This is a genomic window from Amycolatopsis halotolerans, from assembly GCF_042647905.1.
Classification (GTDB): Bacteria; Actinomycetota; Actinomycetes; order Mycobacteriales; family Pseudonocardiaceae; genus Amycolatopsis; species Amycolatopsis halotolerans.
Map to the genome: position 1 here is coordinate 52128 of NZ_JBHRWI010000016.1, position 55747 is coordinate 107874.

The window sequence follows — 55747 nt, forward strand, 5'->3', positions numbered from 1 at the left end:
CAGGTGCTGATCCAGCTCGGGAACGCGGCGTCAAAGTCGAGCCCGCAGGTTCAAGAACTGGCGAACAAGGTCCTCAACGGATCGATCACGATGGCCGCGTTCACCAAGGAGGCCAAGGGACTCGACCCGATCTCGGCGAAGCAGGCGCAGTCGTTCGCGACACTGGCGGCCGGGTATCACCAGCTCGGTAACCAGCAGATGTCCGGCGCGCAGGTCATGGCGACCTACGGCGGCCAGATGCAGAAGATGATGGGCGACGCCACCGGCCTGAAGGTTGCGCTCATGACGACCGGCGAGAACGCCGAGTACACGGCCGGGGCGATCAAAACGATCTCGGGGTCCACTGCGGACGCGAAGGGGAACGTCAAGGGCTGGCAAGAGGTTCAGGAGTCGTTCAACCAGAAGCTGTCGGAGACGAAAGCCTCGCTGGGTGCACTCGCGATCAACCTCGGCAACGCGCTCCTGCCGATCATGAAGCCGGTGATCGAGGCGTTCGCGTCGGCGGCGCATTGGCTGTCCGAGCACCCTACTCTGGCAAAGATCCTCGCGGTCGCGATCGGCGTGCTCACGGTCGCGCTCGGCGGGATGGCGATCGCGCTGTGGGCCGTCAACAGCGCGATGCTCGCGAACCCGATCACCTGGATCGTCGTGCTCGTCGTGGGTTTGATCGCGGGGATCGTCGCGTTGGCGACCCACTGGAAGCAAGTCTGGTCTGCGGTCGGTTCCGCGTTGCACGCCGTCTACTCGGCGGTGATCAAGCCGGTGATCGACGCGATCGTCGCTGCCGCGAAAGCGGTCGGTGCGGCGTTCACGTGGCTGTGGCAGAACATCTTGAAACCGGTTTTCGACGTGATCTCGTTCGCGGTCCGCGCCGTCGCCATGGTGATCACCGACATTCTCGTCATCCCCGTCGTCGTCGCGGTCAAGATCCTCGGCGCGATCTTCAAATGGCTGTGGGACAACGCAATCAAACCGGTCGTCGACTTCATCGGTTCCGCGATGCACTGGCTGTACGACAACGTGTTCAAGCCCGTCGGGGACGCGATCGGCGTGGTGCTGAACGCCATCGGCACGGCAGCGAAATGGCTGTACGACACGTTCATCAAGCCCGTCGTCGATCTGATTTCATCGGCGTGGCACTGGCTCTACGACAACGTGATCAAACCCGTGTCCGACTGGATCAAGAAAGCGTTCGACACGGTCGGCCAAACGTCGAAAATAATGTACGACAACTACGTGAAACCCGTCGTCGACGCGATCTCCAGCGCCTGGCATTGGCTGTACGACAACGCCATCAAACCCGTCGCCGACTGGATCGGCAACGTCGTCCACGGCGTCGGGGACGCGTTCTCGAACGCGTTCACCTGGGTGAAGAACATCATCAAAGACGTGTGGGACTTCATAAAACCGATCTTCGACGCGATCGGGAAAGCGATCGGCTGGGTGTCGGATGCGCTCGGCGGCGTCGGAAAAACCATCGGGAACGCGTTCAGCGGGATCGCGCACTTCTTCGGGTTCGACGACGGCGGCTTCGTGCCCGGCGCACCCGGCCAGCCGATGCTCGCGGTCGTGCACGGCGGCGAATACGTGGTGTCGAACGCGATGCAGGCCGGGACGCAAGCGATCGACCCGAAGCTCGGCGCGCAACTGAGCACGTCCGGCGGCGGGATCCGCGCCAGCGGCGGCGGCCCGGTTGGCGGCGGCGGAACCCTCGTCCAGATCATCGTCCAAGGCAACGCCGTCACTGAACGACAACTCGCCGACGTCGTCCAAACCGGGATGCTCCGCGCCGGGCAACGCCGTCCCGTGACCTACCAGAACTACCGGAGGTGAGGTGAGTCGTGGCGGCACCCTACGAAGACGAAGCGATCAGCTTCAACGCCGGAGTGAACAACTTCGACGACTACTGGGTGTCCGTCGCGACCCGCCGCATCGAAACCGCGTCCACCTCACGCGGACGACAGTACGAACTCGACACCGTCCAAACCGGCGAATACCACGCCACCTACGACAATCGGGACGGCGCGCTCACCCCCGGAAACACGGCGTCGCCGTACTCGCCGAACGTGGTCCCGTACCGGCCGATCCGGAAACGCATGCAGTACCCGGCGACGCAGAACGTGTTGCTCGTCAACCAAGCCTCCTCCGGCGAAGCGGCGACGGTCGGCGCGTTCTCCGCCCCGGTCGCGCCCGGCGGCACCATGAACTTCGTCTACGGCGCGTACGGCAACCCGGTCGTCACCGCCTCGGCGACCGCGTTCCAAGGCGCACAGGTGTTCCAGACGTCGATCCCCGCGTCACCCATCACCGGTGCCGCCCTGATCTTCATGACGAACGCCAGCATCGTCCCCGGCCAGCCGCACACCTTCAGCGTGTACGTGCGCACACCCACCGGCACCGCCGCCCTGTCGGTCGCCGCCGCCATCACCTGGGTCGACACCAACGCCAACTTCATCTCCCAATCCCTCGGCACCGCCACGTCCCTGCCGGTCGCGTCCAGCACCTGGACCCGGATCACCGTCACCGCCACCCCGCCCGCCAACGCGGGCGGCGCCTGGTTCGGGATCGCCGGTCAGAACAGCCCCGCCGCGGCGTGCACCCTGCAGTGCGACGCCGCGCAACTGGAGTACGCGTCGGCGGCGACCGCGTACGTCAAGCCGAACACCTGGTACCCGATGTTCAAGGGGTTCGTCGAGAGGTGGCCGCAACGCTGGGACCAGAGCGGGCTCTTCCGGAAGGTCGACATCACCGCCGTCGACCACTTCGGGTACCTGTCGCAAACGATCCTCAAACCGCCGTTCTACGCCGACATGCTCGCGACGAACACGACGTACCCATTGCGGTTCTTCTACACGTTCGACGTCGGCCAGTTGGCGATCCACGTCAACGACTTGTCCCACAACCGCGGGGCCGCGCCGGTCGCGTACAGCTGGTACGGGGCCGGGTCGTTGACTTTCGGGAACGCGATCACCGAGACGTTCAAAGCCAACGCCGACACGGTATCCGGCGGCGGATTCCTCGGCGGAGCAAACAGCGTCGCAACCTTCAACAACCCAAGCGACCCGGCCGGAAGCAATCTGTACATGGCCGGAACCTACATCGACTTGACCAGCGGAACCGGGTACACACCGCCGACCGGAGACGGCAGCGGTTGGTACACGCGGATCATCGCGTTTCGTTGCCCCGCCATCAAAGCCTGGTACCAGTGGCTGTGGAACTGGGAGAACGCCGGATACACCTACACGTCCGACCTCGCGTTCTACATCGACCACACCAGCGGCTACCTGTCGTTCGCGGGGATCGCCGGGTTCGGTGCCAACCAGGTCACCGACGGGAACTGGCACATGGCGACGGTGCGCGTCAACACCAGCACCGGTCAGGTCGCGACGTGGATGGACGGTGTCGAAATGCCGACCGGGTCGACCACCGTCTCAGGCGTCACCACGTTGCCCGGCAACAGCGACAGCATCGGCACAGCGGTCACCAACGGTTCGCAGCAGGTGGTCAACGGATTCACCGGCGACGTCGCGTTCGTCGCCGAATTCGCCGGCTACCTCGACACGACGACCCTGTCGAACCTGTTCACCTCGTGGCGGGCGGCGTGGAACAACGAGTCGTCGGCGAACCGGTACAGCCGGGTCCTCGGCTGGGTCGGGTTCAACGCGCTGTCTGTGGTTCCGTCCTCGCCCTCGACTGTGGCGATGGGCCCGGCGACCGACATCACCGCGGGCGGCCAAGCCGCCGGGACCTACTCGCCGACCACCGGCACCGACGCGCAGACCGCGCTCCAGAACATCGCGACCACGGAGAACGGGAACCATTTCGTCGCCGCGAACGGCACCTTGACGTTCCAGTCCCGCAGTTCACGCTACGGGGCACAGACGCCGTCCATTGTGTTCGGAGAGAACCAGTCCGGCGGCGAAATTCCTTACGAGGACGTGAAGTACGACTACGACATGACCCGGGTCGCGAACGACGTCCAGATCACCCAGTACGTCAACAACAGCGTGTTCGAGGCGTTCGCGCCGACCTCGCAGCAGCAGTACGGGACCCGGACCCTTACCCGCACCATCAACTCGCTCGACCCGCTCGAATGCAACGACGCGTCGAACTGGTTCACCTACCGGTACGGGAACCCCGACTACCGGATGCAAACCCTGCGGATCCACGTGTCCGCGAACCCGGCCGCGTGGGCGACGATGCTGACGCTCGAATGCGGCACCAAAGCCAGGGTGATGCGGCGCAGCCTCGAACAGACGATGACGTGGGACGGGTTCGTCGAGCGGATCTCGTGGACGATCGACTACGCCCAGAACGAGGTGTTCGCCGACCTCGAGATGTCTCCGGCGGACCTGTCGCAGTTCTGGATCCTCGCCGCCCTGCATGCGGCGACGACCGCGTCGGTCACCGCGGGCGCCACCCAGGTGACGCTGTCGCCGTTGCCGGACGCGGCGACGATCCCGTTCACCTCGCACATCCCCGGGAAGTCGTGCGTCGTGTCGCAGCTGTCGAACCCCGGGTTCGAGAACGGCCTGAGCCCGTGGGGCGTGAACGGCGGCACCCTCGTCCAGTCGTCCACGACACGCGTCACGGGCCAGTACGCGGCGCAGATCACCCCGAACGGGACGAGCAGCCAAGGCAACATCGCGTCCGAGTTCACGCCGGTGACCGCGGGGGCGCAGGTGTCGGCGTCCGCGTGGGTGTGGTTCACGTCCGCTGTCACCCAGTATTCGACGTCGGTCACCTGGTACAACGCCAGCAACGCGTTCATCTCCACCACCAACGCGTTCACATCAGTCCCGGCGGGACAGTGGACGAAGGTGCAGAACACGTTCACGGCACCGGCGGGCGCGGTATCGGCGGTGCTCGTCCCGACCTTGGCGGGGACGCCGCCGTCGTCGAACATCTGGCGGGTCGACGACTGCAGCATCGGGACCGTGTCCACCGCGGCGAGCACCAGCATCACCCCGATCGCGTTGACGCTGCGGGTCGGTGCCGGAACGAGCGTGCAGGAGGACCTCCTCGTCAACAAGATCACCACCACTGGCGGTACGCAGGTCAATTACCCCAACGGAAACCCCGAACCAGGCGCGTACATCGGCTACACGTCGGTGACGATCACGTTCGCGTTCCCGCTCGCCAACGCCCATCCCGCCGGAACCCAAGTGTCGGAAGTGCTGCCCGCGTCGATGACCGACCCCACCTCGCACGACATCGACGCGAACGTCGGCACCACCACGATCATCGGCTACTGAAAGGGGGATCCGCGTGTCCGGACTCGCCATACCCAACCCGTCGACCCTGGCACCGGGGAACATCGTCACCGGTGCACTGTGGAACGCACAGGTCCGGGACGCCGTCAACTTCCTCGCCTATCCGCCGATTTTCCTCGCGTCCGCGTCCGTCACCACCAGTGTCCCGAACCGCGCCTCCTCCTCCACGCTGACCGTCGTCACCCTGAACACGACCCTGGTCGACAACTACGGCGGATTCAACTCGGCCAACTCCAGCTACGTCGCACCCGTGTCCGGCTGGTACTACGCCACCGGCGTCGTCGCCTACGGCTCCTCCGGCGTCGGGATCCGCGTCGTCGCGTTCTTCAAAAACGGCCAGCCCTACAACCCGCAGGCATACGGGATGCTGCCCTCCACCAACTCCGGATGGCTCGCCCAAGGCGTCCAAGGCACACAGCTCATGTACCTGAACCAAGGCGACTACGTCGACCTCCGCACCGGGCAGGACTCCGGCGGCACCATCTCCACCGGCAGCTACTCGTACCTGAACAGCCAGATGCAGATCATGTGGATCCACGGATAGGAGACCGGCGTGCCCCTGTCGACGTCCAACCAGAAACCTCCTTCCACGCAACACATTCAATGGACCGGAACCAACCAAACCGAAATAGCGCAACAGCTCGGCGGAGCCTCGTCCGGCTGGGCCGTCACCGCCGACGGCGCGACCCTGCACCTCACCGGCGGACCGCAAGGCGACCTCGCGCTCCCAACCGGGACATGGATCGTCGGCCCGCAGTACTGGGGCGCGAACCCGCCGCCGTTCGCGCTGTCCGAAGTCCTCGCCGACACCGACTTCCAAGGCAAATACGGGATCTGACCGAGAGGGGAAGACGGTGGCGCTCACCGACCTGTCCGTACTGGACAAACACAAGCGCGGCGGGTTCGCGCCCGGCTACCCGTCGGACGCACGTACTTTCTACAGCCCGGTGGACGACGTTCACAGCGTCCTCGTCGACCTGGCTCGATCTGCCACGACGAGCCTGGTCGTCGCGATCTACGGGTTCGACGACGACGAACTCGCCGAGGTGCTGCACCAGAAACTCGACGACGAACACTGCTTCGTCCAGCTGACCCTCGACTCGTCACAGGCCGGGGGAGTGCACGAGAAAGCGCTGCTCGCCAAGGACCCGTTCCCGGCCAACACTGTCGCGGTCGGACGCTCCGAACGCGGCGCGATCATGCACATGAAGCTCCTCATCGTCGACGGCGTCGACCTCGTCACCGGCTCCACGAACTGGTCGACCGGCGGCGAAACCAAGCAGGACAACCAGTTGACAGTGACGAGGAACCCGCTGCTCGCGGCGGAAGCCCGCGCCCGGGTCGACGCGATCCATCACAACATGCTGGCCAAGGCGAAGGGAGCTGCGTCGTGACCCACCCGAAAGTGCCGCACCCCAGCGAATTCGCCGCCGCCGAACGCCGCTTCTGGACCTGGTTGAACCGAGCGCTCACCTCCGTGCTCGGCCACAACCTCGTGTTCGCGGCCTGCTTCGTCGTGCCGCTCGCGGTGATCCCCGCGTCGGACACGGCGAAACTGATCGTCGGCCTGATCTTCTCGAACTGGTTCCAGGCATGGGCACTGCCGGTCCTCCAGAAAGGACAAGCGCAAGCCGAGCTGCAACGCGCCGCGAAAGCAGACGCCGACCATACCGCGCTCGTCCACATCGCGTCCACAGTGGACGACATTGCCCGCACCGTCGCCAACCGCGCCCCCTGAAAGGGATGACACCGAAACGGGGGTGCCGTGCTCGCCTCGATCACCGGCCTGATCACCGCCATCGCCGCGCTCGTCGGAGCCCTCTCCGGATTCGTCGGGATGCTGATCGTGGTGCGCCGAACCTCGCCGAGGGAACGCCGCGACGCCGCACAAGCGACGGCGGAGAAAATGCTCGCCCCGCCGAACCCGGGAACAGAAGCCGCGCAAAACCTGATCGACCTGGACCAACAGCGCCGAGGAGGAACCGCCCGTGACGAACCCGGACATGGAAGCAACCGCCCGGGAAGCGGCCCGACAGGCACGTGACGACCGCGCCCACCGGCTGATGGCGATCCTCGGCGGCATCGGCATCCTCGGCGTGATCATCCTCGGTGTGTTCGTTTTCCTGCAGAGCAGCGAAATCGGCGGCCTGCGGGACACTGGCAACGCGACCGCCTCGCAGGCGCAACAGCTCGCGCAACAGGTCCGGTCGCTCGGCGGCACACCCGTCGTCACCCCGCCCGCGCCCGGTCCGTCCGGTCCGCAAGGCGCGACCGGCGCCGAAGGCAGGCAAGGACCGCCCGGGCCATCGGGACCCTCCGGGCCTCCCGGGACACCGGGAGCGAACGGCGCGCCCGGGTCCACCGGCGCGACCGGAACCCCGGGAACACCCGGCACCGCAGGCGCCGCGGGCACGAACGGTCTCAACGGCAGCGCCGGGAAAGACGGTGCGCCCGGACCGGCCGGACCGTCCGGTTCCCCAGGACCGCCGGGACCCGCAGGACCCTCGGGGCCGCAAGGCGCAACCGGGAACGACGGCCAGCCAGGACAGCCGCCCTCCGGGTGGACGACCACCTACCCGGGTGGTGTCACCGAAACCTGCTCGCGCGCCGCGAACTTCGACCCGTCGAATCCGCGCTACACGTGCACCGTGTCGCCTGGCAAAAGCAACCTCCTGACAGGAGCGAAATAGTGGCCACGTACGTCGTCCTCGTCGAATTCGAGCTGCCGGACGAAGGACCCGGCGCCGACTTCGCCATCGAGATCAGGCCCCTCATTGACGCGCTCCGCGAACTCTCGCCCGCCCCGCCTGTGAACGTGACCGCGTTCGCCCGCGACAGCGCCGCGACCATCCTCCGAACCGTACGGGAGTTGTAGATGCCCCGGATCATGTACGACAGCATCACCGCCGCCGACATTCCCGCGACCGTGCCGCTCGTCGCCGGATACTGCGACCTCAGCAGCGCCTGGTCGGCCGCGGACTGGGCGCGGTTCCCGAACGCGACGAAGGTCCGCATCGCACGGTCCGCGCGCACCAACGACGGGCACGTCCTCGACGTCGAACGGTTCCTCGCCACCCCGGACCAAGCGCCCGGCTGGGTCGCGATGCGCCGCGCCGCCGGCTGCGACCCGACCGTCTACTGCAACGAATCCGCGCTCGCCACCGTGCAGGCCGCGTTCGACGCCGCCCAGGTCCCGCAGCCGCACTACTGGGTTGCCCGCTACGACAACATCCCGTCCGTCCCCGCCGAAGCGGTCGCGAAACAGTACATCAACGACCCCGCCAGCGGCGGCCACTACGACCTTTCCGCCGTCGCCGACTACTGGCCCGGCATCGACCCGGCACCCGTCACTACACACCAGGAGGACGAGATGGCATTCGGTCGCGTCTGCCCCGCAGGAACCAACGAACACGCCGACATGAGCGTCGTCGGCTGCAGCAAGCTCCGCATCCACGACAGCTTCGGCCACACTGTCCACGTCAAGGACATCCTGTTCTACGGCGACAGCGGCGCGGACCCGAACGGAACCGGCGTCGGCGGCGGATACGCCGCCAAGAACTCCGCAGACCACTGGGACTGGGTGTCCAACCGGCCCGGCCCGATCGCCGTCCCGGCCGGTGCGACCACCGTCACCGTCCTCTACGACGCCGACCACGACTTCTACCTGTCCGCGTCCGCGGCCTGATCGTCCAGAGAGGACGCCTCATGAACAAGCTGCTCGCCGCGTTCGCTCCCGTCCGGAAGCTCGCCGGCTCCGTCCTCGGCGGTGCGACCGGTGTCGGTGTCGCCGCCGTACTCGACGGCATCGGCTGGCACCTGCCCACCGCGGTCGACGGCGCGATCGCTGTCGTCCTCGCCGCGGCCGGAACCTGGCTCGCGCCCGCCAACACCCCGCCCGCGAAACCCGTCGCGCCGGTTGCGGAGTAGAGCCGCGATGGCCAAGGGAGCATGGCCGCCCGCGTCGCCGTGGGTGTGTCAGTTCTCGTGGTACGACGCGACGGGTGCGCAGAAGAACATCGTCTTGTCGATCCGGTTCGATTCGCCGGTCAACGGCGGCGGCACCAATGCACTGCAGGGTGTCGACTACGACCTCGACCCGGCCTGCCCGTGGGCCTGGTTGATCGTCGTCCGCAGCGACGGGACCCGTATCACGCACCAGATCCCGCGCGTCAGCCGCACCGGGACCATCACCGCCGCGCAGCTCACCGCGATCGGCCTGAACTCGTTCCTGGACATCGGGTCGGTCACGGTTGGTACGACCCAGAACTAGCCGGGGGGTGGAGCGTGGCGATCGCCCTTGACTCGTCGACCCCGGCGGCGGTGTGGGGCACCGCCAACACCGTCACCACCGGCAGCTTCTCGCCCCCGGCCGGGAGTTTCCTTCTCGTGTTCGCGGAAGGCGACGAGAACACGACCTCGTTCACGGTCACCAACACCGGCGGCCTCACGTTCACCGGCATCGACACCCTGCTCACCGCGTCCGGGTCCGCGACGAACTCGCTCGCCTCCTGGTGGGCCTACACGGCAGCCGCGCCCGGGTCGATGACCGTGTCGATCGCCCGTGTCAACGGTTCCTCGTTCAACGCGAACGCGGTCAAAGTCCTCGTGTTCACCGGCACCGAAACGTCCTTCACCGGTGCGCACGGCACCGCGTCCTCGAACACCAAAACCCTGACCGGCACCCAGAACAACTCATGGTTCTGGGCCGCGATCGGCGACAACAACGGCTCCACGACCGACGCCGCCGGAACCGGATGCTCCTGGAACGACGCCGAAACCGGGTTCGGCGGCATCTCCGGCGGCATCCTCAAACGCACCAGCCAAGACGGCGTCAACGGCTCCGGCACCACCATGTCCGCCGGATCCGCCCCCTCGAACATGTCCATCGCCATGGTCGAGATCAAAGCCGCCGGTGCCGCGCCCGCGACCCCGCGCCCGAAGCTGAACCTGCAACAGGCGATCGTCCGCGCATCGACCCGTTGACCGTCCACGAAGGAGACATCATGCCCGTTGTTCGTCTCGGCAACACTGGTGCCGTGCACGGCCCGCACGACGAAGAGGTTGGGCGCCCGACCATCGAACTGCCCGGCAACCGCATCACCACCGCCGCGATTCCCGACAGCTACACCCGCCAGGAAGCGATCCGCACGATCTGGCACCCCGACGGCCTGTGGCAGCAGCACTCCACTGCCGCCGCGCCGGACTGGGTCGAATGCGACGACGACCCCGAGCTTGCGACAGCGCTCGGCATCATCTACGGCTGCCCGGTCGGGCGCCCCGAAGACTGGGAGACTGCGGAATGAAGGTCAACTCTGGCCAGGACCTACAGGCCAAAGCCCTCACCGGCGGCGCGGTCGGATTCTCTGGCACCGCAACGGCTTCCTCGGCGACGTCCCTCACGTCGTCCGGGTTCACGTCGGGCGCGTACGTCGGGCAGATGGTCGTCGTCGCGTCGGCGACCACGTTCGCCTACGGCGTGATCCTGTCGAACTCGACGACGGTGCTCACCGTCGACCAGTGGAGCAGCCCAGTCAGCCCCGGCGCAGTCGCGACCACGCCCGGCAGCACCGACAAGTTCGTGATCATGCCGGGCGCGGCGTTCGTGCAGTACATGGCGATCACCGGCACCAACATCACCCCGAGCGCCACCGACACCGCCCTGTCGGGCGAGCTGACGACGAACGGCCTCGGTCGCAAGACGGCCACCTACGCCCATACCACCGGTGCAAACACCTACACCCTCAGCGTGACCTACACCTACACCGGGTCGACGACGCAGAACATCTACGCCATCGGGACGTTCAACACCCCCGTCGCATCGTCCGGGATCATGCTGCACGAGACCGCGACCACCCTCGCGACCGTCAACGCCAACGGCGACGCGGCAACGTACACCCAAACCGTGACGATGTGATCGCATGGCCGCCCCCTGCTACATCACCTGGAACGGTGCTACCAGCGCCCTCACCGGCCCCCTCGCCGGAGTCGCCACCTCCGCCACCTCCGGCACCGTCAAAACCATGCTCCAGATCAAACCCGGCGCCTCCAAAATCCGGATCATCGAATGGGGCTACAGCTTCGAATCCACCCCCGCCGCACCCGTCCGCATGGAACTGATCGAAACCGGCACCGTGTTCGCCACCGTCACCGCCGCAACCGCCGTCACCGCCTACAACGACGTCACCGGCCCCGCATCGCTCACCTCCCTCGGTACCGCCGCCACCGGCTACACCGCCACCGCCGAAGGCACCATCACCGCCACCCGGCTCCTCGCCTACCAAGAAGAAACCTCGACGGCGTTCAAGCAACAGTTCCCGCTCGGCCGCGAACCAGAAGTCAACGCGGCATCGGCGCTCAGGATCCGCGCCACCCCCACCTCCGCCGCGTCCGTCAACGTCACCTGCTACCTCATCTGGGAGGAGTGACCCGATGGCACGGTTCGGGCGGGCCTACCCCATCCGCCCCTACCGGGCCGCCCCCGCAACCACCAGCCACTCCACCACCGTCAACGTCGCCGACACCGCAGCCGCGACAGACACCATCACCCGCAGCTTCACCGCCCCGCGCACACCCGGCGACCCGGCCAGCGCCACCGACGCGACCACCCGCGCAGTCACCGCTGCTCGAACCGCAGCCGACACCGCCGGCGCGACCGACAGCGCCAGCCGAAACCTCACGGCAGCACGCCCGGCCGCCGACAATGCCGCCGCCAGCGACACGACCGCCCGGGCCGCCGCCGCGACCCGCAACCCGGCAGACACCGCCGCCGCGACCGACACCACGGTGCACACCGGCGCGAACCCCCGCACGGCAGCGGACAGCGCGACGGCCGCCGACACCGTCACCCGGACTGGCCTCTCCGCGCGCCCGGCAACGGACACAGCGCTCGCCGGCGACAGCCTCGCTCGAGGAACGACCGCCTCGAGGACCGCCGGGGACACGGCACTCGCCAGCGACACGGTGATCCGCGGCGGTGCCCGCAGTGCAGCCGATAACGCGCTCGCCAGCGACGCCATCGTGCGCTCGAGCACGGCAGCTCGAGCCGCTGCGGACCTCGAAGCTGCCGCCGACAGCGCTGCCCGAACCTCGAGTGCGGCCCGCGTCGTCGCGGACAACGCCGCGGCGACGGATTCCGCTGGCCGTTCCTCGGCAGCTTCTCGTTCGGCCGCCGACACGGCAGGTGGCAGCGACGCCGTTTCCCGCTCGAGCAGTTCCGTGCGCTCGAGCAGCGACACGGCCGCCGCGAGCGACACAGCGACCCGCGCGGCAACAGCACCTCGAGCCGCCGCCGACACAGCGCTGGCCGTCGACACCGCGGCACGCGGCAGCCAGGGTTTCGCGCGCACGGTCGCCGATACCGCGCTCGAGTCGGACAGCGCCGTCCACGGCGGCGGCAGCCGCCCGGTTGCCGACATCGCTCCCGCCTCTGACACGGTCGTGCGCGCGGCGCAAGGATCCTCTCGAGGCGCGAGCGACAGTGCCCCCGCCGTCGACAGCACAACGCGCTCGAGCACGCTGCCGCGTGCCGTCGCCGACACCGCAGCCTCGAGCGACGGCACAGTCCGCGGCGCCCAACTGCTCGCGCGCACGGCTACTGACAACGCGCTCGCATCCGACACGGCCGGGCACGGAGGCGGCGGAGCACGCCCGGTCTCGGACAGCGCAACCTCGAGCGACACCGTCGTGCGCGCTGCCTCCGCCGCTCGAGCAGCAACCGACTCGAGCAGCGAATCGGATGTGGTTGCTCGAGCAGAGTCGATCGTGCGGGCGCTGGCCGACTCGATCACAGCTAACGACGCCGTTGCTCGAGGTATCGCGGGCAGCCGTGGTGCCGCCGACACCGCGACGGCGGCAGACTCGGTCGTCGCGCAGCGCGGCACCGGCCGCTCTCTGGCGGATGCCGCGACCGCGGGCGACGTCGTGACCCGCGGCTCGATCACCCTGATCCGGGTCGTCGCCGACACGGCGGCCGCCGCTGACCTCGTCACGGCCGGTCTGGCCAAACCGGACGTCCACACGTTCACCGCAGGCAAGCCCAGCACCGCGTGGCATGTGGGCGCGCCCTCGACCTGGTGGACGGTCGGCGGACCGCGCACCGGGTGGACGGCTGGTGCTCCGGCGGCGCATCCGTTCGACACGACCGCGAACCCGCGCGACGTCTGGTCGGCGGGCACACCACGAACAGGAGGTGGAGGGTGAGCGAAACCATCGACTCGAACGCCGTCGTCTACATCCGGGTCCCGCTCGTCAAGCCGTTGAAGAACGGGACGTCGTACGACCCGACTGGTGACGTGGTCGATTTGGCGATCGTCCCGCAGTCGCAGGCAAAGCCCGCGTCGGCGGATTGGAAGACGGCGGGCTGGGAGCCGTCGAACGGTTCCGGCACGTACTGGGGTCGGCTGCTGGTCGGTTCCGGGACGCCGTTCGGTGCGCCCGCGCCGGGCACGTACGGGGTGTTCATGCGGGTGCACGACAACCCGGAAACCCCGATCCTCACCAGCGGGTACGTCACGTTCGCCTGACTGGTCGCCGCACCCCACGGCGGTCTCGCGGCCCCCGCCCTGCTCCCCGGGACTCGCCCCCCGGGTCGAGCGGGCGGGGGCCGTTGTTGTCATGCCCGCAGGGTTGCTTGACGGGCCGGTGACCGCCCCCTGGAAAAGCGGTCACCGGCCCGGCCCTGCGGTATCCCTCCGCAGGGCGGGTGCCTGACCGCGCGCCGTAGCGGGAACTCGTCGCAGCGGTCAGGGAACGTCAATCTGCGCGGCTTGGCGGAGGCCGCAGCAACGGCGAGAGTTCGATCGCGTTCTGGCCTCCGTGCGGGCGGATCTTCACCTTGTTCTTGATCAGGATCCGGCGGACTGTGCCGTACGACGTGCCGTGCTCGTCGGCAACCGCCTCGATGGACGCGCCGACCTCGTAGTCGCGAGTGATTTTCTTGATGTCGAGGTCGGTGCGCTTGACGCCCTTGCGGACGGGCGGCAGCGGCCCCTTCCTGCCGCAGCAAACGTCCAGTCCAGCTCAGCGACAACCCGAACTCGTCGGCGATCTCCTTGATAGCCACGCCCGCCCGCCACGCGGCGAGCATCTCGGCATTCCGCTTACCAAGGTCAACATCAGCCATCTGTGCCACTTACCTCCTGGATAGGCGGTGGCCTTCCGGGGAAAGAGGAAGGCCACCGCCGCGCGCCCACCCGGTGCCGCGGCGTGTCGGGGGAACACCGCAGCGACTGGGGGATCAGGTGCAGCGGGCTGTCATTGGCGGCCCATGTGCGACCCGGGATCGGTGACCCCGTGGCGCGGGTACTTCTGGTTGACGTAGCGGACCCACTCGTCCGGGCTCGCGTCCGGACCGGGCTCGACGAGCACGGGCCTGTCCTCCGTCGTCTCGGCGTCGTCTGTGCCGAGGTCCTGGTTCATTTCGAGTCGCCCAGCTTGGCGAAGCTGCGGTACACCAGCCCGCACCCGCCGCATTCCCAGGTGCGGGGCGACACCGTGCCGCCGCACGTACGGCAGGTGAACTTGATCGGTCTGGGAGGCGGAGGCGCAGCTGCCCTGGGGCGGGCGAACACTGAAGGGTTGTTGGTCCAGCGGTGCTTCAGCGATCCCGGGTCGGCGGGGCCGGGCTCGGTGAGCCGGGCGATCAGTTTCCGCACGTGCTTAGGGGTGAGGTCGTAGCGCTGCCCGAGCTCCTCGTCTGACAAGCCTTCCCGGTGGTCGCGCAGCAACGCGGCATTGCGCTCTGCGTACGGCGACGTCATCGCGTGACCAGCCCGGTGCAGCCGGGACACCATTCGGCATCCGCGAACCCGGTTTGGCCAATCTCGCCGCGGGCGTGGCGTTCCGGGTAAGGACTATCACCGGAGCACCAAGGGATCAGCCACTGCGATGACGGGTTGTCCAGCTCCCGTCTCCAGTAGCGATGCACGGTCCGCCGGTGCACGGCGGTCGGGTCGGAATGCACCCGCGGCACGAGGTCCGACGTCCGCGCCGGGCCCACCGCACGGGTCACCGCGGCCACGGCCTCGGCGGGCAGCTCTCCGCACAGCACACCCATCACACACCTCCTCGCTGCTCGAGCGGATCGGCGAGCGACAAGAGGAGGTTAGCGACGAGACGGCTGCCGTCGTCGACGCCGAACACCGCCGTCGGGCCGACCATCGAGACGGAACCGATCGCCGTGATCGCCAGACCGCGCACGTCATCACCGTTCGCGTCCGTCGTCACCCCGGTAGTCACCGTCACCGGCCGCCCCGACGCGTCGGTCGTCTTCAGCTCTCGCTCTATCCGCCAACCCCGCATGCACAAGAAGGTATGAGCGGCAACAGGGCGTGACAGGTACGTCACGCCACCCTGCCTCAGGGGGTACGGAGCGTACCCCCTGGACGCGTCAGACAGTCAGGCCGAGCCGGGACGCGAGAGCCCGCGACTCCCGCTCGATCACCCGGCCGCCGGACGTCACCAGCTCCCCCGCCAAACCCCGCGACAGCGGGTGGCAGCGCATCGATTCCTCGCTCACCGCGCTCGCCTTCTGCAGCAGGTGCAGGGTGCTCATCCAGTCTCCGCGCAGCCGGTAGGCACGCGCTGATTCAAGCCACAACCGAGCCCGCCGATCCAGCGACGGAATCTCGTCCGGATCGACACGGCTGACGTGGTCCAGCGCGTTCGTGCCCTTGCGGAGATCGACGTGCACCGAAACCCCAGTCAGATCCGAATTCGGGCGCCCGAACAGAGTCCACGGGTGCGCATACCCGACCGGCATCCGGTCGGCCATCGCCGATGCTTCATCCAACGCGCGCAGCGCGTCCCCCTCGCGGCCAAGCCGGGCTGCAGTGATCGACGAATGCAGTTGCACCGCGCCCCACAGCGCCCGCGTGCTATCTGGCCCCGAACCCAGCCGCGGCTCCAGCAACGCAGCGGCATCCAGCGCGAGCCGATAGGCATCGTCCTCACGCCCGGTCGCCCGCCACACGTTCCCCAACACCCACGCCGCCGCCGCGAGCGTCTCAGGATCATCCGCTTGTTGCGCCGCGTCCATGCACCGGTCCGCAGCCAGCCACAGCAACGCAGAGTCGGCGACCCACGCGAGGATCTGTTCCGACAGTGCGTACGCCCCCGCGAGCGCCGCATATGCTTCGCGACGGTCCCGGCCGTCCAGCACCCGCACGGCGCGGCGGCCGTCCCGGATCAGACCGGCCAGCACCGGACCGGAATCGGCACGCGGGTTCGGGGAGGTGTGCCACAGCCGCCACGCGTACTCGGTGCGCGCGGAGAGTTCACCCGCGTCCGGCGGCGGCCCGGTTACGGGCGCCAGGTCCACGGTCTCGATCGCGTCCCGGATCGATGCCACCACCGGGTGGCCGTTGCGGCGCTGCAGACCCATCTCCAGGCCTACACCCGGTGTATCACCGATGATCTCGGCGAGGTCACGGACCCCGATGGCGCCGCACAGCCGGATCAGCATGTCGATCGGCGGCAACGCCCGACGGCCCTTCTCGATCGACTTGAGCCACTCCTCAGACCGGCCCACCAAACCGGCAACAACGGCCCTGGACTTGCCGGTTCGTTCGCGGACGATCTGGAGCCGTTCGCCGATGGATCGGTCGGCGAGTTCGTCGTACATGACGATCACCCTCATTCGCGGAGACCCCTCCGCGTGCCCCCGGCCCGTCGGCCGGGGGCGTTCCTCCGCGAAGAGGTGCGCCACAATCTTACTCTCAGACGCTCACAGCAGCTCGGCCTGCGCCGCGTACACCGCGTCCTTCAACACCGCGAACTGCTCGTTCGACTTCTTGTAGAACAAGAGTGCGTTTTCGTCCGTCCCGGTCTTCTTCGACCGGCGCGCCGGGCCCGCGCGGCGTTCCTGGCCGCCGGGGACCGTGAACTCGATCCGGCCCTGGAACAACGCCGTCGCCGCCTTGAAGTTGATCGCGGCGATGTTCTTGACATGGATCCGTTTCTCCCCGGACCCGGTCAGGTACCGGCCGACACCGGTGCGGGTGATCGTGACGAACGTGCCGTCGAAGCTCACCGAGCCGTACCGGCCGGTTGCGGTGATCGTGTCCATGCGCGCCTCTCCTCGACCCTGTCGATAGGTCGCGCGCCGCGTCCCCATCGTTACCGGAACGGGGCCGGGTAGATCGACAAGAAGAACACGATCACGAGAATGAAACAAGCCTGCGAGCGCCAGCCCGAACCCGAGCCGCCGGACCAGTTCCCGCCAGTTCATCGCGTCGCCCCCTCGATCGGGAACCCGTCGCGGTCGATCGGGTCGCCGGAGATGGCTTCAAAGTCGACATCGATCTCTGTGTCGTTACGGTGCCCGTCGAACGCGGTCAGAGGCTGGCACCAGCACATGGTGCTGAGGGTGTGGAGACGGGCCGCGGTGCGGGCGACACGCCGATGGAGGATGCTGGGCACGAGGTTCTCCTGAGGTCCGTTTTCCCGGTCCGCAGGGGTGGGTTTGAACAGCAAGGGACTCGACGCTCTGCGTTCAGCGACGACCAGGTCAGACCCGGTTTCGTACGTCGCTTAGTGCAAAAGTACTCATAATCCCTTGGCCGTCGGTTCGAGCCCGACCCGGCCCACCATCTTGCCCTCAATACAGCTGCTGAACAGCGAAAACGGGCTCAAAAACGATCTTGAACCGAGGCCTCCCGGAGGCGCTGGAAACGAGCACAGCGCTGGTGACCCAAGGGATTGTTCGAGTAAGCCTGTTTTCATGACCGCCGTTGAGGTGCTCGAGCCTGATGCGCCCGGGAGCTCGTCCCGGACTGGAGAACACATCTGAAGGCGAAGAACCGCGCCGACTCGCCGATCGACGCGTACCTCGAGAGCGTGGCCACACTGGTCAACTACCTCGACGACGAAGGCATCTCCATGCTCGCCCCGGAAATCGGGCGACGGGAGCTGGAGCGGTATTTTGAATACCTTCGCCAGCGGCCTAGTTTTCGCACCGGTGGGTCGCTGTCGCACAGCTACCTAGCGAAGCGGTATCGGCACCTGCAACAATTCTGGCGCTGGCTCGATAATGTAGAAGAGATCGTCGAATTGTCTCCGTTGTGCAAAATGGAGGTGCCTCACGTCTCGGAGAAGCCTCCGGCGGTGCTGTGTGGGTCCGATGCAGGCGCTGCTCGACACTGCAAAGGGGAAGGGGTTTGCCGAACTCCGGGACCGGGTGATTATGTTGGTGCTGAACGACTGCGGAGTCCGGATCGGCGAGCTGGCACCGTTGTGTGTGGCGAACCGGCGGAGCAGGCGCGCGGGAGTCTCGATTTCGATTTTGATGTGATATGTGCCTTTCAACCCTGCGACGGCGGAGGTGCTCAGGCGCTACTTTCGTGCCCGTGCACGCCATCCTTGCGGCAGGCGCACGACTGCGGCTTGGTTCGGTGGTCTTGCCTGTTTGAGGTCAACTGCCGAAGCCATTCCGGATCGCCCATTGCCAGGGTGGATACCAGCGCGCCGTTGAGTAACATTATGGAGAGCGTGAATTGCGATGCTCCACTGTAGTGCTCGACTCCTTCGTCGAAGGTGACGTCGGGCGCGTCCGGATGGCCGATCAATCCGCCTGTGCGGATCCGGTCAGCCGCCTGGGTACCCAACGTGTCGGACAGCCAGGCGACGGCGTCGCGGGCTTGTTCTGGGGTGATGTGTTCGCGGCTGCCGACGAGCCATGCCGTCAAGGTCGTCGTGGCCGCCGCAGAATCAAGGTGGTCGTCGGCGACCGCGGTCGGTGGGCGGCCGTGTCCCTATCAGCGGTCGGTCGATGCCACCACGCCCGGTGGCACCACCTCCCGGATCATGGAAAGACTGGGTGCGTCAGTCATGCCGGACCTGGCGACCACAGCTCCTCGAACAGGAACCACGAAAAAGGTAACGGGGAGGGGGGCTCCAGAGCGGGAACCCTGCGGACCGGGGGAGGAACTGGACGTTTCCGCCGAAGCGGCGGTGTTTGCCCGCGTACCACAGGTGCACGGTGGCTGCGCGGTCGCGGCCTGTGGGTTTGATCGTGGTCGCGGTGACCCGGTCGCAGCCGATGCGAGTGCTGTCGAGATCACGTGCGCGTCCCCGGCCGCGCGGCGCTCGGCGTGCAGGACAAGCGCGACGAGCAGGGCCAACTCGCGCGCCACGTCAAGCGTGGCACCATGGGCAATCACGTGGGGCCTCCGGATTTCTCGGACTCGATCTTCGAAAAGCCAGTCCTGCTGTGACAACCTCAACGTGGCATGGGAGAAACAGGGAGTCTCCGATGCCGCATGGGAGACATCGGCCCGCGGCAGAGCCGCACTGAACAGCGGCTCTGCGACTTTGCCGGCCCCTGCCTTCAGAACGGAAAGGGAACCTTCACGGACTCGTCCCGTGGGGACCACGCGGCTGCGGCACAGGAGGAAAAGGACTCAGTTGTCAATTGACACTCAATCCTGGGGTTGATGGACGCGATAATGTGGCGGTCGGCGCCGGTGGGTCGGCGCCGCGGACCTTGGGAGGGGGCCAGTGGCGCGACCGACGCAGGCTCGTGACCGCACGATCGTCGTGGCGGACGTAGCGGGATTCACCTCCCCGGACAGGTACCTTCCCGATCGGCTGGCCGTCCGCCAAGGCATGTACGACGTGCTCAAGACCGCGTTCGCCGAATGCGACGTCGACTTCGATTCCTGCGCGCGGGGGGATCGCGGCGACGGCGCGCTGATCCTGTTGCCGCTTGGCACGGCCAAAAGCCTTGTCGCCGACCGCTTGCCGGATCGGATCACGGTCGCCCTCCGCCGGTACAACCACACCCGGACTCCGCAGGCGCAGATCCGGCTCCGGGTGAGCCTCAACTCCGGTGAGGTGCTGAACGACGGCAACGGCTGGGTCGGCGAGGCCGTCGACACGGCCTTCCGCATTCTGGACGCGCAACGCGCGAAGGACGCGTTCGCGGAATCCGGCCGGATGGTCGCCTTCATCTCTTCGGAGCGCTTCTTCGCCGACGTCATCGAGCGGGATCCCGGCCTCTTGCCCGAGTCGTACACACCGATACCGGTTTCGGTGAAGACTTTCACTGGAACGGCTTATTTACGACTGCTCGGCGAACCCGCGGCGCTGATCTCGAAACCGTCCGCCGTCGTGCCGGAACCCCTGGATGCCCTGTTTCTCGCGGACGTGAACAGTGCGGTTCTGGATGTGATCCCCCGCAAGGATCTCGCGGGCCTCCACCACCATCTGACCCAGATGGATGTCCCCCATTTGGCGGTTATGGTGAGCCGCGCGCTCGGCCCGGCGGTTCCGCTGCCGCGGCTGGAGGGAATCACCGATGCGTGGAGCGCCTTTCACCTGCTCACCGACTTCAACGCCGGCCCGGACGGGATCCCGCCCGCCATAACCTTTCTGCGCCTGCTCGCCGAAAACGCCGAGGGGGAGCCGAGCGCCATGATCGCCGACTGGATCGCCGACCAGGCCCGATCGCTGCGCCTCGGGCCCGCCCTCGGCCGGCAGCGGAATAACAGGCCACCGATTCCGGAATGTCCGCATCTGCATTTGATGATCATGCTTGAACCCGTTTCCGCGGATCCGACGCGCTGCACCCTCGCATTCTGGCGTCAGGATGACCCGGAAGTGTGGCCGCCGGCGCTCGGCGGGGTGTGCGAAATCGGAATAGACGAGGTCGAGTTCAGGGTCGATGACGTCATCCTGGAGACTGAGGGCGTCTGGGCTGCCCAGAGTGTGTCCGCGTCGGTGGAATTCCTGCTGCCGAGGACGTTGATCAATTTGCCCGTGCAGCGGTGGGCCAAGGAACATGAGACCGGCCAGCCCCTGCCCCTGCGCTACGGGTACCGGCTGGGAATACGGTCTCTGGAGAGGATGCGGGCAAGGCATTGGCATCGCGCATGGCATGTCCGCTGGGACTCGATGGTGAAGGATCCGTCCGCCGATCGCCTGCACTATTCCGGCGGCACGGAGTTCGGAGCGCATCCGATCGACGAGATACTCAGCGACGATCACTGGGTCGGGCTCGTATTGGAGAAACCGCCGTCGTCCCAGGCGGAACCGGGCGCCGGACCGGACGGGCTGACGTGCGCCCTCCGCAGTGGACTTCCGGTGGTGCTGTGGCATCCGGACGCCAAGCCGGAGGATCTGCGCGAGTTGCTCGACTGGGTACTGGCCGCGGAGTCCGGATTCATCGAACTTCCGGACCGCCGGAAATTGGCGAATTCCGGTGCGGCGGTACCGTTCAAGAATTCTCTGGCTCACGATCTGGTGGTAATGTGGGACGATCCGCACCGCGTGATCGTTCTGGACCAGCCGTTGATCCCGAGCCGACAATGAGGGGACGCCGCGGATGAGCGTGAACGATCAGGACGCGACGGTGGACGGCCGGACGCCGCAGCTCGACGCACCCGATTGGTGGATTTACCGGGGCACCGGCAGGCCGATCCACGACATCGATCTCGCCCAGTTGCTGCCCGCGCCGCCGCCGTGGCGTTCCTATCGCGGCGACCCGCCGCCGGAACACGACGTGCCGCCGCCGGACGACGGCGAGGCGGAGCGCCGGCTCGGTACCGCGTTCACTCTTTCCGAGCAGGACGCCGACGCGGGCGAATTGAACATGGTCAATGCCGCCCTGTATCTGCGGAGACCCTTGCTGGTCACCGGAAACCCGGGAACCGGGAAGTCCAGTCTCGCCTACCGGATCGCCAGGGAACTCGGCCTCGGCCGGGTGCTGCGCTGGGCGATCACCAGTCATACCGCGCTGAGTTCCGGGCTGTACGGCTACGACGCGATCGGCCGGGTCCAGGCCGCGGCGACCAGCCAGGCCCAGCGCGGCGGTGAGGCCGAAGAGCCGCCGATCGGCGATTTCGTCCGGATCGGCCCGCTCGGCACCGCGTTCCTGCCCAGCAGGCTGCCGCGGGTGCTGTTGATCGACGAACTGGACAAGTCCGAGGCGGACCTGCCCAACGACCTGTTGTCGATTTTCGAGGACGGCGAGTTCTCGGTCGAGGAATTGGCCAGGGTCCGCAACCGGCATCCCGAAGTCACCGTGCACACCGCCGACCCGCAGCGCACCGCCGTCGTCCGGGACGGCCGGATCGCGTGCCACGCCTTCCCGATCATCGTCATGACCAGCAACGGGGAGCGGGAATTCCCGCCCGCGTTCCTCCGCCGGTGCCTGCAACTGCGGATCGAGAACCCGGATCACGACCAGCTCGCGGCGATCGTGGCCAGTCACCTGGTCAGCGAGAACGGCGAACACCGGGACAAGCTCATCCGCGACTTCGCCGAACGCAGCAAGGCGGAAGGCGGACTTCCCACCGACAGGCTGCTCGACGCCGTCTATCTGGCCACTTCGGGTGCCTACCAGCCGGATCGGGAAGCGTGGCCGCGGCTGGTGGACGCTCTTTGGCAACGACTGACGGTGCGGTGACATGGGCGTGCCGGGCGGTGCCCCCGCCCCGCGCTCCGTCCCGGCGGCGGAGCGGCGGGCGACCGACTTTCCGCGGAGCGGCAGGCGGTTCGAGTTCGAAGACCTGAACTGGACCGATGTCGCGGACATCGTCTGGCTGGCAGCGGCCATCGCGCCCGCCTCTCCCGCGCGCGAGGATCGCGTCCAGGAGCCGAAACCGGCGGGCGAAGACGTGCGGATTCGCAACGCGCCTTCGGAACGCCGGGAGATCCCCCCGGCGCCCGAGCCACGACGGTTTCCGATCGCCGACGTCCCGTCGCCGGGCGAGGACGGGGGCGAGGCGACCGGGATCGGCGTCGTGCGCGGTGAACTGCCCGAACCCGCGGTCGACGGCACCGGGCCCGGCGGCGCCGCGCTCCTGGAATCGCTGGAGTACTTCCGGGCGCTGAGAACGTTGAAACGAGAGAAGCCCTCGCGGCGACACAACAATGTGGTCCTGGACGAAGAGGCGACCGCCGTCCGGGTCGCGGAGACCGGCCGGTGGTGGCCGGTCACCCGATCGAGAAAAGAGCGCTGGCTGGACCTGACGCTTGTCCTCGACAACGGGCCGTCGATGGCGCTGTGGCGCCCTCGCGTGTCCGCTTTCGTCGAATTGCTCCGGCAGGCGGGTGCTTTCCGCACCGTTCAGGTCCGCCTGCTGGAAACAGCCAAGGACAACGGCCGGCAAGATCTCGTGGTCCGTGGCGGCACGGCCGGCGCGCCCGCCCGCGACCCGGACGAGATCCTGGACGCGTCGGGACGGCGCGCGGTGCTGCTGCTGACCGACGGGGTCGGGGACACCTGGCAGAAGAAGGACGCGCTGTACCCGATTCTGGCGCGCTGGGGCGCGGCGATGCCGGTGAGCATCGTGCATCTGCTCCCGCGATGGCTGTGGGGACGCTGCGGGATGAACCCCCGCGAGGCCCGGCTGCGGGTCCCGAACGCGTTGGCCCCCAACGGCCGGTGGGCTTTCGACCTCGCCGACTCCTGGCTCGAGCCCGGTCCGCCGGCGCCCGCCGGCGTCGTGCCGGTACCGGTTCTCGAACTGCGCCCGCGCGCGCTGGCGTGGTGGGCCGGACTGATGACCGGCGAAAACGCCGCCGCCGTCGAAGGCACGATCGTGCTTGCCGCGGAACGGACTTCCCGGCCTGATTCCCCCGACCCGCCGGTAGCTTTGTCACCCGCCGAAAGAGTGCACCAGTTTCGCAGTGTCGCGTCGCCGCCGGCGCTACGCTTGGCCCAGGTGCTCGCGGCGGTACCGGTCCGGCTCGACGTGGCGAAGCTGGTGGGACAACGGTTCGTGCCGGAAGCCGGACTGGAGCACCTCCTCGAACTTTTGCTTTCGGGGATCATGTACGCTCCCGGACCTAGGGGAGGGAAGTCCACTTGGGACACCGGTGGGGTCTTCGCTTTTCCCGAGGCGGTCCGGGAATTGCTGCTCAGCGGCGCGCGACGGTCGGAAACGGCCAGTGTCGTCCGAGTGGCCGCCACCCATTTCGGCAGCCGGATTCCGCTGCTCGGTCACCTCCGAGACGCCCTCGCCGACCCGAACAACACGCCGGATCCCGTGCTCACCCAAGAGTCCTCGTCCGACGTCGAACTGGAAAGCGTCGTCATGCGCGCGCTGTCCGGGCCGTATCTGTCCCGCGCGGACCGGTTGCGGAATGTGGTTCAAGGCCGAAATGTCGTCCTGTCCGGATCTGAATCAATCAAGACACCCATCAAGAGTGAGAGCCCAAAGATGCCTGAGACGGCCGAACGTCCACCTGCCTCGACACCTGCGCCGCAGGGACGCTCGCCTTACCTCAGCGAATCCGAAGTGAACGAGCCGACGACCAGGATCGTTCATCCCGCCACCTCGGGTGCCTCGCGCGCCTTCCCGGCGCGCCGGCCGGACGACCCGCCCTTGGTCTTCGGGAACGTCCCGCCGCGCAACCCCAACTTCACCGGACGCGACGAGCTGCTCGACCAGCTCACCAAGCGGTTGAGCAGCGGCACCACCGCGGTGCTCCCGTCGGCGTTGCACGGTCTCGGCGGTATCGGCAAGACGCAGATGGCCACCGAGTACATCTATCGGCATCTCCAGGATTACGACCTGGTGTGGTGGATCGACGCCGCGCACACCACGCAGATCCGCGCGGGCCTCACCGAACTCGCCGGGATCCTCGGTCTCCAAGGCGCGTCCGAGGCGAACATCGCGGTCCCCGCGGTGATCGAGGCGCTCCGCACCGGACGGCCGTTCCGCCGCTGGCTCCTGATCTTCGACGCCGCGGAGAGCCCGGAGACCGTGCTGCCCTTCTTCCCGCGCAACGGACCCGGCGAAATCCTGATCACCTCCCGGAACTCCGATTGGGCCGGTATCGCGCGCCCGCTCGAACTCGCGGTCTTCAAACGCGAGGAGAGCATCGAACTGCTCGGCCGCCGCGGACCGGAGATCGACCCGGACGACGCCGACGAACTCGCGGAGAAACTCGGCGATCTGCCGCTGGCCGTCGAGCAGGCCGCGGCCTGGCGCGCGGTGACCGGGATGCCGGTGCAGGAGTATCTGCGCCTGTTCGACGAATCGGTCGAGGAAATCCTCGACACCGCGTCGGCGCCGGATTACGAGGTCTCCGTCGCCGCGGCGTGGAACGTCTCGTTCGAGGAGCTGAAGACCCGCAACCCGGCGGCACATCAGATCCTGCACATCTGTGCTTTCTTTTCCCCGGAACCGATTTCGCGCGATCTGCTGACCGGGGTCAGCCGGGTGTCCATCTCCCCGGAGCTCGACTCCGCTCTTCGCGAGCCGATCAAGCTGGCTCGCGCCATCCGTGACATCAACCGGTACGGTCTCGCGAAGATCGACCACGGCAGCAACACCCTCCAGCTGCACCGTCTGGTCCAGCTGGTGCTGCGCAACCGGGTCATGGCTCCCCAGGTGCACGCGCGGATGCAGCACGGCGCGCATCAGCTGCTGGCCGCGCTCGACCCGAACGACCCCGAGTCCAGCAGGCACTGGCCGCGCTACCGCGAACTCCTGCCGCACGCGTACGCGGCGAACGTGCTGGATTGCGACGACGACTGGCCGCGTCAGCTCTACATCAACCTGATGCGCTACCTGTTCGAATACGGCGACCACGAAGAAGCCGCCCGGCTCGGTCTCCAGGCGCGGAGCCGCTTCACTGAAATCCTCGGCCCGACCCATCCGCAGACGCTCGAAGTCTCCTCGCGGCTGGGGCTCTACCTGTGGGCGATCGGCCGCTACGGCGAGGCCGCCGAACTCAACCAGCGCACTCTCGCGCTGCGCCTGCAGGTATCCGGTGAGGAGAACGAGGAAACGTTCGCCCTGCAGCGGAACATCACGATCGACCTTCGTGCGCGGGGGGATCTCGCCGCGGCGACCAAACTGAGCGAGGAGATCTACCACAAGGCCGAGCGCATGTTCGGCGAGGACGATCCGGAGACGCTGAACGCGGCGTTCCAGCACGGGATCAGCCTCCGGCTTTCCGGCGCCTACCAGGCGGCCCTGGAACTCGATCAGGAAACGTACCGGCGGCGTACCGAGGTCCTCGGCCGTGATCACGTCCGCACCTTCAGCGCGAACAGCGCGATGATCGTGGACCTGCGCGAGTCGGGCGAATACGGCCAGGCCCGGGTCCAGCAGGAACGGCTCACCGAGAACTTCCAAGCGCGCTACGGCGAGGACCAGCCGGACTCCGTCACCAACTCCTTCCTGCTGTCGGTGGCTCGCCGGAAAGACGGTGACCACCCCGGCGCGCTGTACCTGTCGACGGACGCGCTCCGCCGGTTCCGGCTCGTCTACGGGGACGATCACGCCACCACGATGGCCTGCGCCCTCGCCCACTCGATCGATCTCCGGCACTCGGGCGACCTGACGGCGGCGAAGAAACTCGGCGAGGAGACCTTCGACCGGTACCGCAACGGGCTCGGCGAGCACCACCCGCACGCCCTGGCCGCCAGCGCCGACCTCGCGGTGACGTTGCGGCTCCAGGGCGACGTCGCGGCCGCACGCGCCCTCGACGAACGCGCCCTCGAATACTTCCGCGCCAGCATCGGCCCGGATCACCCGTATGCGGTAGTCGTCACAATCAACCTGGCCAGCGGGCTGTCCGCGGCGGGAGAACTCGACAAGGCGATCGAGCTCGGCAAGGACGCGGCCGAACGCAGCCGCCAGGTGCTGGGGGCGGAGCATCCGACCACGCTGGCCGCGAGCTTCAACCTGGGCTTGGATTTCGCCGCCGCGGGGCACGCGGAGGAGGCAGCTCCCTTCCAAGACCCGATTCTGGGCAAGTACCGCCGGGTCCTCGGCGAGGCCCACCCCGGGACCCAGGCGGCGGTGCGCGGTGCTCGTGCCGACTGCGACATCGACCCCATGCTGATGTGACGGTCAGCCCGAAACGAGCTGGCCGATCCACGCGGCGATCCGCTCCACCGGCGGTGGCGGCGGAGCCAGCGTGCGCAACTGACGGTGCACCGCGCGGACGAGTTCCGGGCAGTGCAGCAAGGCGCGGGCGGCCGGGTCCGGACCTCGCGCGGAAAGCGCGAGGCCGAGCCCGACCAACGAGGCCGGACGGTCGGGATCCGCGGCGAGCTCCGTGCGATAGCCCGCTATCGCCTCGGTGAATTCGCCTCGGGCGTAAGCGAAATCGGCGGCGGTGGCACCGGGGACGGCGGGCCGCCCGGCCGGGTCGAGCAGTGGTGCGGCGTCGCCGACAGCGAGCCGGATCAGATCGGTCCGAGCAGGGGACCAGGAGCCGTCCGGCACCGGCGTCGGCGGCAGATCGGTGGTGTGCGGGGCAGGCGGTCGTGAACGGCCGCTCAGCCACGCTTCCGCCATTGCGGTGACCAGCGCCGGGCTCGGGCGGAGATGACGGACGCGCCAGCCGGCGAGATGGTCCAGGCTGGCGGCGTCGGCCAGTTCGCGCGCCTCCGCCGGGACAGCCTCGTCCTGCCAGGGGCCGAGGCGTTCCGCGATACCGTCGAGAAAACGACGTCCGGCCGCGGTCAGCGTCGAGTCCGTCCGCAGCACCTGCAGGGTCCGCCAGGTTTGGCCGCGCCAATAGGCATATTCGAATGCGGAGCGCCGTGGTGTCAGACCGGCGTTGGCGAGTGCCCGCCAGAAGGCCGTCGCGCCGAAGAAGGCGTAGACCCCTTGCACCGCACCGCTCAACGGCCGCGGATCGTCTCGCCAGGCGACGTAGATCCGTTCCCTCGGATCCGGCTCGTACAATTCGACGAGGTGCAGCAGGCCGCCGAGCACGATGTGCTGGAATTCGTGGATCAGGGTGCCGGCGAGCGCCGCGCCGTCGGCGGGAAGGGCGACCACCGCACTGCCGAACGCCTCGCCGGTCGACGCGCTCGGATTCCGGAAGAGCACGTGCGGTTTGGGGACCAGCGCCGCCAGCCCCACCGGCATGATCCGGGCCAGCCCGGGCAGATGGACGTCGATCAGACGGCAGGCCTCGTCGATCAGCCGCTGCCAGTCCGCGATGTCCTTGCCGGGCAGGCGATCCGGCGGGATCGGCTCGTAGAGTCCGCGATACGGATCGAGGTCGTCGAGCCACAGCGAAAACCGGTGCGCGCCGACCTGGCTCCGCACCCGGCGGATTCCCCACCAGCCCGGGGCGTCGGACTCGGGCGCGTCCGGGATGCGGACCGTCGTTTCGTCGTTCGATACGGAGTACCGGCCGGCCGCTCCTCGCACGACTGCCGAAGAGAACGTGCCGATGCCCGGGAATCTGGCCATGCCGAGGGACGGGAGCATCGCGTGACCGAGCCACACCGGGATGGCGGTCTCGAAATCCAGCCCCGCCCGGATCGCCGCGGCCGCCGCGATCGCGTGCGCCTGGCCCAGGTGCATCCACAACGGACCGACGCCGTCGATTCCGTTGCGCAGCAGGCGAGTCGTGTAGCCCGCCCAGCTCCCGGTGTACGGATTGGTGAGCATCCGGTTGACCGCACGCGGTTCCCGCGCTTCCGCGCGGCCGAGGAGCTCCCAGGCGGAATCCAGCGGCGGCAAGGGCCCCGAGTGGTCCGGGGTCTTCGTGGCTTCGGTCAGCAGGGAGTGGATCAGGAGCTTTCGTCTGCTCCGCTCGGCCCGGCGCAGGCGGCGGGCCATCTCCTCGTCGCCGTCAAGGCGCGCGAGTGCGTCGAAATCCCGCCAGGGCAAGCGGTGGAACGCGGGGCCGGCCTCGGCTGGCGGTGACATCAGTCGATCCGCTCGCCACCCCCGGCGTTCTGGCTTCGATAACGTGCGTGCACATGCCTGGCGCGTTCGACGACATGGTGCGCCGAGCGGCGGAAGGCTTCACTGTCCAGTTCCCGTAACGCGGTGAAAGATACCGCGTCGAGATCGATCAACGCTGATTCGATGTCCGGTTCCGTACTAGCCGAGAAAGAACTCATCGTGCCGATTCCCTCCACCCCGTGGAACGGTTGCGAGAGTTGGACCTTGACAAGGATAGCCGAGATCTCGCGACCGATCAGTCCTCTTCCGGCGGGGCGGCCAGTTCACGGAGCGCGGGGGGCCCGGTGATGGTGACGCTGGGGGTCGTGCGCGCCGCCCTCAGGCACCGGAGTTCGTCTGCGGGAGACGCGCGCGAATCCGGCCAGTTCCGCCTGGTCGAAGAGGAGTTCGACCTGGTTTTCGACGGTCCAGTCGAGGTCGTGCTGGAGTGCCGGCTCCTGGAGCGCCGCGGCGAGCCGTTGCGGGAGATCCGGCCCGCCGGACTCGAGCCGCAGGCGGTCGGACTGCGGCAACCGGATCCCCGCGGCACGGGAAGATCTCCTCGGCGATCCGCGGCGGGTCGCGGCAGTACCTCAAGGAGCCTCGCCCTTCGGCTGGGGCGGTAGCCGAGCAGTTCCGAGTGGTAGTGCAGTTGAAGGTCCCCACCGGGGGCGAAGCTCGGGCGGCGGATACCGAGATCGGCGGGGTGTTCAGCAGCGAGATGGCGACGGTGATCCCGCAGCACGGTACGGCGCATCTGAATTGGCGGCGGATGATCGGGAATCGGCCGTTTGGTTCGAGCCCGACCCGGCCCACTCTGCCTCCCTTTGTATAGGCTATGACCTGCGGAAACGGTCGCGATCTCGGATCGTTCGAGTACGGCTGTCGTGATGCCCGCCGTTGACCTCGGCGGGCTCGTCTCGGGCTGGAGAACGCGCCTAAGGGTCAAGAGCCCCGCCGACTCCAGGATCGGCGCCTGATTCGACAGCGTGGCCGTGCCGGGCGCTCGGACCTGGAGCGGTATTTCGAATATTTCCGGAGAACGCCGCGAGGCCCGCGGATGCGCACGGCGGCGACTGAAGATCGTGCAACTGGGTTGACCTCTACCATTGTCGAGGTTTGAGAATCGCGATCATGACACTATGGATCTGCGACCGATGCGGCATCGAGCAGCCCGGTTCCCCCGAGCCCCCGCATTGTGTGATGGACCGCGGCGAGGTCGGCATCGAGGAGCGCGGCGACCTGGGCCCGCACTCCGGGAGTTGGCGCACTCACGAACAGCTTGCCGCCGAAGCGCACACGGTGCGGCAGCGGGACCATGGCCGCGGGGTGCACAGCTTGCGGCGGGAACCGGTGGTGGGCATCGGGCAGTGGTCGTTCGTCGTGCGGACCGCGCGGGGGAACGTGCTGTGGGATCCGCCGACCTCCATCGAGCCGGACACGCTCGCCGCGGTCCGGGCGCTCGGCGAGGTCGTCGCGGTGGCGACCAGTCACCCGCACATGTTCGCCGCCCAGGTCAGCTGGAGCCACGCGTTCGGGCGGATTCCGGTGCTGGTCAACGCCGCGGGCCGGGAATGGCTGGGCCGCACCGACCCGGTGCTCGAGTTCTGGACCGAGCACGCCGAGCCGGTGCCCGGGGTCGAGCTGATCCAGGTCGGCGGCCACATGCTGGGCAGCGCGGCGCTGCGCACCCCGGACGGCACGCTCCTGTCCGGCGACACGATCAGCGGCGGCCTGGCGCCGAACTGGGTGTCGTTCCAGCGCAATTTCCCGAAGCACATTCCGCTGTCCGCCGCGGTGGTCCGGCGGATCGTGGACCGGCTCGACGGCTGGTCCTACGACCGGTTGTACACGCTCGGCGGCGACACCGTCGACGCGGACGCCAAAGCCGTCGTGCAGCGCTCCGCCGAGGCGCACATCCGTTGGGTCAGCGGAGAATTCGACCATCTGACCTGAGCGGCTTCCTCCGGCTCGCCCGGAGGAATGGGCTTGCCGGAGAGTGGCGCGTGGCTGCCGGCTGCGCGTCACTCCAGGTTGCTCCTGCTTCGGCTGTCACTGCCTCACGCGCCTGGGAGATCTTGCCGCCGCCAGGGCTTCCCGGGGCGCGGAACCGTGACTTTCGCCGGAGTTCGCACTCTCGGCCACCGCTGGACCCCGCGTCACGGCCGTCTCCTCGTGCCAGCAGCCCAGGCCGACTAGCCGATAGCCTGAGCGGCTCGCGGCACGGATGTCTGGGAGGATTGCGAATGAACAGCTGGCGCGGGGTGCTGCCTGCCCGACCGGATCGACGCCGCCTGCGACCGCATCGGACTGTCCCGGCGCAGCATCTGCGAGGTCGACACCATCCATGACCTCCTGGACGTCGCAGGCGAGGGAATCAGCATCGCGCTCGTCCTGCCGGAAACAGCGCGGCGGCCATCCCGAAGTTCGCACTCTGGCCACGGACCCGCGCATCGAGCACGCGGCCACCCGTCCGCCGACTCCGGCCGCGTTCCTCGCCGATGACTGCGGCAGAACTGTCTGCTTTGGACTATTGCGAGAGGGAAATGGTTCGCGTGGCAGGTACTTTCGTCACCGGCTCTGCCGACACCGGGTCGCCCGCCAGCTTTCGCGTAGGGCTCAACGAAGCGTCGGAGAGGAACCCTATTGATTACTCCTGAATAGCAAAGTGGAATTGTCGGGCCGGTCGGCGGCCTGGTCCGGGTCGACTCCAGGGGGATAGGATCTGACGGCAAAACTGAGGCACGCTATGAACCCGCAGTCGCCGGCCGAGCGGAGCGTCAAACATCGCACGTGATGGGCGGATTTCTCTTTGATGTCTGCGAACTCCAGTATTTCAGCGGTCTGCGCACGGTCTGCGTGGTCGATGGTCAGGGACTGATAGACGGACTTGAGTTTCATCCCGACCACCCCGAAGAAGGAGGCTTCGATCAGGTCCCCGGCTTCGACGTCGACGGTGCGCAACCGGAGTTCCGAATGGCTGACGGTATAGCGCCACGGGCGAAAAGTCCGGTCGAACGCGAGGGGAAGCGCCGCGCCCGGGCGAGTATCTCGGTCAGGGAATGAAGGGGTTGGCAACGGGGGCTCCTCCTCGGTAGAAGATCACGTTCGGCCACGAACCGGGGTTGTCGCGGATGTAGCTTAGCTCCCACGCTGTGGCATGACCGTCGAAGATGGGATCCAATCCGTCGCCGATCCGTGCCGCGGCAACCGGATCGTCGATTCCGTCCAGGTTGAAATGGATCTTGTCGAGGCGCTCGACCAGCGCGAGGAACACGCGGCCGCCGAGGACTTCTGTGCAGGCTTGAAGGTAGTCGCACTCCGGGGTGTGTTCCGGAATCGGCATGGGAGAAAAGCCTTCCGGTGAGGTCAGGTACCCGGGCATTCGACCGCGCGGATCCTTCGCTCCGGTAGCGCGGTGATCAGCAACGGGTATCCGAGTGTGCACAGTCCGTGGGGCGCGCGGGTGAATTGCTGCGCTAAGGCCCATTTCGGACGGTGGCTCAGTCGCGTCGGCGTCGCGCACCGTCCACAGTGGCCACTCCAGCGGTACGAATCTGGTCTACGCTGAAAGGACCCTGGAAACGGGTTCCTGACGGGGGTGCGGATGGCCGAGCTGCTCGACGAGTTCGCGAAACGCTATGTCGATCCGCTGATGAAAGAAGCGGGCTTCAAGCGGCTCCGGACCCGGCGATGGTGGCTGCCCTCGCCGGACGGGAACGCGGCCTTCGTGCAGTTCCGCGCCTATCCGATGGATCCGAGGATCGCGTTTCATGTGGAAGCTTCCGGGATTCCGCGAGTATTGCGGGAGTACTACGAAGGCGGCTCGGCGGAGAAACCGCCGAAGTTCGATGGCGGATTTGTCCGGACGAGGCGGGCGGCGCCGCCCGATCGCGGCCCGGCTTCGCATCTCGGCGGCTATGTCTGGGATTTTCTTCCGGACACAATGGACGAGTACGGTCCTCAGGCGCAGGACTATCTCCGCGCGGTGGCGATCCCGCAGTGGAAGAGTTTCCTGGACCCGGCGGGACTGCTCATGGCGGCTCACGGCGGACCGAGTCGCGACTTCGCTGTCGTGGGCGGTTACGGGCTGGAGTTCAGCCAGGTGATCCTCCGGGTGGACGACGGGAATCCTGAGGTGCTGGAGGCGATGATCGAGGGACTTCTCCTGAAACGCGCCGATCCGAAGCTGCTGGAGTGGCTGCGTCAACGCGTGCGCGACCGGGCCGAGGGTCGTCGCTGAGCGGCCGGTTCACGGTGTGTCCCGGCTGAGCTTGGCGGTCAGCGCCGGCTCGGGTTCGCGGTGGGGTCGGCGGGAGGTATCGCGTCGAGGGGGACTAGGCGGGTTCCGGTCCAGTGGTAGCGGACCGTCGCCGTGTTGGCGGTGGGGCAGCACTGCGGGTCTCCGGCGTTGTAGAGCTCGTAGGAGAGGGCGATGGTGGTGTCGGTGGACCACGCCTCTTGGATGCCGGCGCTGTCGGCCGAGGTGTCGGTGCCGAGGTACTTGCCGTCGTGGAAGAAGAAGGCTCGGTTCGCGTAGCCGTCGGCCGACTCGGCGATGGTGGCGAGGATGACCTGCAAGCCGTCGGCGGATACCCAGGAGGTGCCTGGATACGGGCGGTATCCCTTCGCTTGGACGACCGCTTCGGCGTCGGCGAGGGTGGTGAGCGGGACAGCCGTCGGCTCTGGATCCTCGGTCGAGGTAGTGGTCGGGACGCTGGACTGCGTGGACACCGGCGGGAGAACGGGTTCCGGCGTCGACGGGATGGTCGGCGTCGGCTCCGGCGTGGCTGTCGTGCTGTCCGCGGTGGTGCGGGTCGCTCTGTCGGTGCCGACGGCGGCGGTCAGTCCCAGCACGGCGACGACAATGGCGACGGCGCACGCGATGCTGGAGAAGACGGCGCCGCCGGAGGCACGTGGCGGTCGGGTGGCGGGCTGTGGCACCACCGCGCCGACGAGCATGAAGAGCGCACCAGCGACGGCGACCCAGGGGCCTAGTCCGATGCGCAGGAGGCCGCCGGCGTCGGCGAGACCGCTCAGCAGACTGACGAGGAGCAAGCCGCCCAGGACTCCGGCGACGCCGAACAGGACGAAGCCGGTCGCTCGGGCCGCGACGCCCTCCCGCAGCACGACAGCCGCGACGATCGCGGCGGCCCCGCAGACCGCCAGCGCCACGGGAAGAAAGACAAGCGGCACGGTCCGGCTGCTCGCCAGGCGAGCGACGTCGAACAGGCTCGCGTTCCCCAGCAGCACCACCTGAAACCACGGCAGCACCGGCGACACCCCGACCAGCACGCCGCCCGCGGCCAGCCCGGTCGCGGCGGCGAACCGTCGAACGCTCTCGCCCGGCGCGGCCGCGGGGATCAGCCGGCTGCCGCATCGCCAGCACTGAACTGTGCCCGCCTGGACGGGTTGTGCGCAGTACGGGCACGGGAACGCGGCGGGCGGAGCACTCGGCCACGGTGCGGGGCCGCCGGAAAGGGGATCGGTCATCGCGTGAACTCCTCGTCTGTACCAAGACAGACGGAGGGGTGCCGGATCGCGTTACTGAGCACTGAAATACTCGTGCCGGTTGATCGTTCTCAGCAATGTGGCACGCCCGGCGCGGGTCTGGGCGCACCGTCCGCACGAGTTCGTCCCGCCGCGGCCTGGGCCCGGTTCTCCGGCCGGACCCAGACCGGGTCTCGCTCAGGCGCAGATCACCTTGTCGATCAACGAGTAGAAGGCGTCGTCCCCAGGGCCGCGCCCGAGCGTCAGCGAAGCCTCCACCCGGCGCTTCCCGTCCGCGCTGGTGAACGCGATCGTCCCGTACCCGGGAATCCCGCCGGTGTGCCCGAAAACCGGAATCCCGCACGGAGTGGTCCGGGTCTGCACTCCGAGCCCGTATTCCTCGGTCGCGGAACGCGGGGTGGTCATCTGCGTAAGCAGCGCGGGCGGCACCAGCCGTCCCGCCGCGAGCGCGTGGGCGAATTTGTCCAGGTCCGCGGTGGTGGAGATCATCTCGCCCGAGGCGCCGGCGACGCTCGGGTTCAGTTCGGTGACGTCGACCAGCTTCCCGTTCATCTCCTGGTATCCGTGCGCGTGCCGGCCCGGAATCCGGGTGCGGTCGCCGGGGATCACCGTTTCGCGCATGCCGAGCGGGCGCAGGATCCGCTTGGCCGCCTCGTCGCCCCAAGCGTGCCCGGTGGTCCGTTCGATGAGCATGCCGAGCACGACGTAGTTGGTGTTCGAGTACGAGAACTTGCTGCCCGGCGGGAAATCGAGCGGCCGCGCGGCCGCGATGGCCACCAGCGACTCCGGCGAATGGTGCTGGTAGCGGATTTTCTCCAGATCGGCGTCTTCCAGCGAGATCGTCCGGAGGTAGTTGTAGAGGCCGCTGGTGTGCTGCAGGAGCATCCGCACGGTGATCTCGCTGCCACGCGGCAGCAATCCCGGCAGGTACCGCTCGACCGGGGCGTCCAGTCCGAGCCGGTGCTCGGCGACGAGTTGCAGGACCACGGTGGCCACGAACGATTTGGTCGTGCTGCCGATCCGGAATCGTCCGGTGGGCGAGACCGGCTTGCGGGTGTCCAATTCGGACACTCCTGCGGTGACGGTACGAGAGTGTCCGTCCCGGACGGCGCGGATCTGCACGCCGGTGGCACCGGCGGCGACCGTTTCCCGCGCGACCGTGCGAATGGGGTCAGCCGCGGCCGGCGTCGTCGGCGCGAGCAGGGCAGCGGTCAGGACAAAGGGCACAGTGTTGAGCATGGGTTTCCTCGTTCAGTGTTGGCACTCAGCTGCAAAAGACCTTGTCGAGCACGGCGCGAGTCCAGTCGAAGTCCGGGCCCCGCCCCAGCGTCACCGAGGCCTCGACGCGCTGTTTCCCGTCCGGGCTGGTGAACGCGACGGTCTGGAACCCGGGAATCCCGCCGGTGTGCCCGAACACCCGGTTGCCGCACGCGGTGACCGGGGTGCGCACTCCGAGCCCGTATTCCTCGGTCGCGGAACGCGGCGTGGTCATCTGCGTCAGCAGGTCCGGTGGCACCAGTCGCCCCGCCGCCAGTGCCCGGACGAACTCGTCCAGGTCCGCGGTGGTGGAAATGATCTCGCCGGCCGCCCAGGCCATGCTCGGGTTCAGTTCGGTGACGTCGACCAGTTTCCCGTTCATCTCCTGGTACCCGTGCGCGTGCGGACCCGGGATCCCGGTCCGGTCCCCGGGAACCGACGTGTGCCGCAGTCCCAGCGGCCACAGGATGCGCTGCGCCGCTTCGGTTCCCCAAGCGTGCCCGGTGGTCCGCTCGATGAGCATGCCGAGCACGATGAAATTGGTGTTGGAATAGGAATGCCTGCTGCCCGGCGGGAAGTCCAGCGGCTTGGCGGTCGAGACCGCGACCATCGACTCCGGCGAATGATGCCGGTACCGGATCTTCTCCAGTTCAGGCTCGAGCAGCGGGAGGGACTCGGTGTAGTCGTAGAGCCCGCTGGTGTGCTGCAGGAGCATCCGCACGGTGATCTCTTTGCCGTGCGGGAGCAGTCCGGGCAGGTACTGGTCGACGGGGGTGTCGAGCAGGATGCGGTGTTCGGCGACGAGCTGAAGGACCACAGTGGACGTGAACATCTTGGTCGCGCTGCCGATCCGGAATCGTCCGTTGGGAGACAACGGCTTTCTGGAGTCCAGTTCGGACACTCCGGCGGTGACGGTGCGAGAATGTCCGTTGTGGACAGTCCGGATCTGCACACCGCTCGCGCCGGACGAGACAATGTCCCGCGCGAGCGCGCGAACCGGGTCCGGGGCAGCGGCAGCCGGCGCCGCGGGCGCGAGCAGCGACGCGGCGAGCACCAACGGCACAGTGTTCAACACCGGCGTCAGTCCTTCCGGCGCGCGACGAAGCGCACGATCAGGATCAGCAGGCACGCCACGGCGATCCCGCCCGCGGTCATCCGGAACATGGTGTCCAGCCCGGTGAAAGCGCCGATCGAGTTCGTGGCGGCGCCGGCGACGAAGAACAGGAAGAGCAGGGTGGTGACGGCCGGGCCGCCGGCCTGGCGGCTGCGGGAAGCTTCCATTTCCATGCTGATGACACTAGGAACCGCCGGTGCCCGCCAACATGCCTTAAACCCCCAACTTGACGGTGGTGTCTGCGCTACCTTTGCCGTTCAGTCAGGTCGGCACCCGCCCGGTGGTGCTGTTCGCTCCGCCGGAGGGCGAGGCCGTTGATAGCCGGGGCCTCAGCTCTGCGCTGGCGGGAGGGAGGCAGTCATGCGGGTCGCGCGCCTCCGGCCGCTTGGGGAAGTTTCGCGGACAACGAAGCAACGGATGCCGCTATATATCGTCTTAGGATATATGTGGACCATGGCTGAGCGAGACGGAGTCGTCCCGGGCGCACTGCCCGAACGCCGGGCGCGGTTGCGGGCAAGCACCTTCTCCGACGTGCTGGACGGCTGGTCCGGCTCAGCGGAAGTGCGCGCATGATCGACACGGAGGCTCAGTACCGCGCGGTGGTGCGCGTGCTCCCGGCCTGGTATCGCGCCGAACGCGGCGACGAGATGGTCGGCACCCTGCTCGATCTGCACGGCGAGCGGGACCGTGCGGCGCTGTGGAGCGAACTGTGGGCGTTGCTGGCGCTGGGGGTGCGGACGCGGCTGGCGGGCAGGGCGGCGCCCGCGCGCACGGTCGCCCTCGGCGATTTGGTGCGGCAGGCCGTGCTCCTCGGCCTGGTCTGGGGCGTGCTCAGATCCGCGGGCAAAGCCAGCGAGACGCTCTGGGTGCTCTTCTCCTTCTCCGGCCCCTACCCCGGGAACTTCCGCTCGGTGCTGACGTCCGATCTGCTCACGGAGCTGATCCGGCTGGCCGTCTCGCTGATCCCGCTCGTGCTGCTGGTGGACGGGTGGCGCCGCGCGGCGCGGATCGCCGCCGGGGCGATCCTGGCCGCGGGCGCGATCTGGTTCCTGGCCAAGCATTCCTCCGGCCTCGGTCCCGAATCGGTCCTGTACTTCGCTCCGCAGTGGCTTCCGCTGGTGCTGTTGCCAGTGGCCTTCCACGTCGACGCCCCGCTGCCGCCGTCGCGGCCGTGGTGGTGGGTCATCGGCGGGAGCCTGGTCTTCGCTCCCGCTCTCGCGCTCAGGTTCGGGCTTCCGGGCGATCCGGACCAGATCACCGGTTTGTCCCCGCTTGTCTGGCTTTGCGTGCTCGCCGGAGCCGGATACCTGGTGTTTCGGCACCGCATCGGGCCACGTCCGGGATGGACGCTGGCGCTGGCTCTGTGCATCGCCCTCGCGGTGGTCCAGAACGTGGTGCTGAAGAACGGGATCATTCCGTTCGGCGCGATGGTGATCGCACAGGTCTGCTGTGCCGGGGTGATCGTCGCGGCGTTGGCTGTCGCCGGGATCCGCGACTATCGCCGGGTCGTCGCGGATCGTTGATCCTCTCCGGGAACCGATTCTGGATCCGTTCGTCCACTGTGGAACGGACTTCCGGGCAGTTGCCGCGAGGCGGGCGTGTCGCGGCGCGATCTCTGCAGCCGGCGGTGACAGTCTCCGCGGGACGCGGGAGCCGCTCCGCGGACCGGACAGAGGAAAGGTGCGACACGGATGAGTGCCAGCGACGCAGCCGACGAAACCGGTGCGGGAGGGCCCCGGCCGCCGGTTTCCGCGCCAGGCCGGGGCGAGGGCGGTGCGTCCGGGGAACGGCTGGTGCTGTTCACCGACGCGGTGACAGCGATTTCCATCACCTTGCTGATCCTGCCGCTGGTCGACCTCGTCCCGGAGGTCGCCTCCGCCCACGAGCACGCCAGCGAGGTGATCACCGGCCACTTCGACCAGATCTGGAGTTTCCTGCTGAGTTTCGCGGTCATCGCGAACATCTGGCGGGAGCACCACCGGACGTTCTCCTCGGTCGCGAGGGTCACCCGCCCCTTCACGATGTGGAACATGGGGTGGCTGCTGTCGGTCGTCGTCCTTCCCCTCCCGACGGAGATGATCGGCGCCTTCGGCCGCGACCGGTTCGTGGCGGTGTTCTACTACGCGACGCTCCTGGCGAGCATGGTGTGCCGGTTCGCGATGCTGCGGATCCTGAAAACCGCACCGGAGCTGATGGACGAGGACGATCAGGATCCGGGAGCGCTCCGGGAGCTCTACACGGAGAGCTACCTCAACGTCCTCGCTCTGGTCCTGGCGTTGGCCCTCGCCCTCGTCGTGCCCGCGTTGCAGTACTACAGCCTGCTGCTGCTCGTCCTGCCTGGCAGGCGGGCGCTCCTGCGGAGCCGGCGCGCCCGCTGACCGCCGCTTGGCCGGAGCAGCCGCCGGACCTCGTGCGGTCAATCGCGTCAGGACCGGTCGGCCGTGCCGTCCATGACGATCCCGCGGCCGGTCACCTCGAACGCGGTGGTGTAGGGAAGATTCGGGCTGGCCCGGGTTTTCAGCACGGTCAGCGCCCGGTCGATGCGCGCCCCGGAACGCTGGTACTGCAGCAGGATCACGTTGTCGGACAGATGGGAGATCCCGGTGCCGGACAGGCCCGCCTGCCCGTACAGGTCCGGGATCTCCAGGGTGAGCAGCGTCGTGATGCCCACTTGGGCGCAGCGGCCCAGCAGGGAGTGCAGGAACTCGTTGAACCGCTGGTCGTCGTCGCACGCCGCGGCGAGGTCGGTGAGGCTGTCGATGACCAGCCTGCGGGTCTGGCTCGCGGTCAGCGAGTCCAGCAGGTCGTAGAACCACTGGTCGATGTAGATGTCGTTGGGGGATTCGCAGCGCAGCGTGACCGTGTCGGACCCCGGTTCCCAGCCCAGGCTGCGGACGGCCCGGTTGAGCTGGAGCGAGCTTTCCTGCAGCGTCGTGAAAGTGCTGTGCTGGCCCGGGCCCGCGCCGTCGAACGCGAAATGCAGGCCGATGACGGTCTTCCCGGAACCGGGCGGCCCGGCCACGATGGTGCTCGAACCGGGCCAGAATCCGCCGCCCAGCATGGCGTCGAGGCCGGGGATGCCCGAACTGACCCGTGCGGTGGCGGCCGGGTCGACGGAGCCGTCGCCGTCGCCGGGGTCGCTGAGCCGGGGAAAAGCGTCCAGCCCGTCCTCGGAAATGCGGTAGGTGTGCCAGCCGGGCAGGAAGGTGCTGCCGCGGAGCTTGAGCACCTGCAGGGCACGATTGGTGCGCTGTCCGGTGGCCTGGGTGGACAGCGCGATAGTGGCGTCGGCGATGGTGAACTCGGCCGAGGACGCCAGTTCGGCGCTGTCGTATTCGGCCAGCCACAGGGTGCTGGTCGCCAGCGCGCTGAGCCGTCCGGCCAGTTCGTAGAGGAAGCGCGTGTAGGCGGCCTGGTCCGGGGCGGCGTAGCGCAGGGCCCTGATGCTGTCGACGACCAGGATCCCGCACCGCGTGCGGGTCGCGACCTCGGTGAGCCGGGCGAGCCCGGCGTCGAGCCCGTCGGCGGTCACCGCGTCGCCGAGGTCCTCGAACAGCACCGCGGTGCCGATCAGGTCCGGCGCGCAGAACGCGAGACCGTCGAGGAACTGGGTGATCTTCGTCAGGGGTTCGGTGAGGGTGCTGAAGTACACCACGGGACGGGCGGGGTCGGCGTTGGCGAACGCGTACTGCTGGGCCAGCACGGTCTTGCCGGACCCGGGGGCTCCCGCGAGCAGGGTGATCGACGGGTCGATCAGCCCGCCGCCCAGTATCGCGTCCAGCCGTTGGCAGCCGCTGACGAGTCTCTGTTTCATCACGCGGCCTGCCGGGCCGCGGGGTGCAGAGCGCGGACCATGGCCAGGACCTGCGACGGGTGGACCGGTTTGGGCAGCACCCGGGCGGTGGCGGGCGGAGCCTGCTGCACGGCCACCGGCGAGATCACGATCACCTGCGTGCCCGGTCCTTCGGCGAGAGCACGGATCAGGTCGCCCGCGCCCGCGGCCGTCTGGTCGATGATCGCCACGGGAGGCGGGACCGCGGGCTGTGCCGCTGCCGCGGAAACGAGTGCGGTGACGTCGAAACCGGCCGCGCGCAACGTGTCCGACAAACAGCTGACCGTGAACCGGTCCGGGTCCACCACCAGGACGCGGGTGTCGTGCCCGGGACCGGCGATCTCGTCCGCGCCGCCTTCCGCCACGCGCTCGGCGCTGCGCACGAGCGGCTGGGCCAGGTCCCGGGCGTGCGCGCGCAGCATCGCCTCCGCCGACGGGAGATCCACGCCGCGGTGGGCAGCGAGCATCCCGACGGCCTGCCAGACCGCGATCTGGTCCTGCTGCGCGGTGTGGCGAGTCAGCCGGAGGACGGCGGACGGCAGGGTTTCGGCGACGGCGTCGGCCAGCAGGCCCGCCGCGGCGATCCCGGCGCAGCCTCGCACGAAGGCGATTTCGCCCGCGGACAGCGCTTGGTGCTCGCGGCTGGTCAGCACGACCGTGCCGACGAGTTCGCCGAACGCCTCCATCGGGACCGTGTGCACGGCGGCGATGCCGTGCGCGGCGGCGATCCGCGCCAGCCCCGGCCACCGGCCGGCCTGACCGGCGAGATCGGCGTAAACCGCGGCTTCCCGGGTGCCTTCCCGGGCCGCCCCGCACAGATCCTCGTCGGCCCGGAAAGCGAGCAGATCGTCGAACAGCGGCCAGTCGGTCCCGGCGAGCGGGACGCCGCGGCCCTGGTCGTCGGGCAGCAGCACGATCGCCTCGTCCACGCCGGGCAATCGCGCACAGATGCCGGTGAGCAGGTAGGCCGCGTCCAGCCCGGCGCGCCGGCCCGTCACCGTCCGGGCCGCCTCCAGCAGGATCGGGACCCACTCCTCGCTCAGCTCGTTCACTCCGTCCGCCTCCCGCTTTCGCCGTCCTGGTCGGGGCCTTCGTCCGTGTCGTCCTTGCCGCGGTCGCCGTCGCGCTGCCACGACGGGTGATCAGGGGGCAGCCGCAGCACGCCCGCGGTAACGTCGTCGGCCACCTCGGACAACCGCCTGCCGCTGACGTACGCGAAGGCCCGCAACCGCAGCAACGCCTCCGTGACCGGGCAGCCCAGCTGCGCCGCGACTGTTCCGGTGGCGGAGTGCACGGTGCGCCAGCGGCGGTAGAGCCCCTCGTCGACCATCGCCTCCGCCTCGCCCGACGTCGCGAGGGCCACCTGGGCGAGCAGGTGGCCGGTCGTGACCTGGACCAGCGTGAGCGCCAGGTCGAGTTCGGCGTCGGACAGGGACCGCCCGGCCTCCCGGTAGAACTCCAGCACCCCCAGCGACGCTGCCCCGGTGGCCAGCGGGAACGCGAACGCCGCGCGCAGCCCCTCCTCGACCGCGGCGGGCGCGAACATCGGCCACTGCCGGAACCGCCGCGGCTCGTCCAGGTCCGCGGACAGCACCGCGAACCTGCGCCGCAGCGCCGTCAGCCCGGGGCCTTCCCCCACCGTGATCTGGAGTTCGAGCATCCGCTCGGCGCGCTGGTCGGTGGCGTAGGCGGGTTCGCCGAGGCCGAGCCGGTCGCCCAGCCGCACCCCGACCCCGTCGGCGCCCAGCAGGTCCCGGCACACCTGGGCCACATGCCGCAGCGCCACCGGGGAACCCTCGGCCAGCGCGCGGGCCCGGATCGCCTCGTAGATCTTGGCCAGCTCCTGCTCGATCACCACAATCGGCGCCTCATCCCTCCGGAGGACTGCACGAACCGCGACGCTAGAACCGGCCGTCCATCTCGGCCAGAGCAACAATGCCCTTGCCGGGGAGGCTTCCGGCCCCGGCCGCTGCGTCAGCCGGCGTGGCGGACAGTTCTTCGCGGACCGGGGCACAGCGTTCGCCCGGGTCCGCGCGTCGAGCGGCATCGGTTGATCGCGGATGTCCGCTGTTCCCAGGGGCGGTGTGCCAGTGGGCGGGCACCGAGCGGGTCAGTTCGGTTCTGGTGAGACTCGCGACGCCGCCGTTCGCCTGGTTGCGGATCACGAGGGGGATCGGCAGCCTTTGCTTCGCCGGAGCGGGCGGGGCGGCGGATGAGCGGTGAACGGAAGGCGGACAGCAGTGAAGGAGCGGGGCGAAATGCGTGTGGTCGTGGTCGGCGGCGGGATCGTGGGGGCGGCAGCCGGGTATGAGCTGGTCCGGGCGGGAGTGGACACGGTGCTGGTCGACGGGGCGGCCGACGGACGGGCGACGTCGGCGGGGGCGGGGATCATCTGTCCGTGGGCGTCCGCCGTGGACGATCCGGACTGGTACCGGATGGCGGCCGGCGGGGCGGAGTACTACGAGGGATTGCGGGCGGCGCTGGCTGAGGACGGCGAGACCGATCTCGGTTATCGGCGGGTCGGGTCGTTGAGCCTGGTCTCCGAAAGCGAAGCGGCGCAGGCGTTTCAGCGGGTCGCGGATCGGGCGAGGGAAGCGCCGTTGGCCGGGGACGTCGAGGTGATTGACGCTCGGCAGGCTCAGGAAATGTTCCCGCCGCTCGGGCACGACGGCCCGGCGATCCACATCCCGGGCGCGGCCCGGCTGGACGGGCGGCTGGTCCGCGACGCGATGCGGCGGGCTGCGGTGCGGCGCGGGGCCCGGATTGCGGAGGGTACGGCGTCGATCGTCGCGGACGGGGCGGTTCGCGGGGTGCTGGTGGGGGAGGAGTTCATCGGTGCGGACGCGGTGATCGCGGCGGCGGGGGCGTGGTCGCCTGCCTTGCTGGGGCCGCTCGGGGTCGAGGTTCGGGTCGAGCCGCAGCGGGGGCAGATCGTGCATCTTCGGTTGCCGGGGGCGGAAACCTCGCGGTGGCCGGTGGTGTTGCCGCAGTCGCGGCACTACCTTCTCGCGTTCGACGATTCGCGGATCGTGGTGGGGGCGACGCGGGAGGAGGGGGCTGGTTTCGATTACCGGGTGACGGCGGCCGGGTTGGCGGAGGTGCTGGCCGAAGCGCTGTCGGTGGCGCCTGGGCTGGCGGACGCGACGTATGCGGAGACGCGGGTCGGCTTCCGGCCCGCGGGTCCCGACATCCGGCCGCTGCTCGGTGCGGTTCCGCACGTGAAGGGGCTGGTGGTGGCCAACGGACTGGGCGCGTCAGGGTTGACGATGGGGCCGTACGCGGGTTCGATCGCGGCTCGGGTGGCGCGTGACGTGGACCCGGGGATCGATCTCAAGGCTTACGACCCGTTGCGGTGACGGCGTGCGCGCCGACCGGGCGGTCCGGTCGGCGCGTGAACCGAGTGTCCATAAAGGACTCAGCGGGGTTCAGGCCAGCGTCTTGTGCAGGGCGTCGAGGCCGTCGCGGTAGATGCCGGCGAACAGGTCGACGGCTTGCTCGTCGGTGACGCCGTCGGGGGTGAAGCTGCCGGACCACTGCACCTCGGCCGCGTTTTCCTGGCCGGGGATGGCATGGACGCGCAGCGTCGAGAGATAGCCGGTGACCGGGAACGGCGCTTCGAGGATGGCGTAGCTGTAGTGGCGTTCGGCGTCGCTGAAAGCCACCAGGCGTTCGACGATGGTCTCGCCTTCCGGGTTGGTGAGCCGGCGGGTGCGGCCGCCGTCGAGGGCGGTGCTCTCCGGGATGTACGGGAGCCAGTCGGGCAGCGAGGCGAATCCGCCGATGAGGTCCCAGACCTGCTGGGGCGAGGCGGGAACGGTGCGGCTGACTGAGGTGGATGCCATGGTGGTGCTCCGGTTTCAGGCGTTGTCGGGCAGCGGGGCGGCGGGGTGGACGAGACCGGCGGCGCGCAGGTCGTGCCAGAACTCGGCGGGGACGTTCTCGGCCAGCGCGGCGGTGTCCTCAGCGATCCGGCTGGGCCGGGTGGCCCCGGGGATCGCTGCGGCGGACACCGGGTGCGCGAGCGAGAACTGCAGCGCGGCGGCCTTGATGCTGATGCCGTGCCGCGCGACGAGTGTCTTGAGCCGTTCGACGCGCTCGAGGATTTCCGGCGGGGCCTGCTGGTACTCGAAGTGGGTGCCGCCGGCGAGGACGCCGGAGCTGTACGGGCCGCCGATCACCATGCCGACGTTGTGCTCCTGCGCCATCGGCAGCAGCCGCTGGAGGGCGTGCTCGTGGTCGAGCAGCGTGTAGCGCCCGGCGAGCAGGAAACCGTCCGGCCGGGGCTCGTCGAGGTCGAGGGTCAGTTCGATCGGCTCGGTCTTGTTGACGCCGAGACCCCACGCCTTGATGACGCCCTCGTCGCGCAGCCGCGACAGCACGCGGAAGGCTCCGGTGCGGGCCTCTTCGAACTTCCGCAGCCAGCGGTCGCCGTGGAAGTCCTGGGCGATGTCGTGCACCCAGACGATGTCGAGGCGGTCGGTGCCGAGCCGTTTCAGACTGTCCTCAATGGAGCGTTCGGTCGCGTCGGCGGTCCACTCGTGGAGGAGTTTGTTGGGGTTGCCGTGCTCGAACAAGCCGCCCTTCTCGCCCAGTTCGTCCGCGTCCTCGTGCTCGTGCTCGTGCTCGTCGAGAACGACGCGGCCCACCTTGGTCGACAGAACGTAGGAATCGCGCGGCTTGCCCGCCAGCACCTGGCCGAGCCGCGACTCCGCCAGCCCGGCCCCGTAGAACGGCGCGGTGTCGAAGTAGCGGATGCCCTGCTCCCAGGCGGCCTCGACGGTCGCGAGGGCCTCGTCGTCGGGAATGGCGCGGAACATGTTCCCGAGCGGAGCGGTCCCGAACCCGAGCCGTCCGGGGAGAATGTGGGTGAGCGACATGGGTTTTTCTTCTCTCTCGCGTACTGCTTGACCTGTTCGCGGCTGGGTTGCCTCAGCCGGTTACATGCGGCGACAATAGTTGCACACGCTGGGTATGACAAAGGGAAGTGCGCCGGGTCACCGGTACGGGCTGGTCCATCGCCCGGTCAGGGGAGGTCTTCGGGTGTGGCGGTGCGCAAGGCCAGGTGGTCGATGAACTCGGGGACGCCGACGCACAGCACTGTCGCGCCGTCGTGCCAGGGCAGTTCGAGTACGGAGAGGCCAAGAGCGTCGAGGCGTTGCCCGGTGGTTGGGGTGCCGTCGCAGGACACCGTCGCGGGGAGTCTGGCGGCGTCGTCGGCGGCGCGCTGGATGTGCTGATAGCGCTCGAGGCGAGCAGTTGGGTGCTCCTGAGCAAAGGTGCGTCGGTCGGGCTCGGTGACGAGCTCGTTGCGGCTGAGGAAATTGCTCAGCAGGTCGGCGGTGGTGTTGACCGGCAAGCCGCGGGGATTCAGGCCCTCGTGGGAGCGAACGGTCTTCACGGTCAACTGGCAGCGGTGGTCGCTCTTGTAGACGAGCTCCAGCGCGGTTACCAGGGCGTCGACACCTTGAAGGCTCCAACCGGCGGCGGTGCTTCCGTTCGCCGCTGCGAGGGGACAGGGGAAACGGGCGAGGTAGTCGGCGAGAGCGGGGCTCCGCGGCACCGGGGCCCCGCTTTCGTCAGCGTCCATGCGGCGCTCGCAATCGCAGATCCGGGCCCGGGGGTTCCGGTGCGCTCAGTAGAGGGTAGTGGCTGGCGAGCGGTGGCCGGAATAGCCGAAGCCGTCGTCGGTGAGGAGGACGGCTGCCGAAAACGTCGCGGAAAGGGCTGGCGGAAATGGTCGGGCGGTCCGAATGCGCGATCCGCCGCGGGGAGGCCGGGCAACGCCGGAATCCGAACACCGGGCAGCGCTAGTCCACATAGGACTTGGATGGTCAGCGCGCGGCGGACAACACCAGCTCGCGGTAGTTGCGCAAAGCCTGCCGCCAGGACTCCAGTTCCAGCTGCTCGTTCGCCGCGTGCATCTGCCGGGGATCTCCCGGGCCCCAGATCACGATCGGCGCACCGGCCACGGACCCGGCCAACGCCGAGGCGTCGGTGAAATACGTCGCGGCGGGCGCGGTGGCCTGATCGGAGAGCGCGTCCGGCAAACTCGGGGTTCGAACCGCGGGCAGGTCAAGATCCACCTCGGCGCTGATCGCCGGATCGAGCGAGGAAGCCCAGGCGATCACCGGCGCGCCACCGTCCACAGTGCGCACATCCAGCGTCAGGACAGCCGATGCGGGAACGATATTCGTCGCGGTGCCGCCCTCGAACGTGCCGACGTTGACGGTTTCCTCGCCCAGATAGTCCTCAGTGGACAACGGGAGCGAATCGAGCGCGCCGAGAGCCCGGTCGGCGAGCAGCTGGATCGCGTTGCGGCCGAGCTGGGGCGTGGACCCGTGGGCGGCCTTGCCCGCCGCGGCGAGCCGCAGCCACGTGGCTCCTCGATGCCCGAGCGAGACGCGGTTCTGCGTCGCCTCCGGGACCACGACGACGCGCGGCGTCAGCTCCAGCGCCGCCGAGGCCTCCGCCGCGCCTCGGCAGCCGATCTCTTCGTCGCTGGTGATGAGGACTTGTGCGTCGGCACCGGCTTCCGCGGCGTTGCGCAACGCCGCCAAGGCGGCGACCAGGCCGCCCTTCATGTCGACGCTGCCGCGGCCGTGCAGGAATTCCTCGTCAACGTCCGCGGAGAACGGGGCGCGCTCCCACAAATCGCGGGAGCCGACCGGGACGGTGTCGATGTGGCACACGAACAACGCGCCGTTGGCGGAACCGGTGCCGAGCAGCACCCACGGTCGGCCAGCGGTGGAGCGTTGCAGCACCCGTACGCCCGTCGTCGAAGTGGCGTAGGAAACGGCCAGCTCCTGCGCGGCGGCCTGCGCGGCGCTGTCGCCGGAAGTGGTGTCCTGGCGCACCAGGTCGCGCAACAGTGCGAGGGCTTCGTCGGTCATGCGGAGTACTCCCGGGTCGATTCGCGGACGACGAGCTGCATGGAGAGCACGTGGTCCGCGGGGCTGTCGCCGGCCGCGAGGCGGGTGATCTCGTCGACCGCCTTGCGGGCCATCTGCTCGGTCGGCTGCGCGACGGTGGTCAGCCTGGGCGACGTCCATTCGCCGAGCGTGATTCCGTCGCAGCCGATCACCGACAGGTCGCCCGGCACCGCGACTCCCGCGCGGCGGGCGGCTTCGAGGAGGCCGACCGCGGCGATGTCGCTGGCGGTGAACACGGCTGTCGGCGACGCTTCGGCCCGCGCCATGTGGGCGAAGAAGTTCATGCCGAAAGCCGAGCTGAAGGTGCCCCGCACGATCATCGATTCGTCGACCTCGACCCCGTGCGCCTTCATGGCCGCGCGGTATCCGGCCTCGCGCTGGTCCGCCGTCCGCAGTCCGGCCGGTCCGCCGACGTGGGCGATGAGCCGGTGGCCCTGGGAGATCAGGTGGGTGGTCGCCTGATACGCGCCGCCGAAGCTGTTCGCGGTGACGTGCGCGATCCGCGGCCCGGCGGCCTCGACGTACTCGTCGAGGAAGACCACCGGGAAGTCGCCCGCCAGCCGGCTCGCGAAGGCCTCGTTGGTGTTGTTCATCCCCAGGTAGATCAGCCCGCCCACGTCCGGCACGCGCATCAGGCGTTCGACGCTGGCGCGCTCCCGCGACGGCGACGAGCCGGTGAGGGCGGTGAACACGTCGATGCCGTCCGCCGCCGCGGCGTCGGCCACCGCGTCCGCCAGCGTGGAGAAATACGGGTTGTCCAGCGACGGGACCACCAGGCCGAGGCTGAGCCCGGTCACCTGTTTCGGCACGGGTGGATGCCCTTCGGCGGACAGTGCGGCGTCGATGCGCCGGGCCGTCTCGGAGGCGACGTTGAGCTCCCCCCGGACGTACCTCGACACCGTCGACACGGCCACCCCGGCCTCTCGGGCCACCTTCGCCAGCGACATCCGGCTCCTCCCCGTTCGAGCGTTGACGGCGACTGCAACCGCATCCTATATTGGCGTTGTTGCGCTACGTTGCGCAACACGCGCTAAGCACTTTCGCCCCGAAGGAGTCGTCGATGGTCAAGGTCCTGCTAGCCGGGGAGTCGTGGGTCAGTGCGACGATCGACCACAAGGGATACGACCCGTTCGCGCACACGCAGGTGGAGATCGGGTGCGAGCGGCTGCTGGCGGCGCTGGCGGCGGAAGGGGTCGAGGTGACTCACCTGCGTTCGCACGACGTGGCCGAGAAGTTCCCGCAGACGCTGGCGGAACTCGAGGCTTACGACGTCGTCCTGCTCTCCGACGTCGGCTCCAACACCCTGCTGCTGCACCCGGACACGTTCACCCGCGGCCGTCCCGCGCCCAACCGGCTCAAGCTGCTGCGCGAGTGGGTCCAGGGCGGCGGCGGGCTGATGATGGCCGGCGGCTACCTGAGCTTCCAGGGCTTCGAGGGCAAGGCCAACTACCACCGGACGCCGATCGAGGAGATCCTTCCGGTCGACATCGACCCGTACGACGACCGGGTCGAGACTCCGGAGGGCGTCCGCGCCCAGGTCGTGCGGTCCGGCCACCCCGTGGTCGCCGGTCTCGACCAGGAGTGGCCGATCCTGCTCGGCTACCAGCACACCACGCTGAAGCCGGACGCCGAACTGCTCGCCACCGTCGAGGGCGACGTCATGCTGGCCGCCCGCCAGGTCGGCCAGGGCCGCACCCTCGCCTTCACCTCGGACATCTCCCCGCACTGGGCTCCCGAGGAGTTCATGAGCTGGGACGGCTACGGCAAGCTCTTCGCGCAGGCGCTGACCTGGCTTGCCGGACGCGAAATCTGAGCCGCGCGCACTCAGGATCAAGGAGGATTCGATGAGTACGTCACCCACCCGCCGCGCGACCTCGGCCGTCGTATTGACGATCGCGACCGTCTTCGCCGGAATGCTCGGCCCGTTGCAGTCGCTGGTCAACGGGCATCTCGGCACCGCGCTCGGCGACGGGCACGCCGCCGCGCTGGTGTCCTTCGGCACCGGACTGGTGCTGATGCTGATCATCGTGCTGGCGCGCGCCCGCACGCGCACCGCGTTCTTCCGGCTGCCGGGTCAGCTGGTGCGCGGCGAGATCCCGCGGTGGAACTTCTTCGCGGGCCTGTGCGGTGCGGTGATCGTGCTCTCCGAAGGCGTCACAGTGGGCTTCCTCGGGGTGGCGATCTTCCAGACCTCGCTGATCTCCGGCATGGTCATCTCCGGCGTGGTGTGCGACCGGCTCGGCATCGGCGTCCCGTTCAAGCAGGCGATGAGCGCGCCGCGCGTCGCCGGGGCGATCCTGGCCATCTGCGCCACGGTGCTGGTCGTTTCCCCGAACTGGTCGGCCCCGCACATGATCGCGCTGGCGATCATGCCGTTCGTCGGCGGTCTCCTCGCCGGCTGGCAGCCCGCCGGCAACTCGGAGATCGGCCTGCTGTCCGGTTCGATGTTCATCTCCATCACCTGGAACTTCCTCATCGGCTTCGTGGCGCTCGGCCTCGTGTACGTGGTGCGGATGGCGACCGCGGGCGCGCACTTCGCCTTGCCCGGCACGTGGTGGATGTACTTCGGCGGACCGCTTGGCCTCCTGTCGATCGCGCTGATGGCTTTGCTGGTGCGCGGTTTGGGGCTCCTGCTGCTGGGCCTGGCCTCCACCGCCGGTCAGCTGATCGGGTCGCTGCTGCTCGAAATCGTCGCTCCCGCAGCGGGTTCCAGCCTGCATCTGGTCACCGTGCTCGGCGCCGGCGTGGCACTGGCGGCCGCGGCGATCGCGATGATTCCGTCGCGGCACACGGCCGAACCGGCGGTCCTTGCCCAGCCGGCCGAGGTGCATCGTGGCTGAGGTGCGCGGCGTCCTCGGTGCGATCGACGCGGCGGACCTCGGGCTGGTGCTGCCGCACGAGCACCTCTTCAACGATCTGTCGTCCGCGGTCGCCGAACCCTCGTACGCCGCCACTCGGCGGCTCGTCGCGGCGGAAGTGGGTCCGAGCTGGCAGTTCCTGCTTCGCCAGGATCCGTACTGCTGTGCCGACAACGTGGCGGTGAAGGATCACGCGAGCGTCGTGCGCGAGGTGGCCGCGTTCGCCGCGGCGGGCGGCGGCACGGTCGTCGACGCCACCGGCAGCGCGGCGATCGGCCGGGATCCGCGAGCCCTGGCGGCGGTGGCCGAGGAGACGGGGGTCAACGTCGTCATGGGCACCGGTGCGTACCTGGAGAAGTTCGAGGGCGAGCGCATCACCGCGGTGACCGTCGAAGCGCAGACCTCGCGCATCCTCGCGGAGCTGGACGAGGGCGTCGGCGAAACGGGAATCCGGGCCGGCGTCATCGGCGAGGTCGGCGTCTCTCCGCTTTTCACCGACGGGGAACGGGCTTCCTTGCGGGCCGCGGCGCTCGCGCAGGCGGCGCGGCCGGCTGTCGGGCTCAACATCCACATGCCGGGCTGGCAACGCCGCGGGCACGAGGTGCTCGACCTGGTGCTGGAGGAATGCGGTGCGGTGCCGGGGAAAGTGGCGCTCGCGCACAGCGATCCGTCCGGTGCCGATCCGGGCTACCAGCGTGAACTTCTGGAACGCGGCGTGCTGCTGGAGTTCGACATGATCGGCCTCGACATCTCGTTCCCCGGCGAAGGAGTGGCCCCGACGGTTTCCCAGACCGCTCGCGCTGTGGCGCGGTGGGTGCACGAGGGCTTCGGGGAGCAGATCATGGTGTCGCACGACCTTTTCCTGAAGCAGATGTGGACGCACAACGGCGGGAACGGGCTCGTGTTCGTGCCGACGATCTTCGCCGACTTGCTCGAAGCCGAGGGCGTGGCGGCCCACGCCGTGGCCCGGCTGATGCGGGACGTCCCGGCCCGATGGCTCACCGCATGAGCCCAGCGGTAGCGGTCGTCGCGTCGCTCAACGTCGACCACATCGTCCTGGCCCCGCGCATCCCGGAGCCGGGGGAGACCCTGATGGGCTTCTCGACGAGCCGGGAGCTGGGCGGAAAAGGCGGCAACCAAGCGGTCGCCGCCGCCCGGCTCGGCGCGGAAGTCGCCGTGATCGGGTGTGTCGGCCAGGACGAGGACGGGGAGGAGTACCGGGAAGCCCTGCTCGCCGAGGGCGTGGACGTCGCGCACCTGCGAACCTCCGCGCTGCCGACCGGTCGGGCGGCGATCACCGTCGACGCGGAGGGCGTCAACTCGATCGTCGTCGTGGCCGGGGCGAACGCCGACATCCCGGCTGCGGCGGCCGAAACGGCGATCGGCGAATTGCCGGGGCTGCGGGTTGTCGTGGGCCAGTTGGAGGCGGCGGCCGACGCGACGGAACGCGCGTTCGCGGCTGCTCGCGCGCGTGGCGTGCTGACAGTGCTCAACACCGCGCCGGTCGGCGACGTCGCCGCGAAGCTGCTGCCGCTCAGCGATGTGGTGGTGGCGAACGAAGTCGAGTTCCGGCAGCTCACCGGCCAAGACCCCGTCGACGGTCTGCGACGCGGCAGTGCCGAACTGTTCGCCGCTGGATGCCGGTGGGTGATCGTGACGCTGGGGGCCGAGGGATGCGCGGTCCTTGACGCGTCGTCGTCCGTGCACGTCCCGGCGGTTGCCGTGCGAGCGGTGGACACCACTGCCGCGGGTGATTCGTTCGTCGGTGCGCTTGCCGCGCGGCTCGCGGAGATCCCGGGTGAGCCGACGACCGCGGACGTGGTGGCGGCTTGCGGTTTCGCGGCCACAGTGGCCGCCGTCGTCGTGACGCGGCATGGGGCGCATCCTTCGCTGCCGACGTTGGCCGAGGTCCTCGACGCCTGAGGCGGCGGCATCCTCGCCGGATGCCGCCGCGGCACGCTGTCCTCGGTCAGCAGTCGTTCGAGATGTACCACACGGGGTGCCAGTTCCCGTGCGGCTGGGCGTAGTACGCCTTCGGCGAGGTGGACAAGTAGGTGTATCCCTTGCCCCAGAACGACGTCGTGTAGTGGTGCGTCTGGTTGTTCATCCACGAACCGCCGCTGTTGAAGCCGTTCGGGATTTCGTAGAAATCGGCGCAGTCCGCATGCGTGAATCCCTTTCCTTCGTAGTTCGCGTACTTCCATCCGCAGAACGCGCCGTAGGAACAGAGTTCGAACGGAGTGCGCGGGTCGTTGCCGTTCAGTCCGTCGCCGAATGCGTGCGCATACTTATCTCCGGGCAAAGGGTAAGTGATGACTGAATTGTCGCCGGTAACGATTTGATTAGGCGTGACCTGTCTGCCGTGCAGCGTCGCCAGGTCGCGGTCGATCTCGCCCTGCAGCGCGGCGCTCTGCTGGGCAGTGAACCCCGCGGACCGCAGTTGTGGCGTAAAGTCCGCTGATGTGCTGGCGGGAGACGCGTCCGCCTGCGTCGCCGCCGTCGCGACGGCGGCAAGCGAAACCAATGCCGCCCCCAGTGCCGCGCCGATTCTCACTCGCATGGAAACCCCTCTTCTGCTGGAAATGTCCAGGAGGACGCGAACGGCGTATACCGATAGGCCGAATGCGATGCTGCCGCTCCGGTGATTTCCCGTCCCCCTGCCGGAAAAACAATATTTGCGCACCCGGGGCCAGGGACGCGATGGTTTAAGCTAGAACTCAAAACAAGGGGGGTTTCCGTGCTTCGGCTGCGCTGTACGCCCGAGGATCTTCTGCACGTGTCGATCGCCGAACATCCGGCGCCGCTCGGCGAGCTGACCCTCGCGATGCAGATGCTGCAGCGCCGCGATCCGGACCCGGCGTTCGCGCCGTGGCGCGAGCAGGTCGCACGGCAACTGCCGGCCGAGGGCAGGCCGCTGCTGCAACTCGTCTCGCCCTCCGGCGCGGGCCCGATGTTCCTCGACCCGCCCAGCCGCACCGTGGAAGAGGGGCTGGACCGCGTGCTGTCCACTCCGCGGGCCGAAGTGCGCGCCGAATTGCGGCGGGTGTGCGCGATCGACCGTCCGCTGACCTCCTGGACGAAACGGCTGGCCGGGCAGGACCGTGAGGCGTGGAGGGTGCTGCACCAGGCCATCAGCGCCGGTTACCAGAGCGTCCTCGCCGAACGCTGGCGCAGTCTGCGGGCGGGCTTCGACGCCGAGACAGCGTGGCGAGCGAAAATCCTTGCGCGCCAAGGAATCAACGCCCTGTTCGCCAGTCTCCGGCCGACGCTCCGCTGGAAGGGCCTCACCCTCGAAGCCGACTTTCCTCGCGACCTCGACCTGACCCTGCACGGCCACGGCATCGTCCTGCGCCCCACGCTGCTGTGGTCGGGACACCCGCTGGTGGCGTACTACGCCGACCGGCCCACCACGCTGATCTATCCCGCGCTGACCCCGCTGCCCCTGCTCGCCCCGTCCGGTCCGCCGGACCCGCTGGCCGCACTGCTGGGCGCCACTCGCGCCGGTGCGCTGCGGTCCCTGATCAGCGGACGCACGACCACCGGTCTCGCGCGCGAGCTGTCCGTGTCGGTTGCCGCGGCGTCCTTGCACGCCAAGACTTTGCGCGAGGCGGGTTTGATCGTTTCGCGTCGGGAGGGCAAGGCGGTGTGCCACGAGTGCACCCCGCTCGGGCTTGATCTGCTTGCCGCCAAACCGAACTGAGCCGAATGAGGTTTTCTCAGTAGCGCCGTAGGGCGTCGAGTTCGCTGCCTCACGGACACCTGCATCGCGCGCTTTTCGCGCAGCGCACCGGAAAAGGCCGCCCCGCGCACGGGACGGCCTCTCCTCGGGGTTCAGCTTCAGCTGACAGTGAGCGACGTGTCGTCGAGGCAGAACGACGTCTGCAGGCTCGAGTCCTCGGTGCCGGTGAAGGTCAGCGTCACCGTCTGGCCGGCGTAGGCCGACATGTCAACGGTGTGCAGCTGGTATCCGGTCGCCTGGTTCAGGTTCGAGTACGAGGCGAGCGTGGCCGAACCGGCCTTGACGGTCAGCTTGTCGTAGGCCGTCGTGGTGGTCGTCTCGGCGGTGTCGACGTGCAGGTAGTAGCTCAGCGTGGCGTGGCAGCCGGAGGGGATGCTCACCGACTGCGAAACCGTGTCGGTGTGCGCGGTGCCGTAGCCGTTGAGGTAGGCGAGGTACGTGCCGCTGTGCGGGGCCTCGCCGTTCGACGACGTGCTGATCACTCCGCTCGACGCGGTCCACGGGCTGGTGCCGCTCTCGAAACCGGGGTTGCCCAGCTTCTGCCCGGAGCAGGTGCCGCCGCCGGTCGGGGCGATCGTCCAGCTGAACGTGGTGGAGCCGGTCGCGCCGGAGGAGTCCTTGGCGGTCGCGGTCACCGAGTACGTGCCCGCGGTGGTCGGCGTGCCGGAGATCAGGCCGCCCGAGCTGATCGACAGCCCGGTGGGCAGGCCGCTGGCGGTCCAGGTGTAGCCGCCGCTGCCGCCGGACGCGGACAGCTGCAGGCTCGCCGCGGTGCCGACGACGCCGTTCTGGCTGCCCGGGTTGGCCGCGGTGACGCCGCCGCTCGGAGCGCCCGCGCTGAACGCCGCGGTGCCGTTGGGCGTGCCGAGACCGGTCGGGCCGTCCCAGCCGGGGCCGGCGTTGCACTGCACCGAGGCGGAGCAGCTGCCGTTGCTGCCGGAGGTCACGTCGTTGAGGTTGCCGGTGTGCGAGTACGGGTAGGCGGCGGGGGTGTCGGACGCGCCGGGCGTGCCGGCGAGGGCGTACACGGACGCGATGATCGGGGCGGACGCGCTGGTGCCGCCGTAGACGGCCCAGCCGCTGCCGCCGTAGGTCTGGTACACCGCGACGCCGGTCTGCGGGTCGGCCACGGCCGAGACGTCAGCGGCGGCGCGCTTGCCGCAGCTGGTCGTCACGTTCTGGAACGACGGCTTGGCCACGTAGCCCGAGCAGCCGCTTCCCGCGCCGCTCCAAGCGGTTTCGCCCCAGCCGCGCGCGCTGCTGTTGCGGCTCAGCGAGGTGCCGCCGACCGCGGTCACGTACTGCGACGAGGCCGGGTAGCTGATGCCGTAGCCGCTGTCGCCGGTGCTCGCGGTGATCGCGACGCCGGGGTGGTGGAAGTAGCTGGAGTCGGAGGAGGGTTCGGTGCCGTCCTCGCCGCCGCCGTAGCTGTTGGACACGTATTTCGCGCCCATCGACACGGCGGTGTTCACCGCGGTGCCGAGATCGGCCATGCTCGGCTGGTTCGCTTCGACGAGCAGAATGTGGCAATTCGGGCAGATCGCCGAAACCATGTCGACGTCGAGCGAGATTTCGCCCGCCCAGCCGGA

At 68.7% G+C, this 55747-nt stretch carries 62 protein-coding genes (2 of these 62 only partly in view); 33 read left to right on the forward strand and 29 right to left on the reverse strand.

Annotation, left to right across the window (positions count from 1 at the left end; all coding sequences use genetic code 11):
* The 16 genes in view from ACFORO_RS12575 to ACFORO_RS12650 are tightly spaced (at most 27 nt apart) and all read left to right on the forward strand, a layout consistent with a single transcriptional unit that may run on beyond the window.
* Window positions 1–1833, forward strand: partial view of a phage tail tape measure protein gene (locus ACFORO_RS12575; protein ID WP_377869965.1) — the 3' portion only. The gene continues 1272 nt to the left of window position 1, outside the view; the window shows 1833 of its 3105 coding nt (coding positions 1273–3105); its start codon lies beyond the left edge, outside the window; it ends in the stop codon at window positions 1831–1833.
* Window positions 1834–1841: 8 nt separating this feature from the next.
* Window positions 1842–5255, forward strand: coding sequence for a carbohydrate binding domain-containing protein (locus ACFORO_RS12580; protein ID WP_377869964.1), 3414 nt, complete (start codon window positions 1842–1844; stop codon window positions 5253–5255).
* Between the two features lie 13 nt (window positions 5256–5268).
* Window positions 5269–5817, forward strand: a complete 549-nt coding sequence (locus tag ACFORO_RS12585; protein ID WP_377869963.1) for a hypothetical protein — start codon at window positions 5269–5271, stop codon at window positions 5815–5817.
* A gap of 9 nt (window positions 5818–5826) precedes the next feature.
* A complete protein-coding gene (locus ACFORO_RS12590) occupies window positions 5827–6111 on the forward strand; it encodes a hypothetical protein (RefSeq protein ID WP_377869962.1) in 285 nt (94 codons plus the stop codon).
* A gap of 16 nt (window positions 6112–6127) precedes the next feature.
* A complete protein-coding gene (locus tag ACFORO_RS12595; protein WP_377869961.1) occupies window positions 6128–6667 on the forward strand; it encodes a phospholipase D-like domain-containing protein in 540 nt (179 codons plus the stop codon).
* Entirely contained in the window at window positions 6664–7011 is a 348-nt protein-coding gene (locus ACFORO_RS12600) for a hypothetical protein (protein ID WP_377869960.1), read from the forward strand. Before ACFORO_RS12595 ends, ACFORO_RS12600 begins: the two co-directional genes overlap by 4 nt.
* A 27-nt stretch (window positions 7012–7038) precedes the next feature.
* Window positions 7039–7317: a hypothetical protein gene (locus tag ACFORO_RS12605; RefSeq protein WP_377869959.1), complete on the forward strand. Its 279-nt coding sequence runs from the start codon at window positions 7039–7041 to the stop codon at window positions 7315–7317.
* Window positions 7262–7963, forward strand: coding sequence for a hypothetical protein (locus ACFORO_RS12610; RefSeq protein ID WP_377869958.1), 702 nt, complete (start codon window positions 7262–7264; stop codon window positions 7961–7963). The genes ACFORO_RS12605 and ACFORO_RS12610 overlap by 56 nt, the downstream gene beginning before the upstream one ends.
* Window positions 7963–8148 (forward strand): hypothetical protein, encoded by a 186-nt coding sequence (locus tag ACFORO_RS12615; RefSeq protein WP_377869957.1) that lies wholly within the window; start codon window positions 7963–7965, stop codon window positions 8146–8148. Before ACFORO_RS12610 ends, ACFORO_RS12615 begins: the two co-directional genes overlap by 1 nt.
* A complete protein-coding gene (locus ACFORO_RS12620; RefSeq protein WP_377869956.1) occupies window positions 8149–8958 on the forward strand; it encodes a hypothetical protein in 810 nt (269 codons plus the stop codon).
* A gap of 20 nt (window positions 8959–8978) precedes the next feature.
* Window positions 8979–9200 (forward strand): hypothetical protein, encoded by a 222-nt coding sequence (locus tag ACFORO_RS12625; protein ID WP_377869955.1) that lies wholly within the window; start codon window positions 8979–8981, stop codon window positions 9198–9200.
* A gap of 7 nt (window positions 9201–9207) precedes the next feature.
* The gene (locus ACFORO_RS12630) at window positions 9208–9543 is read left to right on the forward strand and encodes a hypothetical protein (RefSeq protein WP_377869954.1); all 336 of its coding nucleotides are present in this window, start codon (window positions 9208–9210) and stop codon (window positions 9541–9543) included.
* A 14-nt stretch (window positions 9544–9557) separates the two neighbouring features.
* Window positions 9558–10256, forward strand: coding sequence for a hypothetical protein (locus ACFORO_RS12635; protein ID WP_377869953.1), 699 nt, complete (start codon window positions 9558–9560; stop codon window positions 10254–10256).
* A 20-nt stretch (window positions 10257–10276) separates the two neighbouring features.
* On the forward strand, window positions 10277–10576 hold the full coding sequence (locus ACFORO_RS12640) for a hypothetical protein (RefSeq protein ID WP_377869952.1): 300 nt from the start codon (window positions 10277–10279) through the stop codon (window positions 10574–10576).
* A complete protein-coding gene (locus ACFORO_RS12645; protein ID WP_377869951.1) occupies window positions 10573–11187 on the forward strand; it encodes a hypothetical protein in 615 nt (204 codons plus the stop codon). The genes ACFORO_RS12640 and ACFORO_RS12645 overlap by 4 nt, the downstream gene beginning before the upstream one ends.
* A gap of 4 nt (window positions 11188–11191) precedes the next feature.
* Window positions 11192–11698 (forward strand): hypothetical protein, encoded by a 507-nt coding sequence (locus ACFORO_RS12650; protein ID WP_377869950.1) that lies wholly within the window; start codon window positions 11192–11194, stop codon window positions 11696–11698.
* Between the two features lie 39 nt (window positions 11699–11737).
* On the opposite strand, the gene ACFORO_RS12655 is transcribed toward ACFORO_RS12650, so the two are convergent.
* Window positions 11738–12688, reverse strand: coding sequence for a hypothetical protein (locus ACFORO_RS12655; RefSeq protein ID WP_377869949.1), 951 nt, complete (start codon window positions 12686–12688; stop codon window positions 11738–11740).
* Window positions 12689–13010: 322 nt separating this feature from the next.
* Here ACFORO_RS12655 and ACFORO_RS12660 point away from each other — a divergent pair, with 322 nt between their 5' ends.
* Window positions 13011–13472 (forward strand): hypothetical protein, encoded by a 462-nt coding sequence (locus ACFORO_RS12660; protein ID WP_377869948.1) that lies wholly within the window; start codon window positions 13011–13013, stop codon window positions 13470–13472.
* On the forward strand, window positions 13469–13795 hold the full coding sequence (locus ACFORO_RS12665) for a hypothetical protein (RefSeq protein ID WP_377869947.1): 327 nt from the start codon (window positions 13469–13471) through the stop codon (window positions 13793–13795). The genes ACFORO_RS12660 and ACFORO_RS12665 overlap by 4 nt, the downstream gene beginning before the upstream one ends.
* Window positions 13796–14024: 229 nt before the next feature.
* On the opposite strand, the gene ACFORO_RS12670 is transcribed toward ACFORO_RS12665, so the two are convergent.
* From ACFORO_RS12670 to ACFORO_RS12710, 9 genes are all read right to left on the reverse strand, one after another.
* Window positions 14025–14285: a helix-turn-helix domain-containing protein gene (locus tag ACFORO_RS12670; protein ID WP_377896560.1), complete on the reverse strand. Its 261-nt coding sequence runs from the start codon at window positions 14283–14285 to the stop codon at window positions 14025–14027.
* 240 nt (window positions 14286–14525) lie between these two features.
* A complete protein-coding gene (locus ACFORO_RS12675) occupies window positions 14526–14690 on the reverse strand; it encodes a hypothetical protein (RefSeq protein ID WP_377869946.1) in 165 nt (54 codons plus the stop codon).
* Window positions 14687–15031 carry a hypothetical protein gene (locus ACFORO_RS12680; RefSeq protein WP_377869945.1) on the reverse strand — a complete coding sequence of 115 codons (345 nt, stop codon included), beginning with the start codon at window positions 15029–15031 and terminating at the stop codon, window positions 14687–14689. Before ACFORO_RS12680 ends, ACFORO_RS12675 begins: the two co-directional genes overlap by 4 nt.
* A complete protein-coding gene (locus tag ACFORO_RS12685) occupies window positions 15028–15327 on the reverse strand; it encodes a hypothetical protein (RefSeq protein ID WP_377869944.1) in 300 nt (99 codons plus the stop codon). Before ACFORO_RS12685 ends, ACFORO_RS12680 begins: the two co-directional genes overlap by 4 nt.
* Entirely contained in the window at window positions 15327–15572 is a 246-nt protein-coding gene (locus ACFORO_RS12690) for a hypothetical protein (protein WP_377869943.1), read from the reverse strand. Before ACFORO_RS12690 ends, ACFORO_RS12685 begins: the two co-directional genes overlap by 1 nt.
* An 88-nt stretch (window positions 15573–15660) precedes the next feature.
* Window positions 15661–16908, reverse strand: coding sequence for a helix-turn-helix domain-containing protein (locus ACFORO_RS12695; RefSeq protein WP_377869942.1), 1248 nt, complete (start codon window positions 16906–16908; stop codon window positions 15661–15663).
* An 87-nt stretch (window positions 16909–16995) separates the two neighbouring features.
* Window positions 16996–17337, reverse strand: a complete 342-nt coding sequence (locus ACFORO_RS12700) for a DUF4429 domain-containing protein (RefSeq protein ID WP_377869941.1) — start codon at window positions 17335–17337, stop codon at window positions 16996–16998.
* A gap of 158 nt (window positions 17338–17495) precedes the next feature.
* Complete coding sequence (locus tag ACFORO_RS12705) at window positions 17496–17690, reverse strand: hypothetical protein (protein ID WP_377869940.1); 195 nt, start codon at window positions 17688–17690, stop codon at window positions 17496–17498.
* A 905-nt stretch (window positions 17691–18595) separates the two neighbouring features.
* Window positions 18596–18955, reverse strand: a complete 360-nt coding sequence (locus tag ACFORO_RS12710; protein ID WP_377869939.1) for a hypothetical protein — start codon at window positions 18953–18955, stop codon at window positions 18596–18598.
* Between the two features lie 375 nt (window positions 18956–19330).
* Here ACFORO_RS12710 and ACFORO_RS12715 point away from each other — a divergent pair, with 375 nt between their 5' ends.
* From ACFORO_RS12715 to fxsT, 4 genes are all read left to right on the forward strand, one after another.
* Window positions 19331–19483 carry a hypothetical protein gene (locus ACFORO_RS12715; protein WP_354737076.1) on the forward strand — a complete coding sequence of 51 codons (153 nt, stop codon included), beginning with the start codon at window positions 19331–19333 and terminating at the stop codon, window positions 19481–19483.
* A gap of 283 nt (window positions 19484–19766) precedes the next feature.
* On the forward strand, window positions 19767–21578 hold the full coding sequence (locus tag ACFORO_RS12720) for a VMAP-C domain-containing protein (RefSeq protein ID WP_377896553.1): 1812 nt from the start codon (window positions 19767–19769) through the stop codon (window positions 21576–21578).
* A 13-nt stretch (window positions 21579–21591) separates the two neighbouring features.
* Window positions 21592–22674 (forward strand): AAA family ATPase, encoded by a 1083-nt coding sequence (locus tag ACFORO_RS12725; RefSeq protein ID WP_377869937.1) that lies wholly within the window; start codon window positions 21592–21594, stop codon window positions 22672–22674.
* A gap of 1 nt (window position 22675) precedes the next feature.
* Window positions 22676–27076, forward strand: a complete 4401-nt coding sequence (gene fxsT, locus ACFORO_RS12730) for an FxSxx-COOH system tetratricopeptide repeat protein (protein ID WP_377869936.1) — start codon at window positions 22676–22678, stop codon at window positions 27074–27076.
* A gap of 3 nt (window positions 27077–27079) precedes the next feature.
* Here fxsT and ACFORO_RS12735 read toward each other — a convergent pair whose 3' ends face one another.
* From ACFORO_RS12735 to ACFORO_RS12745, 3 genes are all read right to left on the reverse strand, one after another.
* On the reverse strand, window positions 27080–28900 hold the full coding sequence (locus ACFORO_RS12735) for an HEXXH motif domain-containing protein (RefSeq protein ID WP_377869935.1): 1821 nt from the start codon (window positions 28898–28900) through the stop codon (window positions 27080–27082).
* A complete protein-coding gene (locus tag ACFORO_RS12740; protein ID WP_377869934.1) occupies window positions 28900–29097 on the reverse strand; it encodes a hypothetical protein in 198 nt (65 codons plus the stop codon). The genes ACFORO_RS12735 and ACFORO_RS12740 overlap by 1 nt, the downstream gene beginning before the upstream one ends.
* A gap of 105 nt (window positions 29098–29202) precedes the next feature.
* Window positions 29203–29451 (reverse strand): hypothetical protein, encoded by a 249-nt coding sequence (locus tag ACFORO_RS12745; RefSeq protein ID WP_377869933.1) that lies wholly within the window; start codon window positions 29449–29451, stop codon window positions 29203–29205.
* 601 nt (window positions 29452–30052) lie between these two features.
* On the opposite strand from ACFORO_RS12745, the gene ACFORO_RS12750 reads away from it, so the two are divergent.
* A complete protein-coding gene (locus ACFORO_RS12750) occupies window positions 30053–30874 on the forward strand; it encodes a hydrolase (protein ID WP_377869932.1) in 822 nt (273 codons plus the stop codon).
* An 840-nt stretch (window positions 30875–31714) separates the two neighbouring features.
* The gene (locus tag ACFORO_RS12755) at window positions 31715–31984 is read left to right on the forward strand and encodes a hypothetical protein (protein ID WP_354737089.1); all 270 of its coding nucleotides are present in this window, start codon (window positions 31715–31717) and stop codon (window positions 31982–31984) included.
* On the opposite strand, the gene ACFORO_RS12760 is transcribed toward ACFORO_RS12755, so the two are convergent.
* Window positions 31974–32303 (reverse strand): hypothetical protein, encoded by a 330-nt coding sequence (locus ACFORO_RS12760; RefSeq protein WP_354737091.1) that lies wholly within the window; start codon window positions 32301–32303, stop codon window positions 31974–31976. The genes ACFORO_RS12755 and ACFORO_RS12760 overlap by 11 nt on opposite strands.
* Window positions 32304–32525: 222 nt before the next feature.
* Here ACFORO_RS12760 and ACFORO_RS12765 point away from each other — a divergent pair, with 222 nt between their 5' ends.
* Window positions 32526–33161 carry a hypothetical protein gene (locus ACFORO_RS12765; RefSeq protein WP_377869931.1) on the forward strand — a complete coding sequence of 212 codons (636 nt, stop codon included), beginning with the start codon at window positions 32526–32528 and terminating at the stop codon, window positions 33159–33161.
* A gap of 38 nt (window positions 33162–33199) precedes the next feature.
* Here ACFORO_RS12765 and ACFORO_RS12770 read toward each other — a convergent pair whose 3' ends face one another.
* The 4 genes from ACFORO_RS12770 to ACFORO_RS12785 all read right to left on the reverse strand — a co-directional run bounded on the left by ACFORO_RS12770 (window position 33200) and on the right by ACFORO_RS12785 (window position 36973).
* Window positions 33200–34411: an LppP/LprE family lipoprotein gene (locus ACFORO_RS12770; RefSeq protein ID WP_377869930.1), complete on the reverse strand. Its 1212-nt coding sequence runs from the start codon at window positions 34409–34411 to the stop codon at window positions 33200–33202.
* Window positions 34412–34606: 195 nt separating this feature from the next.
* A complete protein-coding gene (locus ACFORO_RS12775) occupies window positions 34607–35668 on the reverse strand; it encodes a serine hydrolase domain-containing protein (protein ID WP_377869929.1) in 1062 nt (353 codons plus the stop codon).
* A 25-nt stretch (window positions 35669–35693) separates the two neighbouring features.
* Entirely contained in the window at window positions 35694–36761 is a 1068-nt protein-coding gene (locus ACFORO_RS12780) for a serine hydrolase domain-containing protein (protein ID WP_377869928.1), read from the reverse strand.
* A 5-nt stretch (window positions 36762–36766) separates the two neighbouring features.
* The gene (locus ACFORO_RS12785; protein WP_377869927.1) at window positions 36767–36973 is read right to left on the reverse strand and encodes a hypothetical protein; all 207 of its coding nucleotides are present in this window, start codon (window positions 36971–36973) and stop codon (window positions 36767–36769) included.
* Window positions 36974–37369: 396 nt separating this feature from the next.
* Between ACFORO_RS12785 and ACFORO_RS12790 the strand changes: the two genes are divergently transcribed.
* Together ACFORO_RS12790 and ACFORO_RS12795 are read left to right on the forward strand one after the other, a co-directional pair.
* Window positions 37370–38323, forward strand: coding sequence for a hypothetical protein (locus ACFORO_RS12790; protein ID WP_377869926.1), 954 nt, complete (start codon window positions 37370–37372; stop codon window positions 38321–38323).
* A 168-nt stretch (window positions 38324–38491) separates the two neighbouring features.
* Window positions 38492–39178, forward strand: coding sequence for a TMEM175 family protein (locus ACFORO_RS12795; protein WP_377869925.1), 687 nt, complete (start codon window positions 38492–38494; stop codon window positions 39176–39178).
* A gap of 47 nt (window positions 39179–39225) precedes the next feature.
* Here ACFORO_RS12795 and ACFORO_RS12800 read toward each other — a convergent pair whose 3' ends face one another.
* Genes ACFORO_RS12800 through ACFORO_RS12815 form a run of 4 tightly spaced genes read right to left on the reverse strand, consistent with a single transcriptional unit; the run spans window position 39226 to window position 42797 of the window.
* On the reverse strand, window positions 39226–40614 hold the full coding sequence (locus ACFORO_RS12800) for an RAD55 family ATPase (RefSeq protein ID WP_377869923.1): 1389 nt from the start codon (window positions 40612–40614) through the stop codon (window positions 39226–39228).
* Complete coding sequence (locus tag ACFORO_RS12805) at window positions 40614–41684, reverse strand: GAF domain-containing protein (protein WP_377869922.1); 1071 nt, start codon at window positions 41682–41684, stop codon at window positions 40614–40616. Before ACFORO_RS12805 ends, ACFORO_RS12800 begins: the two co-directional genes overlap by 1 nt.
* Window positions 41681–42490, reverse strand: a complete 810-nt coding sequence (locus ACFORO_RS12810; RefSeq protein WP_377869921.1) for a GAF domain-containing protein — start codon at window positions 42488–42490, stop codon at window positions 41681–41683. The genes ACFORO_RS12805 and ACFORO_RS12810 overlap by 4 nt, the downstream gene beginning before the upstream one ends.
* A 43-nt stretch (window positions 42491–42533) precedes the next feature.
* Entirely contained in the window at window positions 42534–42797 is a 264-nt protein-coding gene (locus ACFORO_RS12815) for a hypothetical protein (protein WP_377869920.1), read from the reverse strand.
* Window positions 42798–42890: 93 nt separating this feature from the next.
* On the opposite strand from ACFORO_RS12815, the gene ACFORO_RS12820 reads away from it, so the two are divergent.
* Window positions 42891–43988 carry an NAD(P)/FAD-dependent oxidoreductase gene (locus ACFORO_RS12820; protein ID WP_377869919.1) on the forward strand — a complete coding sequence of 366 codons (1098 nt, stop codon included), beginning with the start codon at window positions 42891–42893 and terminating at the stop codon, window positions 43986–43988.
* A gap of 69 nt (window positions 43989–44057) precedes the next feature.
* Here ACFORO_RS12820 and ACFORO_RS12825 read toward each other — a convergent pair whose 3' ends face one another.
* The 5 genes from ACFORO_RS12825 to ACFORO_RS12845 all read right to left on the reverse strand — a co-directional run bounded on the left by ACFORO_RS12825 (window position 44058) and on the right by ACFORO_RS12845 (window position 48508).
* Window positions 44058–44474: an SRPBCC family protein gene (locus ACFORO_RS12825; protein ID WP_377869918.1), complete on the reverse strand. Its 417-nt coding sequence runs from the start codon at window positions 44472–44474 to the stop codon at window positions 44058–44060.
* A 15-nt stretch (window positions 44475–44489) separates the two neighbouring features.
* A complete protein-coding gene (locus ACFORO_RS12830) occupies window positions 44490–45509 on the reverse strand; it encodes an aldo/keto reductase (RefSeq protein ID WP_377869917.1) in 1020 nt (339 codons plus the stop codon).
* A gap of 146 nt (window positions 45510–45655) precedes the next feature.
* A complete protein-coding gene (locus ACFORO_RS12835; protein ID WP_377869916.1) occupies window positions 45656–46219 on the reverse strand; it encodes a hypothetical protein in 564 nt (187 codons plus the stop codon).
* 244 nt (window positions 46220–46463) lie between these two features.
* Window positions 46464–47522 carry a M20 family metallopeptidase gene (locus ACFORO_RS12840; RefSeq protein WP_377869915.1) on the reverse strand — a complete coding sequence of 353 codons (1059 nt, stop codon included), beginning with the start codon at window positions 47520–47522 and terminating at the stop codon, window positions 46464–46466.
* Window positions 47519–48508, reverse strand: coding sequence for a LacI family DNA-binding transcriptional regulator (locus ACFORO_RS12845; protein ID WP_377869914.1), 990 nt, complete (start codon window positions 48506–48508; stop codon window positions 47519–47521). Before ACFORO_RS12845 ends, ACFORO_RS12840 begins: the two co-directional genes overlap by 4 nt.
* A 113-nt stretch (window positions 48509–48621) precedes the next feature.
* Here ACFORO_RS12845 and ACFORO_RS12850 point away from each other — a divergent pair, with 113 nt between their 5' ends.
* From ACFORO_RS12850 to ACFORO_RS12865, 4 genes are read left to right on the forward strand one after another with little or no spacing between them, the layout of a single operon-like run.
* Window positions 48622–49374 (forward strand): glutamine amidotransferase, encoded by a 753-nt coding sequence (locus ACFORO_RS12850; RefSeq protein ID WP_354737122.1) that lies wholly within the window; start codon window positions 48622–48624, stop codon window positions 49372–49374.
* A gap of 31 nt (window positions 49375–49405) precedes the next feature.
* The gene (locus ACFORO_RS12855; protein WP_354737124.1) at window positions 49406–50401 is read left to right on the forward strand and encodes a DMT family transporter; all 996 of its coding nucleotides are present in this window, start codon (window positions 49406–49408) and stop codon (window positions 50399–50401) included.
* On the forward strand, window positions 50394–51428 hold the full coding sequence (locus tag ACFORO_RS12860) for a phosphotriesterase family protein (RefSeq protein ID WP_377869913.1): 1035 nt from the start codon (window positions 50394–50396) through the stop codon (window positions 51426–51428). Before ACFORO_RS12855 ends, ACFORO_RS12860 begins: the two co-directional genes overlap by 8 nt.
* A complete protein-coding gene (locus ACFORO_RS12865; RefSeq protein ID WP_377869912.1) occupies window positions 51425–52342 on the forward strand; it encodes a ribokinase in 918 nt (305 codons plus the stop codon). The genes ACFORO_RS12860 and ACFORO_RS12865 overlap by 4 nt, the downstream gene beginning before the upstream one ends.
* Window positions 52343–52388: 46 nt before the next feature.
* On the opposite strand, the gene ACFORO_RS12870 is transcribed toward ACFORO_RS12865, so the two are convergent.
* Window positions 52389–52979 carry a hypothetical protein gene (locus ACFORO_RS12870; RefSeq protein WP_377869911.1) on the reverse strand — a complete coding sequence of 197 codons (591 nt, stop codon included), beginning with the start codon at window positions 52977–52979 and terminating at the stop codon, window positions 52389–52391.
* Window positions 52980–53156: 177 nt separating this feature from the next.
* Between ACFORO_RS12870 and ACFORO_RS12875 the strand changes: the two genes are divergently transcribed.
* Window positions 53157–54119, forward strand: a complete 963-nt coding sequence (locus tag ACFORO_RS12875; RefSeq protein ID WP_377869910.1) for an ArsR/SmtB family transcription factor — start codon at window positions 53157–53159, stop codon at window positions 54117–54119.
* Between the two features lie 137 nt (window positions 54120–54256).
* On the opposite strand, the gene ACFORO_RS12880 is transcribed toward ACFORO_RS12875, so the two are convergent.
* Window positions 54257–55747 carry the 3' portion of a putative Ig domain-containing protein gene (locus ACFORO_RS12880; RefSeq protein ID WP_377869909.1) on the reverse strand. It continues 402 nt past the right edge of the window, so only the last 1491 of its 1893 coding nucleotides appear in the window; the start codon falls outside the window, past its right edge; it ends in the stop codon at window positions 54257–54259.

Coding starts and splice junctions, on each gene's coding strand:
- fxsT (WP_377869936.1), top strand. CDS start 22,676: ATGGGCGTGCCGGGCGGTGCCCCCGCCCCGCGCTCCGTCCCGGCGGCG.
- ACFORO_RS12830 (WP_377869917.1), bottom strand. CDS start 45,509: ATGTCGCTCACCCACATTCTCCCCGGACGGCTCGGGTTCGGGACCGCT.
- ACFORO_RS12640 (WP_377869952.1), top strand. CDS start 10,277: ATGCCCGTTGTTCGTCTCGGCAACACTGGTGCCGTGCACGGCCCGCAC.
- ACFORO_RS12870 (WP_377869911.1), bottom strand. CDS start 52,979: ATGCGAGTGAGAATCGGCGCGGCACTGGGGGCGGCATTGGTTTCGCTT.
- ACFORO_RS12735 (WP_377869935.1), bottom strand. CDS start 28,900: ATGTCACCGCCAGCCGAGGCCGGCCCCGCGTTCCACCGCTTGCCCTGG.
- ACFORO_RS12760 (WP_354737091.1), bottom strand. CDS start 32,303: ATGCCCGGGTACCTGACCTCACCGGAAGGCTTTTCTCCCATGCCGATT.
- ACFORO_RS12645 (WP_377869951.1), top strand. CDS start 10,573: ATGAAGGTCAACTCTGGCCAGGACCTACAGGCCAAAGCCCTCACCGGC.
- ACFORO_RS12725 (WP_377869937.1), top strand. CDS start 21,592: ATGAGCGTGAACGATCAGGACGCGACGGTGGACGGCCGGACGCCGCAG.
- ACFORO_RS12655 (WP_377869949.1), bottom strand. CDS start 12,688: ATGTCGGCAACCGGGCGGCTGCCGCCGCCGTGGACGGCGCTGTCCGAC.
- ACFORO_RS12795 (WP_377869925.1), top strand. CDS start 38,492: ATGAGTGCCAGCGACGCAGCCGACGAAACCGGTGCGGGAGGGCCCCGG.
- ACFORO_RS12845 (WP_377869914.1), bottom strand. CDS start 48,508: ATGTCGCTGGCGAAGGTGGCCCGAGAGGCCGGGGTGGCCGTGTCGACG.
- ACFORO_RS12755 (WP_354737089.1), top strand. CDS start 31,715: ATGGGCGGATTTCTCTTTGATGTCTGCGAACTCCAGTATTTCAGCGGT.
- ACFORO_RS12680 (WP_377869945.1), bottom strand. CDS start 15,031: ATGACGTCGCCGTACGCAGAGCGCAATGCCGCGTTGCTGCGCGACCAC.
- ACFORO_RS12625 (WP_377869955.1), top strand. CDS start 8,979: ATGAACAAGCTGCTCGCCGCGTTCGCTCCCGTCCGGAAGCTCGCCGGC.
- ACFORO_RS12690 (WP_377869943.1), bottom strand. CDS start 15,572: ATGCGGGGTTGGCGGATAGAGCGAGAGCTGAAGACGACCGACGCGTCG.
- ACFORO_RS12850 (WP_354737122.1), top strand. CDS start 48,622: ATGGTCAAGGTCCTGCTAGCCGGGGAGTCGTGGGTCAGTGCGACGATC.
- ACFORO_RS12855 (WP_354737124.1), top strand. CDS start 49,406: ATGAGTACGTCACCCACCCGCCGCGCGACCTCGGCCGTCGTATTGACG.
- ACFORO_RS12865 (WP_377869912.1), top strand. CDS start 51,425: ATGAGCCCAGCGGTAGCGGTCGTCGCGTCGCTCAACGTCGACCACATC.
- ACFORO_RS12620 (WP_377869956.1), top strand. CDS start 8,149: ATGCCCCGGATCATGTACGACAGCATCACCGCCGCCGACATTCCCGCG.
- ACFORO_RS12835 (WP_377869916.1), bottom strand. CDS start 46,219: ATGGACGCTGACGAAAGCGGGGCCCCGGTGCCGCGGAGCCCCGCTCTC.
- ACFORO_RS12750 (WP_377869932.1), top strand. CDS start 30,053: ATGACACTATGGATCTGCGACCGATGCGGCATCGAGCAGCCCGGTTCC.
- ACFORO_RS12820 (WP_377869919.1), top strand. CDS start 42,891: ATGCGTGTGGTCGTGGTCGGCGGCGGGATCGTGGGGGCGGCAGCCGGG.
- ACFORO_RS12825 (WP_377869918.1), bottom strand. CDS start 44,474: ATGGCATCCACCTCAGTCAGCCGCACCGTTCCCGCCTCGCCCCAGCAG.
- ACFORO_RS12630 (WP_377869954.1), top strand. CDS start 9,208: ATGGCCAAGGGAGCATGGCCGCCCGCGTCGCCGTGGGTGTGTCAGTTC.
- ACFORO_RS12770 (WP_377869930.1), bottom strand. CDS start 34,411: ATGACCGATCCCCTTTCCGGCGGCCCCGCACCGTGGCCGAGTGCTCCG.
- ACFORO_RS12840 (WP_377869915.1), bottom strand. CDS start 47,522: ATGACCGACGAAGCCCTCGCACTGTTGCGCGACCTGGTGCGCCAGGAC.
- ACFORO_RS12650 (WP_377869950.1), top strand. CDS start 11,192: ATGGCCGCCCCCTGCTACATCACCTGGAACGGTGCTACCAGCGCCCTC.
- ACFORO_RS12765 (WP_377869931.1), top strand. CDS start 32,526: ATGGCCGAGCTGCTCGACGAGTTCGCGAAACGCTATGTCGATCCGCTG.
- ACFORO_RS12790 (WP_377869926.1), top strand. CDS start 37,370: ATGATCGACACGGAGGCTCAGTACCGCGCGGTGGTGCGCGTGCTCCCG.
- ACFORO_RS12775 (WP_377869929.1), bottom strand. CDS start 35,668: ATGCTCAACACTGTGCCCTTTGTCCTGACCGCTGCCCTGCTCGCGCCG.
- ACFORO_RS12740 (WP_377869934.1), bottom strand. CDS start 29,097: ATGAGTTCTTTCTCGGCTAGTACGGAACCGGACATCGAATCAGCGTTG.
- ACFORO_RS12685 (WP_377869944.1), bottom strand. CDS start 15,327: ATGGGTGTGCTGTGCGGAGAGCTGCCCGCCGAGGCCGTGGCCGCGGTG.
- ACFORO_RS12700 (WP_377869941.1), bottom strand. CDS start 17,337: ATGGACACGATCACCGCAACCGGCCGGTACGGCTCGGTGAGCTTCGAC.
- ACFORO_RS12675 (WP_377869946.1), bottom strand. CDS start 14,690: ATGAACCAGGACCTCGGCACAGACGACGCCGAGACGACGGAGGACAGG.
- ACFORO_RS12695 (WP_377869942.1), bottom strand. CDS start 16,908: ATGAGGGTGATCGTCATGTACGACGAACTCGCCGACCGATCCATCGGC.
- ACFORO_RS12800 (WP_377869923.1), bottom strand. CDS start 40,614: ATGAAACAGAGACTCGTCAGCGGCTGCCAACGGCTGGACGCGATACTG.
- ACFORO_RS12785 (WP_377869927.1), bottom strand. CDS start 36,973: ATGGAAATGGAAGCTTCCCGCAGCCGCCAGGCCGGCGGCCCGGCCGTC.